Genomic DNA, 50639 nt, shown 5'->3' with positions numbered 1-50639 from the left:
AGCCTTTCAGCGCCGATGGTACTGCAGGGGGGACCCTGTGGGAGAGTAGGACACCGCCGAACAATTTTTAGCCTCAACCCCCGTACCCATGGTGCGGGGGTTGAGGCATTTCTGCGTTCAAAGCGCTGTAGACCCTTGTTTTAGGGTGACGGGATGGACTACGACCTCGTCATCTTCGACAACGACGGTGTACTCGTTGACAGCGAACCTGTGGCCAACACCATTCTGGCCAGCTATCTGACCGAGCTCGGGCACCCGACCTCCTATGAGGACTCCCTCCGCGACTACATGGGGGCGGCGGTGCATCGCGTACACGATCTGGTGATGGAGAGGACCGGCCAGCAACTGCCGGACGACTTCGACAAGACGCTTCACACCCGGACCTTCGAGGCCTTTGAGCGGGAACTTGCCGTAGTCCACGGTGTGACCGCTCTTCTGCGGTGGCTGACCGCCGGGGGAGTTCCCTACTGTGTGGCATCTTCCGGTAGCCATGAGCGGATTCGGGTGGGACACCGGAAGACCGGACTCGACGCCTGGTTCCCCCAGGAGATTGTCTTCAGCGCGCAGGACGTCGGACGGGGAAAGCCCGCACCGGACCTCTTTCTGTATGCCGCCGAACGCATGGGAGTCACTCCCCAGCGCTGCGTGGTCGTTGAGGACAGCGCCCTTGGAGTGGCCGCTGCGATCGCCGCGGGAATGGATGTGTACGGGTTCACCGCGATGACGCCCGAGGAGAAGCTCATGGGCGCGAAGGGCTACTTCGCGGAGATGGCCGAGCTACCCGAGCTGCTGGGGTGACCTCACCGCGTCTCTTCTTCTCTCCGATGCCCTGGGCCCGTTCGGTGTCGGGGAGGAGGCACGGATACGGTGGCGGGTATGAGTGGCCGCGAATGGTTGATGTGGGACGAGGCGGTAACCGGGTACGACTTCGGGGACGACCACCCCATGGACCCGGTGCGGCTCGCGCTGACCATGGGCTTGGTGCGGGCGTACGGGTTGGACAAGGCCATGGACGTCAGGGCGGCCAAGTCCGCTGGCGACTCCACGCTCCGGCTCGTACACCGGGAGGACTATGTGGCGGCGGTGAAAGCCGCGTCCGCGCACCCGCGGGAGGCGGACCAGGCGTACGGCCTGGGCACTGTCGACGATCCGGCGTTTGTGGGGATGCATGAGGCGTCCGCACTGATCGCGGGCCAGTCGGTCGCCGCCGCCGAGGCGGTGTGGCGCGCGGAAGCCACGCATGCGGTGAACTTCACGGGCGGGCTGCACCACGCGATGCCCGGAGGCGCGGCCGGGTTCTGTGTCTACAACGACGCCTCCCTGGCCATTGCCAGGCTGCTGGAGTTGGGCGCTGAGCGGGTCGCGTACGTGGATGTGGACGTGCACCACGGGGACGGCGTCCAGGCGGCGTTCTGGGATGATCCGCGGGTACTGACGATCTCGCTGCATGAGCATCCGGGATCGTTGTTCCCCGGGACCGGCTGGCCTTCGGAGACCGGTGGCGACGGCCCGGGAGAGGGCTCTGCCGCCAATCTGGCGCTGCCGGCCGGTACGGGTGACGAGGGCTGGTTGCGCGCTTTCCACGCGGTGGTTCCCGAACTGATCGCGGACTTCCGCCCACAGGTGCTGGTGACCCAGCACGGGGCCGACACCCATTTCGAGGACCCGCTGGCGCATTTGGCGGTCTCGCTGGACGCACAGCGAGTCGTCCAGGAATCCTGCCACGCGCTGGCGCATGAGTACGCCGACGGCGGCCGCTGGGTGGCACTGGGCGGCGGTGGGTACGCCGTGGTGGATGTGGTCCCGCGATCGTGGACGCATCTGGTCGGCATCGCCGCCCATGCGCCGGTAGACCCCGAATCGATCATTCCGTCTGAGTGGCGGGACGAGGTGTACGCGCGTACGCGTCAGCCAGGGCCCCGACGGATGACCGACGGACGCAAGCCCGTCTGGCGGGCGTGGGGCGAGGGGTATGACCCGGCGGACCGATTGGACCAGGCGGTGCTGGCGACGCGTCGCTCGGTGTTCCCTTTGCGCGGACTGCTCCCGTAACGGGGACTCCCATTCCCATGAACCACACCCGCCACCAGTCGGCGGCTGTTTGCCCGATGCGGCGTCTGGGCGTTTGAGGCGGCCCTGACGCGCCCATGACGTGTAGGGGTAGGGAAACCCTTCTGGTGCTCCTGTTCCGCTCCCTCAGGGCCTTGTGAGCCTTCCTGCGGGTGGCTGGCATTACGCCAACTGTGCGCCGTGCAACCGCTTTTGGTGTTCCTCGCGGGGTCCATCCGCGAGTATCGCTGCTGTGTCGAGCACCCGAGCGCTGCGCGCGCATCTCTTAGCGACCCGTCTGGCCGGGACCGTGGGGACCCAGCGGGAGGGGAGTCTGCGCAGCTATCGCCTCTTCGCCGCCCGAGACCCCCGCGTCACCCTCGGGTTGGCGGCGCTGGGAGAGTGGAGCGCCTGGGACGTGATGGCGCTGATGGCGGATCGATGCGGGGTCTCGGCCGACCCCGCTCACCGGGTCGGACCCGATGTCATCGACCCCGAGCGGACGCTGCGGGCGCTCGACGCCTTCGCCGAACGGTTGGGCCAGGTGGCCGCGCGGCGGGGGGCCGTGCTGCTGGGGACCGGACATCCACATCGACTGCTGAGGTTCTACGCCGGGCTGGCAGACGCGCTGTCGGCGGCTGGATGTCTCGTTCTCACCCCGGCGGAGGGGCGATGTGTCGACATAACGACCCGGTTCGGCGTACGTACGTACAACCTTGAGTACGTACGGGGAGTCGCGCTGGTGCGGGCACCCGGCGCACGGGGCGCAGGGCGTGAGACCGGCGCGCACACCCATTCCCCGCTGCCGTTGCGTACCGCTTTGGAGGGTCTTGCGGAGGCGGGAGGACCCCTCCCGGACCTGGTGATCGGGGACCATGGATGGGTCTGCGGGGCAGGTCAGCTGGGTTTTGAGGCCATCGGCCTGGCCGATACGGATGACCCGGCGCTCTTTGTCGGCGAGGCGGAGGGGCGAGTGGCCGTAGCCGTACCCCTCGATGACGGCGTGCGGTCTGCTTACTACCGCCCGCTGACGCGCTATGTACTCAATCGAGCGTGTCTGTCACAGTAGGCGGCCGATGGCTGCTCCTCTTCCCCACTCGCACCACCCGCCCCTAGTCTGGGGAGTGAGCGCACAGCGACGAAGAGTCACCGGAGGGGAAGCCGGTGTGCGTCATGTGCGGAAGGTACAGGTGGGTCATGGCTGCTGGCAGCGAGAGGCCTCTTAACGAGGTCAAGTTTCTTACCGTGGCGGAAGTCGCCTCGGTGATGCGGGTGTCGAAGATGACGGTGTACCGATTGGTGCACAGTGGTCATCTGCCGGCGATTCGGGTGGGGAGGTCCTTCCGGGTACCGGAGCAAGCGGTGCACGACTACCTCCGCGAGTCTTTCGTGGGGGTGGAATCCGCATAGCGGGACTAGGGCGACTGCCTCGGATTACACCCTCGATGCTCCGCCGGGTAGGCTGGACCGACGTAGGTCGTGTGGGCCCAGACGCCCCGCACCGAGTGAAGAGAAGTGAGCGAGGGTAGTCGTGGGCTCTGTTATCAAGAAGCGGCGCAAGCGGATGGCTAAGAAGAAGCACCGCAAGCTGCTCAAGCGCACCCGCGTTCAGCGTCGTAACAAGAAGTAAAGCGACAGCTGTACGTAGTACTGCGGCCCCTCCACCACCAGGTGGAGGGGCCGCAGTGCGTTGATTTCCCCGCGCCTTCTGGTGGTTCCTCCGATGGTCCGGGGAGCTGGGGACTGCGGGAGTCCTCCCCTGTGTCGGGCTGCTCGGTGCTGTTTGGGCCGATGCCGCGTCCCCGCTGGCAATACCCGGCAAAAGGAGCGTCGCGCGTCATCACAGCGCAACGCCGAGGCGCTACGGTGACGCTGAAGGCGGACTCACCGGACCTGGTGGAAACGGAAGGAAGGCGCTGATCTTGGGGAAGGTCGTACTCGTCACCGGCGCGGCCCGGCAGCTCGGAGGACGTCTCGTGCGCCGTATGCAGCGGGACCCCGACGTCGACCGAGTGATCGCCGTCGACGCCGTACGGCCCGAGCACCATCTCGGCGGCGCTGACTTCGTCCAGGCCGACATCCGCCAGCCGACGATAGGGCGAGTACTGGCGGAGCACGCCGTCGACACCGTCGTCCATCTGGATGTCACCGGTACGCCCCTGGGCGCCGGGGGTTGGTCCGCGGTGAAGGAGACCAATGTCATCGGGACCATGCAGCTGCTCGGAGCCTGCCAGAAGTCGCCCCATGTGAGGCGCCTGGTGGTGAAGTCCACGACGAGTGTCTACGGCTCCGCTCCGCGTGACCCCGCCGTCTTCACCGAGACCACCCCGGCCAAGGCCCTGCCCAGCGGCGGCTTCGCCAAGGATTCGGTCGAGGTCGAGGGGTACGTCCGCGGCTTCGCGCGGCGCAGGCCCGATGTCGCCGTATGCGTACTGCGGTTCGCCAACATCCTCGGGCCGTGCGCGGACTCTCCGCTTGCGGAGTTCTTCTCGCTACCGGTGCTGCCGACCGTGTTCGGCTATGACCCGCGGCTTCAGTTCGTCCACGAGGACGATGTGATGGACGTACTGAGCAGGGCACTGCGCGAGCCGAGACGGGGCACGCTCAACAGCGGCACCTTCAATATCGCCGGCGATGGGGTGCTGCTGCTCTCACAGTGCTCACGGCGGCTGGGCCGGCCGACGCTGCCGGTGCTGCTGCCGGCGGTGAAATGGGTCGGTTCCGCGCTGCGTACGGTCGGGATCACCGACTTTTCGCCAGAGCAAATCCGGCTGCTGACCCACGGGCGAGTGGTGAGTACCGCACAGATGCGCGAGACACTGGGATTTGAGCCGAGGTTCACCACCGCGGAGACATTCGCCGATTTCGCTCGCAGCCGGGGAGTTGGGCTGCTGCCCCCGCAGAGCCTTGCGCGGGCGGTCGACCAGGTGGCGGAGTCCCTGGGCGCTCGTCTGGCGCGCGGGGGCGGCTCAAAGGTCCAGACGGTTCAGAGCGACGCCGGATAAGGCCGGATAAGGAGCGCAGGCACGATGGCGGACGCCAAGGTCATTCCCTTCGACGACGACCGGACGCGCAACGGCGCGCAGCGCTCGGGGCGCCGGCGCTCAGCGGGCGGCGCGGGAGCCCCGAGCGGCGCGGTGAGCGGCCAGGGCAGGGCCGAGCCCAAGGTGGTGCGGCAGAAGGTGCGGACGCTCCATGGGGCCGCTGTACCGCCGTCTGCGGTGCAGGCAGCGGCGGGCGAGCGGTCCGGTGGTTCGGTGGACGAGAGCCATGAGGCCGTGGCGGACGACGGCTGGGAGCGACGCGTCGCCAGCGGACTGGCCTTTCTCCGGCGGCGCGTCACTGGTGACTACGAGGTTGATGAGTTCGGCTACGACAAGGAGCTGACCGACCAGGTACTGATGTCGCTTGTGCGTCCCTTGTACGAGAACTACTTCCGCGTCGAAGTGAAGGGCATCGAGAACATTCCGGCGGAGGGCGGGGCGCTGGTGGTGGCCAATCACTCCGGCACCCTGCCGCTGGATGGACTGATGATGCAGGTCGCGGTCCATGACAACCATCCCGCCGGGCGGCACCTGCGGTTGCTCGCTGCGGATCTGGTCTTTGTGCTGCCGGTCATCAATGAGCTGGCGCGCAAGGCCGGTCATACCCTGGCCTGCACCGAGGACGCGGAGCGGCTGCTTCAGCGGGGCGAGGTGGTCGGGGTGATGCCGGAGGGCTTCAAGGGCATCGGGAAGCCGTTCAGCGACCGCTACAAGCTTCAGCGGTTTGGGCGGGGCGGTTTCGTTTCGACGGCGCTGAAGGCCGGCGTGCCGATCGTGCCCTGCTCGATCGTCGGAGCCGAGGAGATCTATCCGATGATCGGCAACTCCAGGACGCTGGCGCGGCTGCTGGGCATCCCCTACTTCCCGATCACGCCGACGTTTCCCTGGCTCGGGCCACTGGGAGCGGTGCCGCTGCCGACCAAGTGGACCATTCAGTTCGGGGAACCGATCGAGACATCGGGGTATCCGGCTGAGGCGGCGGAGGATCCGATGCTGATGTTCAATCTGACGGATCAGGTACGGGAGCAAATCCAGCACACGCTGTACAAGCTGCTGGTGCAGCGGCGGTCGGTGTTCTTCTAGCTCTTCCAGGACACTGCCGAGGCCCTCCAGGAGCCCGCGGGCCTGTCCAACGCAACTCGCGCTGCCGAACGGCCGATTACCGCTGCCCAGTGCGCGTCGAAGGGCTCCCTCGGCGGTCTCGTCCAGGGCTGGGCGGTTGGCGTGGTGTCCGGGGCTGGCTGCTGCGCGAGTTCAGAGGGAACAACGGAAGGGGGTGGGGAGGACCGATGTCCTCCCCACCCCACTGCCGTGCCCTAGCGTTCGTTCTCCACGTTCAGCCCCAGATCCGGGATGATGCCCGGGAGCAGGGGCGGGATGGTGACATCCGGCGCCGGGGCCGGTGTGTTCTTCCCTGAAGACGGTGGCGGAGTGTTGTTCTTCTGCGGCGGGTCGAGCAAGCCGCTCACATCGCCGTCCAGCAGTCCCTTCTCCTTGGCCGGCGTGGAGCCGCCCGAGGGGCGCGGATCACTCTCCGCGCCGGTGGAGTTGTCGGGGGCGTTGGATGCCGCTGGAGTCGGTTGCCGACCGGGAGAGGGCGAACGACCGGGAGCCTCGGATGAGGTGCTGCTGGTGCGCTGGGAACCGCGGCCCTGCTCCGGTGGGGTGGGTAGCAGCGACTGGAGCGGGCTGACCTCTTGGTCTATGGCGTTGAAGACATTGTTCACCTCATTGCCCACGTCGCTGAGCTGCACCGGAAGTCGGTCCCGTAGTCCGTTCCACGCATCGCGGTGGGCTCGGGAGAAGGTGTTCAGCTTCTGGATGGGGCCCAGAGAGCCATCCCGTTGATAGGCGGCGTGGAGTAGGCGGTGGCCTTCGGTGGCGTCGTGACGCATTCCGTTGAGCGCGCGGCGGACTTCACTGAGGGACTCATGGTCCAGTGCGCCGGCCCGTCCGCGCTCCATCAGTCGGCGAGCTTCGCTCAGGCGGGTGGATGCCTGATCGAGGTAGACCTCGCCGCGATCGGTGTCGCCGTCGGCCATGCCGAGCCGGATGTCCTCCATCCCTCGCTTCAGCCCATACAACGTGTCACCGGGTAGGGCGTCGGAACTGGCAGCGGCCACCCCGCCGAAGGCGCCCGCGGCGACGGTGACGGTCAATCCGCCGGCCGCGAGGCCCTTCGACCAGCGGGAGCGTGGTCGCAGTTTCCGGAGCGGGGATGCGCGGTGGGCGCCGCGCCCGGCTCTCCGCTGCTCCGGAACGGTGGACCCCGAGGCCAGGGCGGTCCCGCTTCCGGCCGCCGTGCCCTCTTGGAGCATGGCTTCCATGGCTGCCACGAGCTGTGCCCGCTGCACCACCTTGACCTCGGGGTCCATCTCCGGCCTCGGCAGCTCGCCGAGACCGGTCGCCAGAGCCAACATCCGTCCGTGTTCGGTCTGTTCGACCGACTCGTCCGGCTGTCCGGCTACCTGGTCTTCCAGGGCCTTGGCGAAGGCGTTCGCCCGCCGGTGCGCCGATACGTTCGCGATCACTGGCGGCACCTCCTCTCGTCATGACGATCGACTCCCCTGGGGTTTTGGAAGGTTGCACGCCGTGAGCGCATCCACACGATCGAGTGAGTGGCTGCGGGCATGGCGTGACCACAGGGAGCCTGCATCCCGCACAACGAGTGTCGCGGCACTTGGGTTACGCGCGAAGGATGATCGGACCAGTGCGTCATCGAGGCGTCACCGATTGTTAGTTGAGGTCGGTCAGCGGGCGTCGTCGGGGAGCAGGCGGGCCAGGGTGCGTACGGCACGGTACTGGAGGGTCTTGATCGCACCCTCGTTCTTGCCCATCACCCGGGCGGTCTCCGCGACCGACAAGCCCTGCAGGAAGCGCAGGGTCACGCACTCCTGCTGCTGAGGATTGAGTTTCCGCACCGCTTCCAGCAGCGCGGCATTGGATAGGGACTCCAGGACGGAGTCCTCCGGACTGCGCTCGACCTCATTGGCGTCGAGCATCTCGCCGGTGGTCACCTCCAGCCGGAAACGGCTGGACTTGAAGTGGTCGGCGACGAGGTTGCGGGCGATGGTCACCAGCCAGGCGCCGAAGTCGCGGCCCTGCCAGGTGAAGGTGGAGATGCGGCGCAGGGCGCGGAGGAACGTCTCGCTGGTGAGGTCCTCCGCCGTCGCCTTTCCTCCGACGCGGTAGTAGATGTAGCGGTAGACCGTGTCGCTGTACTGGTCGTAGAGCCGGCCGAAGGCGTCGGCCTCGCCCGCTTGCGCGCGCTCGACCAGTTCCATCATGCGGGCGCTGTCGCTGTCGGCGGTGGGCCGACGGACCTTGGCGGGTGTCGAGGCGGTGGAGTTGCCGGACGAGGCGGGGGCGGACGGGGCGGTTGAGGCGCCCCCACCGGCTCGGCCGGTCCGTCTGACCAACCCACGGCCGGAGGCTGCACGACCTCGTCGCCCCTCGACGATGGCACCGCGCGTCGACCCCTCCTTGAAGCCGTCGGCCAGTGCGTAGCAGGGGGCGGCAGAACCGCTGGTGGCAAGGCGGGGCATGGCGAGGGCGGGGACGGCGTACGCGGTGGGGACGAAACCGCGCAAGTGGTCAAGGACCGCCGCGCGAAGCGTAGCCAGGCCCGAGGTGTCAACCCCGACGTGTGGGTACACGGGACTCCCAGAGGCAGAGCTTCCATCACGTGCAGTGCGGGACCGTTCACTCGTCGTGGCGACGAGCGGGACCCGTATGCGTCTGAGGAGAATAACGCTTCGTACAGGCAGTGCTACACCCAGTTGCTCAAATCGTCGTTTCCGTCGCTTCTGTTATGCCGGAATGACGGTTCAGGTAGCAGATAGTGAGCATTTGGTGATCGTTTTTGTTCGCGATCTGTCTCTTCAAGGGTGTGGCGACGATGGTTCCCGATGGGCCGCGGAACTGTGTTCGGGCCGCGGAGACTAGCGGCGACGGCGGTGGATGGCCACGGCAGCCGCCGTACCGCCCGCGATGGCGCCCACGCCGGCCGCTGCCGGGATGCCGACTTTGGCCGCTTTGCGGCCGGTCCGGTAGTCGCGCAGGCGCCAGTCGCGTTCGCGCGCGTGTTTGCGCAGCTTGGTGTCCGGATTGATCGCGTATGGATGTCCTACGAGCGACAGCATCGGGATGTCGTTGTGGGAGTCGCTGTACGCGGCGCAGCGGGCCAGTTCCAGGCCCTCGGCAGCGGCCAGTGCGCGTACCGCCTCGGCTTTCGCGGGGCCGTGCAGGGGTTCGCCGACGAGCTTGCCGGTGTAGACACCGCTCACCGACTCGGCGACCGTGCCGAGCGCACCGGTCAGGCCGAGGCGTCGGGCGATGATCGTGGCGGTCTCCACCGGGGCCGCCGTCACGAGCCAGACCTTCTGGCCGGCGTCGAGATGGGCCTGGGCCAGTGCGCGGGTGCCCGGCCAGATCCGCTCCGCCATGTACTCGTCGTAGATCTCCTCGCCGATGCTCATCAACTCGGCCACCCGGTGGCCCTTCACGATGGACAGGGCGGATTCGCGGACGTCCTGCATGTGCTCCGGGTCCTCGACCCCGGCGAGACGGAACCAGGTCTGCTGCCAGGCGAACCGGGCCAGTTCGCGGCGCTGGAAGAAGTTGCGCTTGTAGAGGCCCCGGCCGAAGTGGAAGAGCGCGGCGCCCTGCATCACGGTGTTGTCCAGGTCGAAGAAAGCCGCCGCCCGTACATCGCCCAGGACCGGGAAAACCGGCGTGTCGGACTCCTCGGCACCGGCGGGCGGTACGAGCTCCTGTGATGTCTTGCGAGCTGCCTCGGCTGCGGCCTCGCCTGCGAGGACGCTCCGTGCGGTGGCGGAGCGCCTACGGGGGGTGAGCCATCCCAGTGCGGCCATGTGGCGAGCATAGCCAGTCTGTTCGGAACTTCCCGACACGCCGGGGCGCCAGCGGGTGAACTCTGGGTGACACGCCTGCGGAGCGGAGTGTCGCCGGGGCCGGGGCGGAGTGTCGGGAGGTCGTCCAGCGCTGGTCGGGGGTGTGACCGGCTCGCCGTGGAGGTCCGGCGTGCGGGGGGCCGGAGCGGGTGGTTCGGGGGTGTGGCTCGGGGTGTGGCTCAAGGGCGCCGGGGGATGTTCGGAGGGGATGCCGGCCGGGCGGAGAATGGGCCCATGAGTCCTGTGTGGCGGCGTACCAAGAAGAAGGCCGGCGGCGAGCGGCCCGGTGACGGGCGGAAGGTCACGCTGATCGGCAAACCCGGATGCCATCTCTGTGATGAAGCGCGTTCCGTGGTGGCGCGGGTGTGCGCGGAGACCGGCGCGTCCTGGGACGAGAAGGACATCAGTGAGGACGAGGAACTTCACCGGGCCTACTGGGAGCAGATTCCGGTGGTGCTGGTGGACGGTGAGCAGCACACGTTCTGGAAGGTCGACCCCGAGCGGCTGCGGCGCGCGCTGATGAGCTGAGGGGTGTTGGGCGTGGCGACCGGGGGCGCTTTCCGGTCGAAGGCGGCCCTTTGGTCAGTGCCGGTTGAGTAGAAGAGGGCCGGGCGTCCGTAAGAGGGGCAGCAGGGGCGCTTCGGGTGCTTACCAGGGGCGGGGCGGGGGTGAGCTGGATTCCCATCGGCCCAGCGTGACCCCTGTTGCCTATGTGGCGGCTGTGAATCGACTACGGGGGGTTGGTGGGCATGGTCGGCGGGGTTGCCGGGGCGCGTGCTGCTGGCGTGATGGGGGCGCTTGATTGCGATGGGGAAGCCCGTCGTTTCCGACTGCCGTTGTCATGGCTCTTTCGGGATTCCAGGGAGACAGGGCAGAGTAAGCGGTCTCGGGGGCAGATACATGAGGAGTGTGTACGGTTTTGCCCCCTTCGCGCCTTGAACGGGCCGACGTGGCTCGTGGTTCCGGGTTTACGCGATCTGAGCGCGTGACCCCGATCACTTTGCTCGGACAAAACGGACACTATCTTTGTGCACGCGTTCACAAAGACATAGCCTGCATTCGACGGGGCGGTCTTGGGACACACGGCCGCCTAGAGCCCCGCTCATCCCGCAGGAGCACCGTGGCAACTGGCCGAAATCACCGACCGGCGACCCGCAGCCGAGGAATCCCCGAGGCCACCGTCGCCCGGCTCCCGCTGTATCTGCGGGCGCTGACCGCTCTGTCCGAGCGGTCCGTGCCCACAGTCTCATCCGAAGAGCTGGCGGCAGCGGCAGGGGTCAATTCCGCGAAGCTGCGGAAGGACTTCTCGTACCTCGGTTCCTATGGAACGCGAGGTGTTGGCTATGACGTGGAGTACCTCGTCTACCAGATCTCCCGGGAACTGGGTCTGACCCAGGACTGGCCCGTGGTGATCGTCGGTATCGGTAACCTCGGCGCCGCACTCGCCAACTACGGTGGGTTCGCCTCCCGTGGGTTCCGGGTCGCCGCGCTGATCGACGCCGACCCGGCCATGGCAGGCAAGCCGGTCGCCGGGATGCCGGTGCAGCACGCCGATGAGCTGGAGAAGATCATCAGCGACAACGGTGTGTCGATCGGCGTCATCGCGACACCCGCGGGCGCGGCCCAGCAGGTGTGTGAGCGCCTGGTCGCCGCCGGCGTCACCTCCATCCTGAACTTCGCCCCCACCGTGCTGTCCGTGCCCGACGGCGTGGATGTGCGCAAGGTCGACCTCTCGATCGAACTCCAGATCCTCGCCTTCCACGAGCAGCGCAAGGCCGGCGAGGAAGCCGATGCCGAGGCCGCGAGCCGGAAGGGACCCGACGGAGACATGCCCGCCGTGATGCCGGCATGAGCCTTCTGGTCATCGGGCTGAGCCATCGCAGCGCTCCGGTGAGCGTGCTGGAACGGGCCTCGCTCTCCGCGGACGCCCAGGGCAAGCTGCTCCAGGACACGCTGGCCGCGGAGCCCGCGGCCGAGGCGGCGGTGCTCGCCACCTGCAACCGCATCGAGCTGTACGCGGACGTGGAGAAGTTCCACGCGGGCGTGGCCGAGCTGTCCACGCTGCTCGCCCAGCACAGCGGCGTGGGCCTGGAGGAGCTGACCCCTTATCTCTATGTGCACTACGAGGACCGCGCGGTCCACCACCTCTTCTCGGTGGCCTGCGGTCTTGACTCCATGGTCGTCGGCGAGGGGCAGATCCTCGGCCAGATCAAGGACGCGCTCGCCCGCGGCCAGGAGCAGCACTCCGCCGGTCGGCTGATCAACGACCTCTTCCAGCAGTCCCTGCGGGTCGGCAAGCGGGCCCACAGCGAGACCGGGATCGACCGGGCCGGGCAGTCCCTGGTGACGTTCGGCCTGGAACAGCTGGCCGAAGGCGCTGAGGTGGAGAGCTGGGCCGTCGGCAAGCGGGTGCTGGTGATCGGCGCCGGATCGATGTCCTCGCTCGCCGCGACGACACTCGCCCGGCTCGGCGTGGCTGAACTGGTCATCGCGAACCGGACGTTGGATCGGGCGGAACGACTCGCCTCGGTCCTCTCGGGCGCGGCCTTGGACGACATGACCGTACGCGCGGTGCCCATGGTCGAGGTCGCCGGGGAGCTGACACGTGCCGACGCGGTGGTGTCGTGCACCGGCGCAACGGGTCTGGTGCTGACCGCGGAAGCGGTTGCCGGGGCGCTGTCCGAGCGCGCGGTGAGCCGTCAGGACACCGCACTCTCCGATTCCCCCTCCCCCGACGAGGACCACCCGCACCCAGGTGATCTGCTGGCCCCCGAGGGCAGCCTGGTCGCGCGGCTCGCGGCCACGGCCGCCCGGGACGGTCGCGTACCGGACCAGGCGACCGGGTCCATGGCCGCTGTCGACGATGTCGAGCGGCCGGGCGGCGTTGCCGGCGAGGCCGCGGGCAGCGGATCGCCGACCACGGCGGGCCCGGCCTCGCTGCGGGCGGCGACCACCCATGACGGTGCCGATGACGCTGGCACCTGCCCCATCGGGCTCGATGTCCAGCACTCGCCGCGCGAGCTCTCCCAGCACGGGGTCTGGGCGGCGAACGCCGAGAACACCAGCCCCGCAGGGAGCGCGGCCCACCCCCACCGGGTTCGCTCCGCCGTACCGAACGGGCGAGGAAGCGCTCCCGTAAGCATGGGACTGCTCGACCTCGCCATGCCCCGCGACATCGATCACGCCGTCCACCGGCTTCCCGGGGTGCGGCTGGTCGATATCGAGTCGCTCGCCGAGGCATCGGCCGATGCGCCGATGGCCGCCGATGTCGACCAGGTGCGGCGCATAGTCTCCGACGAGGTCGCTGCCTTCGGGGCCGCGCAACGTGCCGCGCACATCACCCCGACCGTCGTCGCTCTGCGCACGATGGCCGCCGATGTGGTCGCCGGCGAGATCGCCCGGCTCGAAGGCCGGCTCCCCGCGCTCGACGAGAAGGAGCGCGCCGAGATCAAACAGACCGTCCGCCGTGTCGTGGACAAGCTGCTTCACGCCCCCACCGTGCGGGTCAAGCAGCTTGCGAGCGAACCGGGTGGCGCCGGGTACGCCGACGCCCTGCGGACACTCTTCGACCTCGACCCGGAGACGGTCGCCTCCGTCAGCCGGGCCGATTTGAATGACGCAGATGTCAAGAACCGAGGGCGAGTATGACCGAGAGTGCACTCAGACTCGGGACCAGGCGCAGCAAGCTCGCCATGGCCCAGTCGGGGCAAGTGGCTCGGGCGGTGCGCCAGTTGACCGGGCGTCCCGTCGAGCTCGTGGAGATCACGACATACGGGGACACTTCCCGTGAGCATCTCGCGCAGATCGGCGGCACGGGAGTTTTCGTGGCCGCGCTGCGGGAGTCGCTGGTGCGCGGTGAGGTGGATTTCGCCGTTCATTCGCTGAAGGACCTTCCCACCACCCAGCCCGACGACCTGCTGCTTGCGGCCGTGCCGCTGCGCGAGGACCCGCGGGACGTACTGGTGGCGCGTGATGGACTGACTTTCGACCGGCTGCCCGCGGGCGCTCGGGTCGGAACCGGCTCGCCACGCAGGATGGCGCAGTTGAACGCATATGCGCGTGCACACCACACGCACATACAGACCGTGCCGATCCGCGGCAACATCGATACCCGGATCGGATACGTACGAAGTGGGGAGCTGGACGCGGTGGTACTCGCCGCGGCCGGATTGAACCGCATCGGAATGACGGACGAGGCCACCGACTTCCTGTCGGTCGACTTCGTCCTACCGGCCCCCGGCCAGGGGGCCCTGGCGATCGAGTGCACCGCGGATAACGTGCGACTCGCAGCCCTGCTCGCGCAGCTCGACGACCCGGCAACCCGGGCCGCCGTAACTGCCGAGCGCTCCCTGCTCGCCGCCCTGGAGGCCGGCTGCTCCGCACCTGTGGGTGCGTTGGCCGACCTGTTGGGCGACGGACAGGATGTCACCGAAATGCGCCTGCGCGGCGTCGTCGGCACAACCGACGGCTCGACGCTGGTGCAGCTGTCCACCACCGGTCCCGTACCCACGTCGCACGGCGACGCCATCGCGCTCGGGCGCGAACTCGCGTCCGAGATGCTCGCCAAGGGTGCGGCTGGTCTTATGGGGGAGCGAGCACATTGAGCCCCACCACCAACCCGTCCTCGGCGTTCTCGGCACACGGGCATGTCACTTTCCTCGGCGCCGGTCCCGGCGATCCCGGACTGTTGACCTTGCGGGCTGTCGAGGCACTCGCGGTAGCCGACGTACTGATCGCCGAGCCCGATGTGCTCGACGTCGTACGTAGCCATGCGCGGGTGAGCGTCAGCACACCTGAGTTGACGGTTGTTGACGATGCGTCAACAGCCGCCAGAATCCCCGTACTCAGGGATGCGGTCAATCTTGTCATGGAGGCTGCCCGGAGCGGCAAGCGGGTCGTCCGTGCCGTGATCGGCGATCCGGGCCTGGACGCCGACGCCGGTCAGGAGATGCTGGCGTGCGCCGCGGAGGGGATTCCCTTCGAGGTCGTGCCGGGCATCGCCACCGCCGTGGGAGTGCCCGCCTATGCGGGTGTGCCGCTGCGGGACGCGCAGGGCGCGGATGTCCGCTTCGTGGATGCCCGCAGCGCAAGTGAGCGCTGCTGGACGGAGGTTGGCGCGAGCGATTGCACCGTCGTGGTCTCCACCACGCTGGACGCGATCGGCGTCGCCGCGAACGAACTGGTGTCCGCCGGTCGCAAGCCAGACACCCCGCTGACGGTCACGGTCGCTGGTACGACCACCCGGCAGCGGACCTGGGCGGCCACCCTCGGGACCATCGCGCAGACCCTCAAGCAGGCGAAGGTGCTGCCGGCACCCGATGGGCATCGACCGGTGATAGCCGTGGTCGGTGAGCGCAGTTGTGCCGCCCAGCGGGACCAGCTCGCGTGGTTCGAGTCCAAGCCGCTGTTCGGTTGGCGGGTGTTGGTGCCGCGGACCAAGGAGCAGTCGGCTTCGCTCTCCGACCAACTCCGTTCGTACGGCGCGGTTCCGCATGAGGTCCCGACGATCGCGGTGGAACCGCCGCGTACCCCGCAGCAGATGGAGCGGGCCGTCAAGGGGCTGGTGACCGGTCGGTACGAGTGGATCGCCTTCACCTCGGTGAACGCGGTGAAGGCCGTACGCGAGAAGTTCGAGGAGTACGGACTCGACGCACGGGCGTTCGCCGGTATCAAGGTGGCCGCGGTGGGCGAGCAGACGGCTCGGGCGCTGGTCGAGTTCGGTGTGAAGCCCGATCTGGTGCCCAGCGGTGAGCAGTCGGCCGCCGGACTCCTGGAGGACTGGCCGCCGTACGACCCTGTCTTCGACCCCATCGATCGGGTGTTTTTGCCGCGTGCCGACATCGCGACCGAGACCCTGGTCGCGGGCCTGATCGAGCTGGGCTGGGAGGTGGACGACGTCACCGCGTACCGCACGGTACGGGCCTCGCCGCCACCCGCGGACACCCGGGAGGCGATCAAGGGCGGCGGGTTTGACGCGGTGCTCTTCACCTCGTCCTCCACCGTGCGCAACCTGGTCGGTATCGCGGGCAAGCCGCACAACGTGACCGTGATCGCATGTATCGGCCCGGCCACCGCCAAGACGGCGGAGGAGCACGGACTGCGGGTGGACGTGCTCTCTCCGGAGCCTTCGGTGAACCGCTTGGCGGAGGCGCTGGCGGAGTTCGGCGCCGCCCGCCGGGCCGCGGCGGTCGAGGCGGGCGAGCATGTGCTGCGCCCGTCGGAGCGCAGACCGGGCGGTCGGCGCAGGCGCACCACCTGAGAAGTGGGTACGCGTGGGGGCCTGTGCCCCGGGCCAACTGGTCCGGGGCACAGGCCCCCACGTTCTTCCGGGAGTTCCGGTACCGGCCCGCGGCTGGTCAAGGGCGTGTGGTGAAGTGGCGCACCGGGTGAGCTCGGCTGCCGTGGCCAAAGCGGTTGCTCCATGATCCGGAGCGGTGAAACGCTCCTTCGATGACCGTAGCCCGCGTGGAACTGCTCATACGCCAGCTCGACACCGTATGGGCCCTCTGGGAGTACCACCTGCCCGGCATCGACGACGCCGCCTGCCTCTGGGAGCCGGCCCCGGGGAGCTGGACCGTACGGCAGGACGCCGCCGGCCACTGGGTCGCCGACTGGCAGGTGCCCGAGCCCGAGCCCGTGCCCACCACCTCGATCGGCTGGCTCACCTGGCACATGGGCTACTGGTGGACGACGACGTTCCAGCACTGCTTCGGTCCCGGGGCACCCGCCAGGGAGGAGATCCACTGGCCGGGCAGCGCCGAGGCCACCGTCGAGTGGCTGGGGGCGCTCAGGAACGACTGGCGCGCTGAGCTGCTCCAGCTCAGCGACGCCGATCTCGATTCCACCGCCCGCACCGAGGGGCTCGCCTGGGGAGAGGGGCTGAGGCTGGTGGAGGTGGCCGGCTGGATCACGGTCGAGCTGACCAAGAACGTCGCTGAGGTCGGCCAGCTGCTGCTCCTGCGTCAGGCGCTCTCGGCCCGGGGCGTAGCGTAGGTGCCATGAGTGTGTATGGATCGTTTCCGGAGGCCAGGCCGCGGCGACTGCGGACCACCCCCGCCCTGCGGCGCATGGTCGCCGAGACCCGGCTGCACCCCGCTGATCTGATCCTTCCCGCGTTTGTGCGGGAGGGCATCGGTGAGCCCGTGCCGATCTCCGCCATGCCGGGGGTCGTACAGCACACCCGGGACACCCTGCGGAAGGCGGCCGTGGAGGCTCGTGCGGCCGGGGTCTCGGGGATCATGCTCTTCGGGGTGCCGGAGGACGGGAAGAAGGACGCCGTCGGCACGGCGGGCACCGACCCGGACGGCATTCTCCAACTCGCCATCCGCGATGTGCGGGCCGAGGTCGGCGATGAGTTGGTGATCATGTCGGATCTCTGTCTGGACGAGTACACCGACCACGGCCACTGCGGTGTCCTGGACACCGAGGGCCGCGTCGACAACGACGCGACCTTGGAGCGCTACGCGGAGATGGCGCAGGTGCAGGCCGACGCGGGCGTCCATGTAGTGGGTCCCAGCGGGATGATGGACGGCCAGGTCGGTGTCGTTCGGGAGGCGCTGGACAACATCGGCAGGGAGGATGTGTCGATCCTCGCGTACACGGCGAAGTACTCGTCCGCCTTCTACGGTCCCTTCCGTGAGGCGGTCGGGTCGTCGTTGCGGGGGGACCGCAAGACCTATCAGCAGGACCCGGCCAATGCCCGGGAGTCCCTGCGCGAGTTGGCGCTCGACCTCGAAGAGGGCGCGGACATGGTGATGGTCAAGCCCGCGGGGCCGTATCTCGATGTGCTGGCGAAGATCGCGGACGCGGTGGACGTACCGGTGGCCGCCTACCAGATCAGCGGCGAGTACGCGATGGTCGAGGCCGCCGCGGAGAAGGGCTGGATCGACCGGGAGAAGGCGGTGCTGGAGACGCTCACCGGCATTCGCCGGGCCGGGGCGCGGATGATCCTCACCTACTGGGCGACGGAGGCCGCGGGCCTGCTGCGCGCGCAGCACTGAGGCCGTCGAGGGAAACCAGTGGCCGGGCCGGCTGGTGAGAGCGGTACGGGCACAACAATGCGGGCCGGGGAAGGCATCCCGGCCCGCAGTCTGTTGGGTGGTGCTCAGCAGGACAGGTTCGACCCGGTCGGCACGCCCAGGATCTGGGCGAACTGGGTGTACTTGTTCACCCGGCTCTGGACCTGTGCCGGGTTGCCGCCGTTGCATTCCAGGCTGCCGTTGATCGACCAGATCGTCTGGCCGAAGCCCGCCTGGTTCACCATGGCGTTGTGGCCGGTCATCGTGCCCGGGCCGTTCTGGGTGTTCCAGTACCAGAGGCCTGTCTTCCAGGCCACGGCCGCGTCCTGCTCCACCTTCCAGGGGTTGTTGAGCAGATCGATACCGAGCGCCTCGCCGGCCGCCTTGTAGTTGAAGTTCCAGCTGAGCTGGATCGGGCCGCGGCCGTAGTACGCGGCCTGGCCGGCGGGGCAGCCGTAGGGCTGGTTGCGGTCGCAGTAGTGCGGGTAGTTCGCGGTGTTCTGCTCCACGACGTGGACGAGCCCGCCGGTCTCATGGCTGATGTTGGCGAGGAAGGCCGCGGCCTCCTGCTTCTTGACCGTGTCGGTACCGGTCTTGGCGAAGCCGGGGTAGGCGCTGAGGGCGGCCGTCAGTCCGGAGTAGGTGTAGAACGGCTTCCGGCTCGGGAACATCTGGTTGAACTGAGCCTCGCTCACCACGAATCCGCTGGGGTCGGGATTCTGGGTGGGGCTGGTGCTCGGGCTTGGGCTCGGGTCGGGGTTGGGCTCGCCACCTACACAGGTGTAGGGGTCCCAGTACCAGGTGCTGACGGTGGGGTTCCAGCCTGGGTTGTCGTGCTCGGCGACATAGTGCTTGCCGTCGGTGTACTTGACTACGTCGCCCGTACGGTAGTTGGTACCAAAGGTCCAACTGGGGGCGTTGGTGCACTTTGCGTCGGCGGCGGGGGCGGCGGACGCTGTAGGGAGGAGGCTTGCCGCGGCCAAACCGCTGGCGGCGACGATGGCAACGAGCCACGCCTTCATGCCTTTTCGCACGCGCTGTCTCCTTTGCGCGAGGAACGGCCCTGCCCGGAAGGGAGGTGGGGGCTCCGGGCAGTGCCGTGGTGGGGGGTTGTACCACTTACTCAAGCGCGTCGGTCTGGTCCAGTCAAGGTATAGACCAATGCGAGTTCGTGGTCTCTCGGCGCGGTTAGCGTGGCACAACTGGATCGGGCAGAAGGCGAGTTAGTGCAAAGAGGGAGGTGGTTGGGCCTGTCGTGGCGAGGGTTGAGTGCTGGGTCTGTTGGGGAAGAGGGTTGAAATGGGTGGCAGTTGGATGCTTGTGCCACCCAAGAGGAAGCCTCTGGGGGTATTCGGGCACAAGGTGTGGTTTCTGCCCCCTTCTCGCGATGCGCCGGGTGATCGCAGGGGATGTCACTCGGTCAGCGGCGGGCTAACGGCCGTACGCGGGCTAGCGGGCGAACAACGTAGCCAGGCGGGAGAGTCCGTCCCCTCCGTACCCCTCCTTGACCGCTCGGTCCAGTACTTCCTGGAGCGGCCCAAAGAAGAGCGGGTCCACACCCTGGTCGCGAAAGGCGGCCAGGAAGTTGGGGATCGCCGCATGGTTGACGGCGAGGCTGGAGACATCGGTGAGGTGCTGATCGGAATCGATCGCCTCCGCGTCGGCCGGGACGCCCGCGAGCATCGCGCCGATCCAGGGCACCAGGAGCTCTGACAGCTCCCGGGCCGGAATGTTCTCCGTACGGGCGAGGGCGAACGCCTGCATCACGCCGACGGTCATGCCGTACATCCCGGTGAGCAGCGCTATGTCGTACAGCGCTGCGAGCCCGGGGTCGGCGCCGACGAACTTGGTGTCGCCGAACGCGGCGAGGGTGGGCTGATGGGTCCTGAAGGCTCGTTCGTCGCCGCTGTAGAAGACATAGGCATGGGGGCCGGCGATCATCTGCGGCACCGCCATGATGCCTCCGTCGAGATAGCTCGCACCGTGCTCGGCGGCCCAGGCCGCCAGCTCACGGGCGCGTGCGGGGGTGCCGTTGGTCAGATTGACGATGGTGCGGCCCGCCAGCTGGTCGCCCACGCCGTCCAGTACCTCCTGGACGTGGTCATTGGTCAGCAGGCAGGCGATGATGAGCTTGCTCGCGCTGACGGCTGCCGCGGGGGAGTCGGCGGGTAGCGCCCCCTGGGCGACCAGTGGGCCGGTCTTGGCGGCCGTGCGGTTCCAGACGGTGACCTGGTGGCCGGCCTGGAGGAGGGCCGAGGCCAGTGCGGTCCCCATCATGCCGAGGCCCAGCACGGCCAGGGGGACGGTGGGCGCGCCGGGTGCGGTGATGCCGGCGAGACGGGGTACGGCGCCGAAGGGCGAGGGCACGTGTGACGGGTTTGGCGAGTTCACAGCCGAGCTCCTGGGGGCGGGGGGTTTTCCTTGATCCTCGTATCCAGGCTGCGGCGACGACAAGTACCCACTAATAAGTGGGGTACTTACCGAAAGGTAAGCAAATGCGGGTGGAACAGTGGTGATCTCGGCCGGGCAGGCGCACGCTGGAGGGGTGACTCCGGAGGTGATCCATCATGCAGACACTCGTCGGCTGGCATATCGAGCTGGAATTCCAGGAGGAGGACGACCGGACCCGGGCCGCCGCCATGGTGAGACTGGCGGACGGGACCGAGTACCGCGCGCACGGGCTTGCCCAGCGCCACCCATCGGATGCCGAACAGTTGCGGGTCGGTGAGGAGATCGCGGGTGCGCGGGCGCTCATGGATCTCGCCTCGCAGTTGCTCCAGAAGGCCCACACCGAAATCGATCAGGCGTCCGGTCGGACCTCGCACGCACTGAGCTGAGGTGATGCGGGTACCTCGCCGCCAGAACTGAGGGCCTACGCCGAACCGGGGCGAGGGGGCCTGAGGCATGCGCTGAACTGGCTGCGCTGCCGCTCCGGGCCCGGGTCGGGGCCCTGACCCGGAACCGATCGCTCGGGCCTGCGTCCTGGCCGGCGGCACATGGGTGCTCCCTTGCGGAACCCGCCGCCGCAGAGCCGACGAGTGGACACCCCGAGCCGAGGCGCTACTGCCGTTCTCTCGGGCCGACTTCGCGTACGACCGTGTAGGTGGGGACTCCGCTCATTCGGGGTTCGGCCCTGCCGGAGAGCGTGTCCAGCGCCTTTCCGATGGCTGCCATCCGGCCTTCGGTGTCGGATGTCTCGACGAAGTTGCGGTAGTCCGCCTCGTCCCGCCAGTGCACGACGTTGTAGACACGGGTGCCGTCCGTACTGACGTGGAACCGGGCCGAGCGGAATCCGGGATGGAAGCTGACCCACTGATCGATGATTTCGGCGAAGCCGTCCACCAACTCGGTCTGCGTCTCGGGGCCGTCGACGGTGTATTCGATGATCGAGTAGAAGCCGCGGTCGGTAGTCATGTCAGTTCCCCTGGTGTGAGCGATACGAATGTCTCGCGACAGGGAAGAGTCTGGAACCTCAAGAGGACTTGAGGTCAAGGGGTCCCGGTGTGCCCCGTACTCACCCGGTCGCCCTGCTGGATGTTCGCGGACCGGCTCGCGAGGTGGGAGATCTGCGCAGGCGTACCGAGCAAGCGGCCGCGGCCCTCTCGGGTCGCGGCCGCCGCGTGGATCGTGTGAGCCGGGTGGGTGCTACAGCCGCTCGGGGGTGCGGATGCCCAGCAGCGCCATGCCCTGGTGGAGGGTCCGTGCGGTCAGATCGATCAGGAACAGCCGGTTCTCGACGACCTCCGGCGGGTTGGCGTCGCTCAGCACCTGGCACTGGTCGTAGAACTTCGTCAGATGGGAGGCGAGCTGGTACAGATACGCGGCGAGCTTGTGCGGCTCGTACGCGGCGGCCACCTCGGCGATCGTCTCGCTGAACCGGTCCAGATGCAGGGCCAGCGCGCGCTCCGCCGGGGCCAGCGCCAACTCGGGGTGAGCGGCCGGGCCCGTAGCGCCTGCCCTGCGCTTGATGGACTGGATACGGGCGTACGCGTACTGGAGGTAGACGGAGGTGTCGCCGTTGAGGGACACCATCTGGTCCAGGTCGAAGCGGTAGTCGCGGGTGGCCGACGTGGACAGGTCGGCGTACTTGATGGCGCCGACGCCGACCTGCGTCCCCCGCTCGGCGATCTCCTCTTCGGTCAGCTCACCACGGGTGTCCTTCTCGCGGACCACCTCGGTGGCGTGCTCCACGGCCTCATCGAGCAGATCCACCAGCCGGACGGTCTCGCCCTCCCGGGTCTTGAACGGCTTGCCGTCCTTGCCCAGCACCGTGCCGAACGCCAACTGGACGGCCTTGACCCGGTCGTTGAGCCAGCCCGCCCGGCGAGCCGTCTCGAAGACCATCCTGAAGTGCAGGGCCTGCCGAGCGTCCACCACATACAGCAGGGTGTCCGCACCGAGGTTCTGCACCCGGTCACGGATCGCGGAGAGGTCGGTGGCGGCATAGCCGAAGCCGCCGTTCGACTTCTGCACGATCAGCGGGGTCGGCTTGCCGTCCGGGCCCAGCACATCGTCGAAGAAGACGCAGAGCGCGCCCTCGGAACGCACCGCGACCCCGGATTCCTCCAGGAAGCGGCAGGTGTCGTTGAGCATGTCGTTGTAGCCCGACTCGCCCACGACATCGGCGTCATGGATCTCCATGTCGAGCTTGCCGAAGACCGAGTAGAAGTAGATCTTCGACTCATCGACGAACTGCTGCCAGCGCGCCAGCGTCTCCGGGTCCCCGGCCTGAAGGGCGACCACCCGGTCCCGGGCCCGCGCCTTGAACTCCTCGTCGGAGTCGAAGAGCGTCCGGGAGGCCTTGTAGAGCCGGCCGAGCGACGACATCGCCTCCTCGCCGGAGACCGTCTCGCCCTTGTCGTGGTCCAGCTCGTGCGGGTGCTCGACCAGATACTGGATGAGCATGCCGAACTGGGTGCCCCAGTCACCGATGTGATGGCGCCGGACCACCTTCTCGCCGGTGAACTCCAGGATCTCCACCATCGCCGCCCCGATCACGGCGGACCGAAGGTGGCCGACGTGCATCTCCTTGGCCACATTCGGCTGGGCGTAGTCGATGACGGTCGTGCCAGCCTGCTCGTTGTACGGCACTCCGAGCCGGTCGTCGGCGGCGCGGGCGGCCAGGGTCTCGACGATCGCCCGGTCGGTGACCGTGATGTTCAGGAAGCCCGGTCCCGAGACCTCGATCTCCTGGAGCAGATCGCCGGCCGCGAGTGCGCCGACGACCTTGGCCGCCAGCTCGCGCGGATTGCCCTTCAGCTGCTTGGCGAGGGCCAGGATGCCATTGGCCTGGAAGTCGGCCCGGTCGCTGCGTCGCAGCAGCGGGTCGGCGGAACCGGCCTCCGGCAGGGCTGCCGAGAGGGCGTCCGCGAGGCGCTGCTGCACGGTCGAAGCGAGAGAGGGGACCGAGGCCATGAGCTTCCGTTCCTGGGAGGAGGGTTCCTTACGGCTGTCAAGTGTCCCATGGGGGAGAGGGCACTCTCCTCCCCTTAAGGGCTGCCCGGGAGCATCCGGGCCCTGGTGACCGACGGTGGCGAGGGGCCCGACGCACAGCGGACCGCCGGGCCGCTCCAGAGCGGGTCACTTCGTCTGGGAGAATGGTCTACGCCGAGTAGTCGAGGAGTTTCGAGAAAGAAGGACGTGCCGACCGTGGCTCAGAGCAGCACCGAGACCGACTGGGTCTCCCGTTTCGCGGACGAGGTCATTGCGGAATCGGAACGGCGTGCGCCTGGGAAACCTGTCGTCGTCGCCTCCGGGATCTCGCCATCCGGCCCCGTCCACCTGGGCAATCTCCGTGAGGTCATGACCCCGCACCTGGTTGCCGACGAGGTCAGGCGGCGTGGCCATGAGGTACGCCACCTCATCTCCTGGGACGACTACGACCGCTTCCGCAAGGTCCCCGCGGGTATCGCTGGTGTGGACGAGAGCTGGGCCGAGCACATCGGGCGCCCGCTGACCTCGGTGCCCGCGCCCAAGGGCTCCCCGCATCCGAACTGGTCCGAACACTTCAAGAGCGCGCTCATCGAGTCCCTGGCCGAACTGGGGGTGGAGTACGACTCCATCAGCCAGACCGAGCAGTACACCGCGGGCGTCTATCGCGAGCAGGTTCTGCACGCGATGAAGCACCGGGCCGACATCGATGCGATCTTGGCCCAGTACCGCACGAAGAAGGGCCCCGCCAAGAAGTCGCAGAAGCCCCTCGACGAGGCCGAGGTGGAGGCCGCCGAGGGCTCCGGTGCCGCCGCCGAGGACGACGGCACCAGTTCGGCCGGCTACTTCCCGTACAAGCCGTACTGCGGTAACTGCGAGAAGGACCTGACCACCGTCACGGCGTATGACGACGAGACCACCGAGCTGAGCTACGTCTGCACGGCGTGCGACTTCTCGGAGACCGTCCGGCTGAGCGGGTTCAACCGCGGAAAGCTGGTCTGGAAGGTCGACTGGCCGATGCGCTGGGCGTACGAGGGCGTCATCTTCGAGCCGAGCGGTGTCGACCACTCGTCGCCGGGCTCGTCGTTCCAGGTCGGCGGGGAGATCGTCGGAAGCATCTTCGGCGGACAGCAGCCGATCGGGCCGATGTACGCCTTCGTCGGCATCTCCGGGATGGCGAAGATGTCGTCGTCGCGCGGTGGGGTGCCCACCCCGGCCGACGCGCTGAAGATCATGGAAGCACCGCTGCTGCGCTGGCTCTACGCCCGGCGCAGGCCCAACCAGTCGTTCAAGATCGCCTTCGATCAGGAGATCCAGCGGCTGTACGACGAGTGGGACAAGCTGGCGGCGAAGATCGCGGACGGTTCGGCGCTGCCCGCCGATGTGGCGGCCCACACCCGTGCGGTGGGCACCGCGGCGGGGACGCTTCCCACCACGCCGAGGCCGCTGCCGTATCGGACGCTGGCCTCCGTCGTGGACATCACCGGCGGTCACGGCGAGCAGACCGTTCGCATTCTGAGCGAGCTCGACCCGGCGAACCCGCTGACCTCGCTGGATGAGGTGCGGCCCCGGCTGGATCGCGCCGAGAACTGGATCACCAGCCAGGTCCCGGCGGACGCCCGGACGATCGTGCGCTCCGAGCCGGACGACGAGCTGCTGAAGTCGCTGGACGACGACGGCCGCGAGTCGCTTCGGCTGCTGCTGGACGGGCTGGACTCGCACTGGTCCCTGGACGGGCTGACCACGCTGGTGTACGGGGTGCCCAAGGTGCTGGCGGGGCTGGAGCCGGATGCCAAGCCCACCCCGGAGCTGAAGGCGGCCCAGCGGTCGTTCTTCGCTCTGCTGTACCGGCTGCTGGTGACCCGGGAGACGGGTCCGCGACTGCCCACGCTGCTGCTCGCGGTGGGTGCGGATCGGGTGCGGACACTGCTGGGGGCCTGATTCACCACCGCCCCGGCTTCTGCCGGCGGTGGGACTTCCGCGCTGGTCATGGGCCGGGTGCTCCTCCTTCGGGAGGAAGCGCCCGGCCCATGTCGTTCCCTTGGGGGCGGGGCCTTTGCGGCCAGCGGGGTGGTGTGACCTGATGCCCTCGTCGGGCACTGCATCCTTTGGCTGATGAACGGTTCCGACGTGCGCACGACGTATCGCGGGCGGGCCCGGGAGACCGTGGAGGCATGAAGAACGAAATCATCCTCACGATCGGTTGGGTCGCCGCAATCCAGGGCGTACTGGGCGCGGCGGGCCAAATCTTCGGCGATGACCCCTGGGGCCTTCTGCATCTGTGGTGGAACATCCCCGTGGGTGGCTATCTCGCCATCTTCCTGGTGGGCGCGGCGATCGCGTTCATGGGGGAGACGACACGCAGACGGGAGCGAGGCTGATCAGCGGCTACCAGCGAAACGGGTGCCAGGCCCCAGAACTCGGGGCCCTGGGCCCGCTGGGCGTGGGCCGGTGCCACTCCCGACCCGCCTGCCCCACCGTCTGACGCTCCTGCGCCACGGTTCCAGGCGAAAGCCCTACGCGATGTGCTCGGCCTCCAACTCGGCCTCCATGCGCTGCCGGAACTCAGGCATCGCCTGTCGCAGCAGCGCGGTGCCGCGCGGGTGGCTCATGCCGTGGACATCCGACAGATGTATGTCGAGGTGCTCAACGCTGGGGTACTTCCCCAGATCGTGCGAGAGCGAGGCGAAGACCGGATAGGCCGCCTCATAGAACTCCTGGTCCTCGGCGAGCTGTTCCGGGTCCGGTAGATCCACGCCGGGCCCGTGGACCGGCTCCCCTTGGTGGAACACCGGTTGTTGCGCGGACTGCTGGGCCGGCTCCTCCTGCGGCACCTGCTGAAGGCGCGGCTCCTGCACCTGCTGAAGGTGCTCCTCCTGCGGTACGGCCTGGTGGGCGGGCTGCTGCGCCTGCTGAGGGGCCTCGGTCTGGGGCAACGGCCCCTGGGGCGGTCGGGCTTGGGCGTGGGGCTGCATCTGGGCGGGGTGGGGCTGAGCCTGCTCCTGCGGGTGGGCCTCTCCGAGCGACGGGGACTGTGTCCCGTCCTGGAACTGTGCCTGGAGCTGTCCCTGAGACTGTGCCTGAGGCTGGGCCGGTCCCTGCGGATGGGCGTGGGCCTGGGGATAGGGCTGGCCCTGCGCATGGGTGTGAGCCTGCGCGAGGTGGGGGGCCGGGGCTTCTGGCCGCTGGCCCGGAATGCCACCGAGCGGACGCGTACGGCCGGGTCCGGACGGCACCCGCACCGGAGTGGGCTCCAGGCCCTCGACATAGGTGGGATTGAAGGCCCGCTCGGAGGCGTCCTGCGGCATCTGGGTGGCCGTGAACCATGGGCTGCCATGGGCGCCTGGCCCGGTGTAGGGCTGCTGATGGTCCGGGTGTTCCGACGGGTGCTGCTCGGCTGCGGGGTCCTGCGCCCTGGGCAGCTCGGGTTGCCCTGCGGCGTGGGGCGGTGCCGCCAACTTCTGCTGCGGCTTGGGTGCCGGGGGCAGGAGCACCGGGTCGATTCCGGCCGCTGCCAGGCCGGCGGCGGCGGTCTCCGCGAGCGGCACCCCGTACTTCGCAAGGCGCAGCGGCATCAGCGACTCCACCGGCGCCTTGCGCCGCCAGGCCCGCCCGAAGCGGGCCTGCAACCTGGCCTGGTAGATCAGTCGGTCCTGCTCCAACTTGATCACCTGCTCATAGCTGCGCAGCTCCCAGAGCTTCATCCGCCGCCAGAGCTTGAAGGTGGGGATGGGCGACAGCAGCCAGCGGGTGATGCGGACACCCTCCATGTGCTTGTCGGCGGTGATGTCCGCGATCCGGCCGACCGCGTGCCGTGCCGCCTCGACGGTGACCACGAACAGGATCGGAATCACGGAGTGCATTCCGACGCCCAGCGGGTCCGGCCACGAGGCAGCGCCGTTGAAGGCGATCGTGGCCACGGTGAGCAGCCAGGCGGTCTGTCGCAGCAGCGGGAAGGGAATGCGCATCCATGTCAGCAGCAGGTCCAGGGCCAGCAGTACACAGATGCCCGCGTCGATGCCGATCGGGAAGACCAGCGCGAAATCGCCGAATCCCTTGCGCTCCGCCAGGTCTCGCACCGCCGCGTAGGAACCCGCAAACCCGATCGCAGCAATGATCACGGCGCCCGCGACCACGACCCCGATGAGTATGCGGTGCGTGCGTGTCAGTTGCATCGCGGCCACCGCGACCCCCTCCCCTGTTCGTAACGCGTACGCATGTCCGGGTACGGAACGGGTTCTTGGGTGCGCATGGTGAGGAACGCGCGCTCAGGAACGCATGTTCCTTTCCGGCCAGGGGCAGGCTACTTGTTGGCGGCGGTAACGGAGGTAACAGTCTCCTTCACCGCTGGCACGGCATCCTTGAGGAGATCGGCCACTGCCGGGGGCTTCGCGCCCGCGTAACCCGTGCCGTTGTAGGTGAGCGTGATGAGGATGTTGTCCGTACGCGTCACGATCGTGACGTAGGAGAAGTCTTCGCCGGTCTTGCGGAGTTGATAACTGAGGGCCGTCGCCTCTTCGCCGACTCCGGCCGAGGGCGCGGCTTTCACGTTCTTCGCGCCGGTGGTGGCGCGGTTCTTGGCCACTTCCTTGGTGTACGCCTCCTGGGCTCGCTGCTTGCCGCTGGTGCCGAGGGCGGCATCCGACTCAAAGCGCAGGAAGGACACATCGAGCCAGCGGTACTGCGAGCCTTTGACGCCGTTGTCGTCCAGGCCGTTCCATGAGCAGCTGCCGCGGGTCAGCAGATCCGTGGACCGGCCGGGTGTGCCGGCCTTGGCCTTGGTGGAGGGCACCAGCTTCTCGATGGTCTTCGGCTTGAGCGACCTGCATGCTTCGGGGAGCTTGGTGAACTTCACCGGGGCGACCGCGGGCTTCTTCTCCGACTCCGGGGTAGCGAGGGCCGCGCCACCGGAACTACCGGCTTTATCGGTCTTTTCTGACTTCTGTGACTTTTCGGCCTTTGGCTTGCCGTCCGAGTCCGACGAGCAGCCGGAGGCGACGAGCATCACCGGGACGGCTGCGCAGGCGAGTATGCGGGCGAGTCGCGGGGCTGTTCGGTGCATGGTTCCTTCAGTCGTGGTCGTACGGTCATCGGCGGTCGAGGCGATTCGACCGGCGAAGCCACCGTACGCGGATCGGGCGGATCGGCGGCGGGCCTGTGGAGAACGCCTGTGGATAACCGGGTCCCGGTCGATCGGGTCGGTGAGGGACTTCAGTCGCTGAACTTCTTGACCAGGTTTCTGGCCAGGTGCTGGGCCTTTTCCTGGAGTTCCTTGCTCTCGGGGATCACCGTGGTGTGACCGGATTGTTCGGTGTAGACGACCGTTGCGATGACGTTCGATGTGCGGAACACCACGCTCACCGTGCGCCGCTGAGCGGTGGAGCCGGCCGCGGCGGAGGCGAGATCGTCATCGAGGTAGGCGGCGTCACCGATGCTGTTGAGCATCCTTGAGCCGAGTGTGGCGGCTGGCTCTGTGGCGTCGATCGATGGTGTGCCCGACACCGGCGCCGACGCTGATGCTGACGCTGTCGGGGCCTCTGTGGCCACGGGGACGGCGGCTGCGATCTGTTTCTCGGTGAACAGCTCCTGTGCCCGGTCGTCGTCGCTGACCGCCGGGTCATAGGAGACCACCCGCTCGATGTCGAGGCTGAGGCTGTGGGAGGCGTCCGGGGCGTCGGACTTCCAGGCGCAGCCGACCCGCCGGTCGGTGTCGAAGGTACTGCTGGCTGAGCCGCGAAGGATCTCCTGCTGCTGCTTGTCCGGGAGTCCGACGGTGCCGGGCAGCAGGTCCTTGAGCGCGGAGCTGCCGACGGACCCGCAGGGTTCGAACAGGGTGCGGTACTTGCCGGGCTGGGCGATCGACTTGGTGCCCGGGCCGGCTTTGGCGTCGGTACCGGAGCCGGTGGCCCCGGTGTTCGAGGTGCAGCCGACCGCGAGCGCCGCGAGGAGTGCGGCGTGCAGCGCCGCCACGCGACCTGTTGAGGACTCCTTCACCCTGCGGCGCGGTGCGTACACCCGTGCCTCCGGGTGGGGTGCGTACGCCTTTCGTTGCACGGTCCCAGGCTCCCTTCGAGCGGAAAAGCTGTTGCCGCGCGACGGCGGCCGATGGACACAATGTCTATCGCACACGCTGCTGTGGCTGTCGGCCCGCTGGGGTTTTCGCGGGCATTGGCACCGGTTTTGTGTTTCAGGGATTTAAGGATTTTTCGGGGGTTTGGGAACTATGTCTTATGTAGAACTGCCGGGTGCGAAGGTGCCCATCCGCGTCTGGACCGACCCGGCGACGATCGAAGACGTCGCGATGCAGCAGCTGCGAAACGTGGCGACCCTGCCGTGGATCAAGGGTCTTGCCGTGATGCCGGACGTCCACTACGGCAAGGGCGCCACGGTCGGTTCCGTGATCGCCATGCAGGGAGCCGTCTGCCCGGCCGCGGTCGGTGTCGACATCGGCTGTGGCATGTCGGCCGTGAAGTCCTCGCTCACCGCGAACGACCTGCCGGGTGATCTCTCCCGGCTGCGTTCGAAGATCGAGGAGGCGATCCCGGTGGGCCGGGGCATGCACGGTGAACCGGTCGACGTGGAGCGGGTGTTCGGCTTCGACACGCGGGGTTGGGACGACTTCTGGAACCGCTTCGACCAGGTGGCCGACCCGGTGAAGTTCCGTCGCGAACGGGCGGCGAAGCAGCTGGGCACGCTCGGCGGCGGCAATCACTTCGTCGAGTTCTGCCTGGACGAGACGGGAGCGGTCTGGCTGATGCTGCACTCGGGCTCCCGGAACATCGGCAACGCGCTGGCAGACCACCACATCGGCGAGGCCCAGAAGCTCTCCCACAACCAGGGCCTGATCGATCGTGACCTCGCGGTCTTCATCGCGGAGACCCCGCAGATGGAGGCGTATCGAAATGACCTGTTCTGGGCGCAGGAGTACGCCAAGTACAACCGCGCGATCATGATGGGGATCTTCCAGGAAGTCGTCCGGCGCGAGTTCCGCAAGGCGAAGGTCGCCTATGAACCGGTTATCTCCTGCCACCACAACTATGTGTCGGAGGAGCGCTACGACGGCATGGACCTGCTGGTCACGCGCAAGGGGGCGATTCGGGCCGGCAGCGGGGACTACGGCATCATCCCCGGCTCGATGGGCACCGGTTCCTACATCGTCAAGGGCCTCGGGAACGAGAAGTCGTTCAACTCCGCTTCGCACGGCGCGGGCCGCAGGATGAGCCGCAACGCCGCGAAGAAGAGGTTCACCACACAGGATCTGGAGCAGCAGACCCAGGGTGTGGAGTGCCGTAAGGACGCGGGGGTCGTGGATGAGATCCCGGGCGCGTACAAGCCGATCGAGAAGGTCATCGACCAGCAGAGGGATCTGGTGCGGGTGGTGGCGAAGCTCAAGCAGGTCGTCTGCGTCAAGGGTTGAGCGCCGGCCGCCGGGCGCCCTGGCGGGCGGGGTCGAGTCCACCCGGGGATCGGCGGATGCCTCCTGGGAACGAGGCCCCCGCTGGCCGGGCGGGGCGGATTCCTGATCCGTTCGGCGGCACGGGTCCAGCTGCGGGACCCGCGCCGCCCTGCGGTCGATTCCAGCGCGCCGCCCGGTACGGGTGGACCTCGCGGCGTCACCGTTCGCGGTGCACCTTGGAGTTGGAGGCCTGAGCGCGCGGCCGGACCACGAGCAGATCGATGTTGACGTGCGATGGACGGGTGACCGCCCAGGTGATGGTGTCCGCCACATCGTCGGCGGTGAGGGGTTCCGCGACGCCCTCGTACACCTTCGCAGCCCTCGTGGTGTCCCCATGGAAGCGGGTCGTGGCGAACTCCTCGGTCTTCACCATCCCCGGCGCCACCTCGATCACCCGCACCGGTGTGCCGACGATCTCCAGCCGCAGGGTCTCGGCGAGCACATGGGCACCGTGCTTGGCCGCGACATAGCCGGCACCGCCCTCGTAGGTGCCGTGGCCCGCGGTGGAGGTGAGCACGACGACCGTGCCGTCCCCGCTGGCGGTGAGGGTGGGCAGAAGGGCCTGGGTGGCGTTGAGCGCGCCGATGACATTGACCTCGAACATCCGTCGCCAATCGGCCGGATCGCCGGTCGCCACGGAGTCGGCTCCCAGCGCGCCACCGGCGTTGTTGATCAGCACGTCGCAGCGACCCACGGCCGCCGCGAACGCGTCGACGGCGGGCCTGTCCGTGACGTCGAGGGGGTACGCGGTGGCCTGTGCGCCGCTCGCGGTCAGCTCGGCGGCCAGCGCCTCGATACGGTCCTTGCGGCGAGCGGTGAGGACGACGCGATACCCCGCCCGAGCGAGTTGCCGCGCGGTGGCGGCCCCGATACCGCTGCTGGCGCCCGTGACGACGGCGACGGGCGTGGTAGGCGTGCTGGGCGTGGTCATGGCCTGCTCCTCGCGCGAGTGATCGGACCGGCCCCAGAATAGGCGGGGTCCGGTACGGCCCCGAGGGGGCCTGCTGCGCCGTTGGCTCCTTGTAGTGCGCCGGGCCGCCGCGGGGGAACGAGGTCGGCCGCCATCGCTTCCCGGCAGCTGGGTCCGCGCCCCAGGCGGGTCGCACCGGTACTGAGCGGAGGCGCCTCAGGGGGCCGGGCTCTAGGCCTCCCAGGCTCCGGGGTCCCGGGGTCCGCGGTCCCGGGGGTTCAATCGGACCCCCTCGGCCAGGGCCAAGCCGGGCGCTGAGGGAGGCGAAGAGCGGTTCTCCTCCCTGAACGCCGGTGATTCCAGTGATGCGGGCGATGCGGGCGATGCGGGCGATGCGGGCGATGCGGGCGTGGGGCGAGTCCGCCCAGACGATCCGCTCGGGCTCGGCGAGTCCCGCGGTGCGGTAGGCCAACCGCACCCCGTCGGCGGCAGGCGGCCGCCCGGCCTGCCGACGGACGATGCGGCGAGGGCCGGGTCAGCGGCCTCGGGGGCCGTACATGATCAAGGCCATCCCGGCCAGGCAGATCAGCGCCCCCAGGACGTCCCAGCGGTCCGGACGGTATCCGTCCGCCACCATCCCCCAGACGATCGACCCCGCCACGAACACCCCGCCGTACGCCGCCAGGATGCGTCCGAACTCCCCGTCCGGCTGGAGGGTGGCCACCACCCCGTAGGCGCCGAGCGCAATCACTCCGGCCCCGATCCAGACCCAGCCCCGGTGCTCCCTGATCCCCTGCCAGACGAGCCACGCCCCACCGATCTCGAAGAGCGCGGCCACGGCGAAGAGGGCGATGGAGCGAGCGACGACCATGGCGTCAGCCTGCCATGCGCGGGGCGAAGACGCGCCGATCTAACGGACAATCAGTAATATCAACCAACAAAACGGTATCTTTGCCTCATGTCCGGAAAGCGCAAAGTGGTACTCACGGTTTCCGCGGTGCTCGCCGCGGGGGTGATGGTGATCGGTACAGGGGCCGCGCAGGCTGGTGCCGGGGACGCGGCTCCCGAAGCGGATGTGGCGCACCACGGGCACATCTCGCTGGTGGACGGGCAGCTACGGGTCTCTCTCGCATCCAAGAGCCATGGCCCGGTGGACGTGGCCGACTCCACCGTGCGAATCGGCTTCTCCGGGCCCCTGGCGGCTGCCCAGCAACTGCCTCCCGGATGCCTCTGGGCGGCCGATCAGGAGATGCTCTGCGCCACCGGGCCGCTGCGGGCCGGGGCTGACGGGCAGCAGGACGCCTTCACGCTCAGCACGACGGGCACCCCGGAGGAGATGGTCGTCACCATCGCCACCCAGTGGAACGGCGGTGCGGTCGACCACAACCCCACCAACCATGAGCATGAGGTCCTGGTGCCGGCCACTGGAGACCTCTACGTCTTCTGAACCCCGGCCTGACCCCGCTCTGGCCGTGTTCCGACCCTGCTCGGAAGAGATCGCGCCGCCGACCGCCTCCGCCCCCGGTGCGCCTGGGCCAACCCCCGCGCCGACCCGGCGGCAGTGATCTGTCCCCGACGCCGGTCTACGGCGAATCCCCGCCGAACTCCCGTACCGCTTCATCGACAATCGCGACCAGCCGGGCGTGGTGCGCGCCCCGCCAGTACGCCCGGCCGCAGTCGGCGCACTGGGCGAAGACGTCGTATGCCCGCTGGGTCCCCTGCCGCAACTGCTCCTGGACCGTGGCCTTGTCGGCCTCCGCCAACTGGCCGTTGCAGGCCGTGCAGCGGGTCCATGGTGCGAGGGCGGGCCTGAACCGTCCCAGTACGTCCCGCAGTTGGTCGTCGGGCCGATCGCTGTAGACATAGGCACCCGCCCAGAGTTCGCGTCGACGCAGCAGCCCGCGGTCCCGTGAGAGCAGCACCCGCCGCTCCTTGGCCGAGAGGGCCGCCAGCGCCGGGTCGCCGATGTCCTCGTTCTCATACGCGGCATCCACGCCGAGCAGCCGCAACCGCCGTGCCAGCGTGCCCAGATGGACATCGAGCAGAAAACGCAGCGGAGCGCCCGGCACCTGCTGGGGACGGCTGACGCTCAGGACCTCGACGCTCTCGCCGGTCTTCGGCACATGAGAGACGGAGGCCAGCGCGCCATCGACGAGCAGCCGGCCCGCCTCGGTGAGCGGAATGCCCAGTGACTCGATGACATGACCGAGTGTTGACGTGCCGTCAGTGACCAGGGACGTACGCCCTTGACGCCGCTCCGATGGGATGAAGAGGCGCAGCTCAGGGGCGACGCTGAGGTGGATCTCCGGTCGATTCACATCGGTCAGCATGTCATCCGGAAGGACCCGGGCACATCCCCGTTCCCGGTGTGGTCGGGGTCAGGGACCGTGGGGGGCGGTTGGTCGATGCGGGCGGGTCGACCGCAGCCGTGATGGTTCGTTGGAGGACTTCTGCCATGGCGGTCGGTGGGATGACCTCAGCCGGATGTCCGGACCTCAGCGCGGGTGATCGGTGGGATGACCTCAGCCGGATCTCAGCCGTGGTACGCGGTGGGATGAACTCAGCCGGAGTGGTCCGTTGGATGGAGATCCAGCCGCCAGTCGTTCACCTGGAGTGGATTGCCCGGTGGGTACTCCACCTCGCACTCGCCCATCGCCGTGAATCCCGCTCTTCTGCACACCCCGTTCGACGCGGCGTTCGCCACGCTGGGGAAGGCATGGAGATAGCGGTGCCGTCGTACGGCGCGGGCCGCGTCCGCCACGGCCAGCGTCGCCGCTGTGGCCACGCCACGGCCCTGGAACCCCGGTAGGACCGTCCAACCCGCCTCATACACCGGCTCGCCCCGCCAGAGCTGCTCCCAGAAGCCCACGTTGCCCAGGGTTTCCCCCGAGCCCGTCGCCACGATCCGGTACATCCGGCCCTTGCCGCTGGTGTCCGTACTCAGGTCCAGATAGCGGCGATGTCGCGCCACCAGCTGCTCCTCCGACTCGGGGCCGCCCAGGTGCGCCATGAGCTCCGGCGCGTTCGCCGCCCGGAGCAGGTCGAGATCGCCGGTCGACCAGGCCTCGATGTGTACTGCCGAACCCTTGTTGTCCATGACCTCACGGTAGAAGGCGGGTCTGACAGTCAGGATGCGGTGCACGGGGGGATCGTCACCGGTGGGCCGACGACTTGGCCGAGCGGCGGATTGCCTGGCGATGGATCGCGGGGCAACCTCTGGGCGTTGCCCTGCTCTTGACCGGCAGCGGTCGCGGGTTCTGTCAACCGGTGGGCAGGAGACCTCAAGAGGGGCCGGTCCCCGCGGGCACCCGACGCGGGTCACGATCACCGCACCGGGCCGAGCCGTCGAACGCTCGCTGCTAGGGCCACACCAGGCAGTACGGCTGGTGTCCGGCTTCATGGAGCCGATGGCTGAAATCCTGCCATTCATGGAGCAGTCGGTACACATTGAACGCGTCCCGCGGACCGCCCCGGTCCGGGACCGTCGACCAGATGAAGGCGGCCGCGCCCACCGATTCCTCGCCCAGGTCACGCAGCGGGTCCACCACGGTCATCGGGAGCTTCACCACGGCGTAGTCCGGGTGCAGCACCACAAGCTCCAGCGGCGGAACCTTGTTCAGCGGCATGCCTTGGATGCCCATCAGGACCATGGCCGCTATGGTCTCCGGCTTGATCTTGGTGAACAGCCCGCCCATGCCGAGCTCATCGCCGCCGAGCTCCTCGGGGCGCATCGATATCGGCACCCGGGCAGCCGTAGCCCCGTCGGGCGCGCCGAAGTACTTGTACGTCACCCCCACTCGGCCGCTCCTGCCTGCCGCGGCATCCGCGCCCGCGTCGCCCCGCCGGTGCTTGCCCCGACGGGCAGGGTCAGGGCCGAGGTCGTCAGTCCCCTCGCCCAGTCCGCCACCGCGATACATATCTCCACCCGACCACTCGCAGCCCCCGCCGCGCAACCCGATCATCGTGACAGTGACCTCCCCCACGGGCGTCAGGTGAAACACCTGTCCGTGAGGAACACCGTGGCCTCTGACACCATGGATTCCGTGAGCCTTCCCTGTGTCGTCCCAGTTTCGCAGATACCGGGATGGTGACGCCCTTTCGTAATACGAGGAGAACGCGCTCCCCGCTCACCCGTGGCCGAGATCATCCGCCTCGGTCACCGCCCCCGAATCGTTAGATCAGGACCAAAGTGGCGTATTCATACGAAGCTCCAGTTTCCCAGGCGCTCTTCGACCGTGCGTCCCAGGTGACGCCCGGCGGCGTCAACTCTCCCGTGCGGGCCTTCCGGGCCGTGGGCGGTACGCCACGGTTCATGGTGTCCGGCTCCGGCCCCTATCTCACCGACGCGGATGGGCGGGAGTACGTCGATCTCGTCTGCTCGTGGGGACCGATGATCCTCGGCCACGCCCATCCGGCCGTCATCGAGGCCGTGCAGTCGGCCGTGGTCCGCGGAACCTCCTTCGGCACCCCCGGTGAGGGCGAGGTCACGCTCGCCGAGGAGATCGTCGCCCGGGTCGGGCCCGTCGAGCAGGTGCGGCTGGTCTCCAGCGGTACGGAGGCGACGATGTCCGCGATCCGCCTCGCCCGTGGTTTCACCGGCCGGGCGAAGGTCGTGAAGTTCGCCGGCTGCTACCACGGCCATGTCGATGCGCTGCTGGCCGCTGCCGGTTCCGGGGTGGCGACCTTCGGCCTGCCCGACACGCCCGGTGTCACCGGCGCCCAGGCGGGCGAGACCGTCGTTCTGCCGTACAACGACCTCGACGCCGTCCGGGCCGCCTTCGCCGCGCACCCCGGAGACATCGCCTGTGTGATCACCGAGGCCTCCCCGGGCAACATGGGAGTGGTCCCGCCGCTTCCCGGCTTCAACCAGGGTCTGAAGGATCTCTGCCAGGAGAACGGCGCGCTCTACATCTCCGATGAGGTGATGACCGGCTTCCGCACCAGTAGGGCGGGCTGGTACGGCGTGGATGGTGTCGAGCCCGATCTGATGACCTTCGGCAAGGTCATGGGCGGCGGCTTCCCCGCCGCCGCGTTCGGCGGGCGCGCGGACGTGATGGCGCACCTGGCCCCGGCCGGCCCCGTCTACCAGGCGGGCACCCTCTCCGGGAACCCCATCGCGACCGCCGCGGGCCTGGCCCAGCTGCGACTGCTCGACCAGGCCGCGTACGACACGGTGGACTCGGTATCCGAAGAGATCCAGCGGCTGGTCGCCAACGCGCTCTCCAAGGAGGGCGTGGCGCATCGACTCCAGACGGCGAGCAACATGTTCTCGGTCTTCTTCACCTCGGACGAGGTGCGCACCTACGAGGACGCGAAGCGGCAGGAGGCGTTCCGCTTCAATGCCTTCTTCCACTCGATGCTGGCCGACGGCGTCTATCTACCGCCGTCCGCCTTTGAGTCCTGGTTTGTCTCCACGGCCCATGACGAGCGGGCGATCGAGCGGATCGCCGCTGCCCTGCCCGCGGCAGCCCGGGCCGCCGCGGAGGCCGTGGCATGACCGGCGCTGACCACACGAGCGGTACCGACGGCACGAGCGGTACCGACAAGCCGGGCGGCCTGGGCAGCGCGGGCGATGCGAGCGGCCCGAGCCGCAGCGGCAAGCGCGGCCCGAGCGGCAAGACGATCACCGTGGTCCATCTGATGCGCCATGGTGAGGTGCACAACCCCGACGGCGTCCTCTACGGCCGCCGTGCGGGCTATCACCTCTCCTCGCTCGGCCGGCAGATGGCCGATCGGGTCGCCGACGCCCTCGCCGACCGCGATGTCACCTATGTCGTCGCCTCCCCGCTGGAACGCGCTCAGGAGACCGCTGCTCCCGTGGCCAAGAGCCATGGGCTCGACCTGGGCAGCGATGACCGACTCATCGAGGCCGGCAACGTCTTCGAGGGCAAGACCTTCGGGGTGGGGGACGGTGCGCTTCGCAGACCCGCGAACTGGCGGCACCTGACCAATCCCTTCCGTCCGTCCTGGGGAGAGCCGTATATCGAGCAGGTCGTACGGATGATGGGCGCTCTCGGCGAAGCGCGCGACGCGGCCCGCGGACATGAGGCGGTCCTCGTCAGCCATCAGCTGCCGATTTGGATTGTCCGGAGCTTTGTGGAACGGCGGCGGCTGTGGCACGACCCGCGCCGTCGTCAGTGCACGCTGGCATCCCTGACCACGTTCACCTATGAGGACGACCGCATTATCTCGGTCGGCTACTCGGAACCCGCGCGTGATCTCGTACCGCCGCATCTGCTCGCCGGCGCTAAACCAGTGAAAGGAAAGTCGAAAGCGTTTGGTGCATAGCTCTCCGTTAGTCCCGGGGGCCGTCGTCCGCTTTCTGACGCCCCTTCATAAATAGAGGAGCCGGTTCCTGGAACCGGCTCCTTCGTTATGTCCTCTCCACCAGTGGCCGGTTTCGGCCGGTGACCATTTCATCGGGGGGCTCTCCCTCGGGAGAGTGTGTGGACGGGATCGCTATGTGGGACATCAGTAGAAGGAGTTTGCTCGGGGCCGGTTTTGGCGCCGCCGCGGTGCTGGGAACAGCGGGCTGTGGTGCTCTTGGCCTCGGTGGGGGCGGTGGGGGAAAAGGCAGCGGTGGGAAGGTCGGGAACGGTGACCATTCATCGAAGGACCAGGGCCGACTGATGGGCGACGGCTCCACATCCGACACCGGAAAGCAGCCGAATCAGCCGCCCGCTCCCGTACCGCTGGAACCAGGGCAAGCCCCGCCGCAATTTGTGATCTTCTCCTGGGACGGTGCCGGGGAGGTCGGTAATGGACTCTTCCCGCGCTTTCTTGACCTTGCCAAGGAGTACGACGCGGGAATGACGTTCTTCCTCTCGGGGATCTATCTGCTCCCCGAGGCCAAGAAGTCGCTCTACCGTCCGCCGAACAACGCCGTCGGGGCCTCTGACATCGGCTATCTCGCCGACGACAACATCAAGAAGACCCTGAAGTACATACGTCAGGCCTGGCTCGACGGCCATGAGATAGGCACCCACTTCAACGGGCACTTCTGCGGTGGCTCAGGGTCGGTCGGCAACTGGACCCCGGCCGACTGGGAGAACGAAATAGCGCAGGCTGTTTCCTTCGTCACCAAGTGGCGTACCCACAGCGGCTGGGACGATCTCGACCCGCTGCCGTTCGACTACGGCAAGGAACTCGTCGGCGCCCGCACCCCCTGTCTACTCGGCCAGGAGAAGCTCTTCCCGACGGCCAGGAAGCTCGGTTGGCGCTATGACGCCAGTTCACCGGGTGGCCGTCAGGTCTGGCCGACCAAGCGAGAGGGTTTGTGGGATCTGCCACTCCAGGCGGTCCCGTTCCCCGGGTACTCCTTCGAGGTGCTCTCGATGGACTACAACATCATGGCCAACCAGTCCAAGAACTCCACCAAGGGCCCGCCCGAGAACTATCCGCGCTGGAAGAAGCAGGCGACGGGCTGCTATCTGAACGGCTTCCGCCGCGCCTATGAGTCCAACCGCGCGCCGCTGTTCATCGGCAATCACTTCGAGCAGTGGAACGGTGGCATCTATATGGACGCCGTGGAAGACGCGGTCAAGGCCATGGCGGGAAGGAAGGACGTGCAGCTGGTCTCCTTCCGGCAGTTCTGCGACTGGCTCGATGTCCAGGACCCGCAGGTGCTCGCCAAGCTTCGTGACCTCGATGTGGGACAGGCCCCCGCCGGTGGCTGGAACGCTTTCCTTAAGGCCGCTTGACAAGGGTTCTTTGTGCGTCTTACGGGCAGTAAGGGGGGCGCGGAAGATCGCAAGATAGGCCATGCGAAACTTTTCACATGACCTCTAGCCGTGCCCAGCGTGCCGTCCTGCTGACCGCCCTCACAGCGGTCGGCACGCTCGTTCTGTCTGCGTGCAGTGGGGACACCGGGAAGTCCGGCGGGGGTGGGGACACCGGTTTTGTCACCGGCACCGGAGGCATCGCCACCGTCGCCAAGGCCGAGCGGAAGGCGACCAACAAGTTGGCCGGCGAGACCCTGGCCGGCGAGCAACTCGACATCGCCGACTTCAAGGGCAAGGTCGTGGTGATGAACGTCTGGGGCTCCTGGTGTCCACCTTGTCGAGCCGAGGCGAAGCACTTCGCCAAGGTCTCCAAGGAGCTGAAGCCCCAGGGCGTGGAGTTCGTCGGGCTCAACACCCGCGACCGCAGCAAGGGCCCCGCGATCGCCTTTGAGAAGGACTACGGCGTCGAGTATCCGAGCCTGTTCGACCCGATCAGCAAACTCCTCGTCAACGGCTTCCCCCAGGGCACCCTGATGCCGCAGGCCATCCCCACCACGATCGTCCTCGACCGTGATGGGAAGATCGCGGCACGAGCGATCACAGCGCTCTCGGAGAAGGACCTCCGCAAGATGATCGCCCCCGTACTCGCGGAGAAGTGACCCCGTGGAGATTGCAGCTACCGAAGCGGTGCTTGCCGCCTCGAACGTCAACCAGACGGTGTTCGGCGGCGCCCTGGTCCTCGCCCTCCCTATCGCCGTACTCGGCGGCCTGGTCTCCTTCTTCTCCCCCTGCGTACTGCCGTTGGTGCCCGGCTACCTCTCCTATGTGACCGGTGTCACCGGCGCCGACCTCGCCGAGGCCAAGCGCGGCCGGATGATCCTGGGGGCCTCGCTCTTCGTTCTCGGCTTCACGGCTGTCTTTGTCTCCGGGGGCGCCCTCTTCGGCTACTTCGGCAATGAGCTACTGGGCCAGCAGGAGATCATCTCCAAGATCCTCGGTGTGCTGATGGTGCTGATGGGCGCCTTCTTCATGGGGGCGATGCCCTGGCTGAGCCAGCGTGAGTTCCGCATCCACAAGAAGCCGGTCTCCGGTCTGATCGGTGCGCCCCTGCTGGGTGTGCTCTTCGGCGTCGGCTGGACCCCCTGCATCGGTCCGACCCTGGCCGCCGTGCAGATTCTCGCCGCCGAGCAGGCGAGCGCGGGCCGCGGGGCCATACTGACCGTTGCGTACTGCCTCGGTCTGGGGCTGCCCTTCGTGCTCGCCGCGATCGCCTTCCGCAAGGCGCTGGGGGCGTTCGGCTGGGTGAAGCGCCACTACGTCTGGGTGATGCGGCTCGGTGGCGTGATGATGATCGCGACGGGTGTGCTGCTGCTGACGGGCGTCTGGGACCTCATGGTCCAGCAGATGCAGACCTGGTCCAACGGCTTCACGGTGGGGATCTGACTCCAATGAGCAAGACTGAGACCGACGCCGCGACCGAGGGCGGCACCAGCGAGGCAGACGCGGCGCGCACGGCCGGCGAGGCCGAGCAGCGGCGCGATGAGGCGGCCGGTGCCCAGCTGAACACCGCGCCCAAGGAAGAGCTGATCACCGGGCCCACGCTCGGTGCCGTCGGCTGGGCCCGCTGGTTCTGGCGGCAGCTGACCTCCATGCGGGTCGCGTTGATCCTGCTGCTGATGCTCTCGCTCGCTTCCATCCCGGGTTCACTGGTCCCGCAGAACAACGTCGATGACCTCAAGGTCCAGACCTGGCAGCAGAACAACAAGACCCTGACCCCGATCTTCGAGAAGCTCCAGCTCTTCGACGTCTACAGCTCGGTCTGGTTCTCCGCGATCTACATCCTTCTCTTCGTCTCGCTCATCGGCTGCATCGTCCCGCGCTCCTGGCAGTTCGTCGGCCAGCTCCGCAGCCGTCCACCGGGCGCGCCCGGCCGGCTGACCCGGATGCCCGCCTATGCGACCTGGCGTACGGAGGCGGAGCCCGAGCAGGTGCGGGAGGTGGCGCTCAAGCTGCTGAAGGGGCGCCGGTTCCGTTCCCACACCGTGGGAGACGCGGTCGCGGCCGAGAAGGGCTATCTGCGCGAGGCCGGGAACCTGATCTTCCATGTGTCGTTGATCGTGATGCTGATCGCGTTCGCCTGGGGGCAGCTCTTCAAGTCCGAGGGCGGCAAGCTGATCGTCGAGGGCGATGGCTTCTCCAACACGCTCACCCAGTACGACGACTTCCGCTCCGGGTCCCTCTATGACGCGGACGAGCTGGTCCCCTTCAGCTTCGTCCTCAACAAGTTCACCGGCACCTATGAGAAGACCGGGCCGCAGCGCGGCACCCCGCGTACGTTCGAGGCGGATGTGACCTGGTCCACCCCCGGTGGCAAGGACCGCAAGTCCACGATCAAGGTGAACAAGCCGCTGGTCATCGACGGGACGAAGGTCTATCTGCTGGAGCACGGCTATGCGCCGGTCGTGACCGTCAAGGACGGCAAGGGCAAGATCGTCTTCCGGGACCCGGTCCCGTTGCTGCCCATCGACGCCAACATCACCTCCACCGGCGTGGTCAAGGTCATGGACGGCTACCGCGACAAGAACGGCAAGAAGCAGCAGCTCGGCTTTGAGACGTTCTTCGTGCCGACGTTCGGCGGTGAGGGCAAGGGCACCATGTTCTCCCAGTTCCCGGGGTTGGAGTTCCCGGTGCTCGCGGTGAACGGATACATCGGTGATCTGGGAGTGGACGCCGGTCTGCCGCAGAACATCTACCAGCTCGAATCCCGCAAGATGAAGAAGTTCAAGGACGAGAAGGGCGACACCCTCAAGGCCCGGCTCCTTGAGGGCGAGACGATGATGCTCCCCGACGGCGCCGGCTCGATCACCTTCGAACCCGGGGTCAAGGAATGGGCCAGCTTCCAGATCTCGCAGCAGCCGGGCAACGGCTGGGCGCTGACCGGAGCCATCGCGGCGATCGCGGGTCTGGCGGGTTCGCTCTTCATCCAGCGCCGTCGGGTCTGGGTGCGCGCCGTACGGGGTGCCGACGGGGTGACCGTCGTCGAGATGGCGGGACTCGGCCGCAGCGAGTCGCCGAAGTTGCCACAGGAGCTGGCCGACTTGGCTGAGACGCTCCATGCCAAGGCGCCGACCGCGCCCGAACCGGGGAGCGATCCCGTGAACGAATCCGAAGTCTCTCCCGAAGGGGCGCAGAAGTGACTCTCGCCGCCGCTACCAATGAGAACCTCGCGGAGATCAGCAATGTGCTGATCTACTCCGCGATGGCCGTCTACACGCTGGCGTTCCTCGCCCACATCACCGAATGGATCTTCGGGAGCCGGAGCAAGGTGGGCCGCACGGCCGCCGCGCTGACCACCCCGAGGACCGCGGCGGTCAAGGTCCAGGTGAAGCAGGCCGGCGGTACCGCGGTGCTGGACAAGCCCAAGGTCATCACCCGCTCGGCCCCCGGTGAGCGCAATGTTCCGGATGGCCCCGGCGCGGCCGGTGGCACCGTCAAGGGCGATCTCTACGGCAGGATCGCGGTCTCGCTGACCGCGCTGGCGTTGGTGATCCAGGCCGGTGGTGTGGTCGCCCGCGCCATGTCGGTGCGCCGGGTGCCCTGGAGCAATATGTACGAGTTCTCCATCACCTTCACCACGGTGGTGGTCGGCGCGTACCTCGTCTTCCTCCTCGCCAAGAAGAACGTCCGCTGGCTGGGCCTACCGCTCGTCGGAACCGTCCTGATCGACCTGGGCATCGCCACCACGGTGCTCTACACCGACAGCGACCAACTGGCTCCGGCGCTCGACTCGTACTGGCTGATCATCCATGTCTCCACCGCCATCTTCTGTGGCGCGGTGTTCTATCTGGGCGCGGTCGGCACCCTGCTGTACCTGTTCAAGGACTCCTACGAGAAGAAGGTCGGAGCCGACGGCAAGCCGAGCGCGTTCGCGACCTCGGTGATGGAACGGCTGCCGTCCGCCGCCACCCTGGACAAGTTCTCGTACCGCATCAACGCGGCCGTCTTCCCGCTGTGGACCTTCACGATCATCGCGGGCGCCATCTGGGCAGGCGACGCCTGGGGCCGCTACTGGGGTTGGGACCCCAAGGAGGTCTGGGCGTTCATCACCTGGGTCGCGTACGCCTGCTATCTGCACGCGCGCGCCACGGCCGGATGGAAGGGTCGCAAGGCGGCGGTGCTGGCGCTGATCGCCTTCGCCTGCTGGCTGATCAACTACTACGGCGTCAATATCTTCGTGGACGGCCTGCACTCCTACGCGGGCATCTGAGTTTTGGCACCGGAACAGAACCCGACGGCGCGGAAGCCACCCGTCACCTAACGAGAAAGCCCCCGGAATCCCGGGGGCTTTCTCGCGTTGTCCGGCCGTCGATGTGATCGAGAACCGGTGGGCTGGGGCGACGAGGGCTACGCCTCCTCGTCGTCCTTGTCCTTCTTCTCGTCCCTGAGGGACTTCTTCTCGTCCTTCGCGGACTCGTCTTTCTTCGCGGTCTCGTCCTTCTTCAAAGACTGGAGAAACTCCGGATTGTCGTCGGGAGCGACCCACTCGGTGCGACGGCCGCCGCCGTATCCAGCCGCCTTCCGCGGTCGGCCCGCGACAAACCATGCGACGGGCCCGATCAGCACCTGTCCGAAGAGCAGCACGATGATGACCCACGCCACCTTCGGCAGGTTCCTGACCTCCTTCTCCGGAGTGTGCAGGCAGTCGATGAAGGCGTAGATCCACAGCGCCAGGACCAGCAGGAAAGGCAGATACCTGAGCATGGCCGTACGGTCCCCCAGTGAGAGGCGGTGGGGCGCGGAACTGCCCCCGGTGACGCCGCCAGGGTAACTGGTACCCGATACTGGGGCGCATGGCTTATGACGATCTTCGCTCCCTGCTCAGGGCCCTGGAGCGCGAGGGAGACCTCAAGCGCATCAAGGCGGAAGTCGATCCCCACCTGGAAGTCGGGGAGATCGTTGACCGGGTGAACAAGTCCGGTGGACCCGCGCTGCTCTTCGAGAATGTGCGCGGTTCGTCGATGCCGCTGGCGATGAATGTCTTCGGGACCGATCGCCGACTGCTCAAGGCACTGGGACTGAAGTCGTACTCCGAGATCAGCGACAAGATCGGCGGACTGCTGAAGCCCGAGTTGCCGCACGGCTTCGTCGGGGTGCGCGAGGCGTTCGGCAAGCTCGGCTCGATGGTGCACGTACCGCCGAAGAAGGTGAAGGACGCGCCCGTACAGGAAGTCGTCCTGCGCGGCGACCAGGTCGACCTCGACCAGTTGCCAGCGCTCTTCACCTGGCCCAAGGACGGTGGCTCGTTCTTCAATCTGGGTCTCACCCACACCAAGGACCCGGAGTCCGGGGTGCGCAACCTCGGCCTCTACCGGCTCCAGCGGCATGACCGCAACACTATCGGGATGCACTGGCAGATCCACAAGGACAGCCGGAACCACTACCAGGTGGCGGCCCGCCGCGGTGAGCGGCTCCCGGTCGCGATCGCCTTCGGCGCCCCGCCCGCGGTGACCTACGCCTCCACCGCGCCGCTGCCCGGCGATATCGACGAGTACCTGTTCGCCGGCTTCATCCAGGGCAAGCGGATCGAGATGGTCGACTGCAAGACGGTCCCGCTCCAGGTCCCGGCCCAGGCCGAGGTCGTCCTGGAGGGCTGGTTGGAGCCGGGGGAGATGCTTCCGGAGGGCCCCTTCGGTGACCACACCGGCTTCTACACCCCCCAGGAGCCGTTCCCGGCCCTGAAGATCGACTGCATCACCATGCGGCAGCGCCCGCTGCTCCAGTCGATCGTGGTGGGTCGCCCCCCGACCGAGGACGGTCCGCTGGGCCGCGCGACGGAACGCTTCTTCCTTCCGCTGCTCAAGATCATCGTGCCGGACATCGTGGACTACCACCTCCCCGAGTCGGGCGGCTTCCACAACTGCGCGATCGTCTCCATCGACAAGAAGTACCCCAAGCACGCGCAGAAGGTCATGAGCGCGATCTGGGGTGCGCACATGATGTCGCTGACCAAGCTGATCGTGGTGGTGGACTCCGACTGCGATGTCCACGATCTCCACGAGGTCTCCTGGCGCGCGCTCGGCAACACCGACTACGCCCGTGACCTCACCGTCGCCGAAGGCCCGGTGGACCATCTGGACCATGCCTCCTACCAGCAGTTCTGGGGTGGCAAGGCGGGTATCGACGCGACCAGGAAGTGGCCCGAAGAGGGATACACCCGCGACGGTGGCTGGCCGGACATGGTCGAGTCCGACCCGGACACGGCGGCCCTGGTGGATCGCCGCTGGCAGGAGTACGGACTGTGACCGCCTCCGCGGCCGCCATCCCCGGCCCAAGCCGTACCAAGGGCTTTCTGCGGGTGGTGATGATCGAGCACTCGGTCTTCGCCCTGCCGTTCGCGTATATCGCCGCGCTCACCGCGATGTTCTTCCACGACGGCAGCGTCGACTGGCTGACCCTGCTGCTCGTCACCATCGCCATGGTGGGACTGCGGACCTTCGCCATGGCCTGCAACCGGATCATCGACCGCGAGATCGACGCCCGCAACCCGCGTACCGCGGGCCGTGAGCTGGTCACCGGCGCGGTGAGCGTGCGGTCCGCGTGGACCGGCGCGGGGATCGCCCTGGCGGTGTTCCTCGGCGCGGCGGCGGCGCTCAATCCGCTCTGCCTGGCGCTGGCGCCGATCGCGGTGATCCCGATGGTGGTCTATCCCTACGGCAAGCGGTTCACCAACTTCCCGCACGCGATCCTGGGCCTGGCGCAGGCCATGGGGCCCATCGGCGCCTGGCTCGCGGTCACCGGGGAGTGGTCGTGGGACGCGGTGATCCTGGGGCTCGCGGTCGGCATCTGGATCGGCGGCTTCGATCTGATCTTCGGCACCCAGGACGTGGAGTCGGACCGGGAGCAGGGCGTGATGTCCGTCCCCGCCCGCTTCGGTGTCCCGGCCGCCCTGCACGGGGCGCGGGCCGCGCATGTGATCACCACGGCCCTGCTGGTCTGGTACGCGCTGGCGACGGACGCCGGGGCGTTCTTCTGGGCCGGTCTGGTGATCGTGGCGGTGGCCTTCGGCTATGAGCACTCGATCGTGCGCCCGCATGATCTGTCCCGGCTGAACCGGGCGTTCTTCACCGTCAACGGATTCATCGGGATTGCCCTGTTTGTGTGTGCGCTGCTGGATCTGGTGGTGCGTGGGCTGACGGTGTGAATACCGTCGGGCTTACCATCGAGAGCAGGACTGGGAGGCCGATATGACTGTTTCGGAGACCGATCGCCTGCACTCACAGCTCAGCCGGTTCGAGGACCTGTTCCCCGGCTTTCGCACGGAGATTGTCGAGGGCAACATCGTGATGAGTCCCGTACGGGCCTTCCACGCCAAGACGATTCGGCTTGTCTGGAATCTTCTGGAGCCACAGCTCGCACCCGACTGGGAGTGCGTCAGCGATGTGAGCTTTCCGTTCAGTGATGAGTTCGAGTTCTGCCCCGATCTCGCGGTCATCCCCGCGCGGGAGGAAGCGCGGAACCTGAGCGTCTACTCGCCCGATCTCATCGAACTGGCCATGGAAGTCGTCTCACCCGGCAGCGTCCGCAATGACTACGAGATCAAGGACCGGCAGTACGCGGCCCGGGGCATCGCCCACTATCTGATCTTCGATCCCCGCAAGGGGCAGGTGGTGACGCTGTGGAATCCGGGCCCTGACGGATACCGCGGGCGGGACACCCTCTCCTACGGCGGCAAGGTGTCCATCGACACCGCGATCGGGCGGCTCACCCTCGACACCTCCGCCCTCCCCGTGGACCCCCACGCCTGAGGCACGCCGCTCTCATTCCGCCGGATAGGCTCCCTGCGTGGAGCCAGCGCAGAACGAACCTCGCCGCCCCTGGATCGTCGGAGTCTCCGGCGCGTCCGGGACGCCCTATGCGGCCGCCGTGCTGCGGGGGCTGATCGATGCTGGTGAGAGCGTCGATCTGGTGGTCTCGCGGGCCTCCCGGCTCACCCTGCTCGACGAGACCGGGATCTCCTTCCGGGACGCCCACTGGCGCGATGACCTCCAGGAGTGGCTGGCCAGGGGCGCGGATGGAAAGCCGGACACCTTCCGGGTGGACATCGACGACGTACGCCACTGGGCCGCGGGAGACCTTGCCGCCGGCCCGTCGTCGGGGTCGTACCCGGCCAAGGGAATGCTGATCGTGCCCGCGTCCACGGCGGCCGTCGCCGGGGTCGCCCTCGGTCTCTCCAAGGATCTGCTCCAGCGCGCCGCGAGCGTCATGCTCAAGGAACGGCGTCCCCTGATCGTCACCGTGCGGGAGACCCCCCTCCACGGGCAGACGCTGCGGCATCTGGTGAGCCTGGACGACGCCGGGGCCGTGGTGCTGCCCGCCTCGCCCGCCTTCTACGCGGGGGCGACCCACATCCAGGACCTGGTGGACTTCGTCGCCGGGCGGGTGCTGGACGCGGCAGGGGTGGAGCACCGGCTGTACCGCCGCTGGAAGGGCGAACTGGGTGGCGCTCGTACCGACTGACTCCCCCTCTTGAAAGATCATTGCTGGATTCTCGGGAAGTCCGCAGGGCCCTTGCGCCCTGCGCCCCCGAAGGCCAAGTCAGCCCCTGAAAATTCCAAGACGATAGGGAAGGTCCAGATACATGGACGCTGTGGACAGGCAGCTCATCCAGGCCCTCCGGGAGAACGGCAGGGCCTCCTACGCCGAGCTGGGACGGCTGGTGGGTCTCTCGGGGCCCAGCGTCACCGACCGGATCAACCGTCTTGAGGCGGCCGGTGTCATCACCGGCTATCGCGCCACCGTCGACGCGGCCTCGCTCGGCCTCGGGGTCACCGCCCTGATCGGGATCTCGCTCTCGGACGCGGCCGACCATGAGGACGTGGCACGCAGGCTGAAGGACCTCGCGGAGATCGAGGACTGCTGGTTCATCGCCGGCGACGACTCCTACATGCTCAAGGTGCGGGTCGGCGATGTGGACGGTCTGGAGAAGACCATCCGCAGACTCAGCGGCACCCGCGGTGTCTCCCGTACCCGTACCACGATCGTGCTCTCCACCAAGTGGGAGAACCGTGTTGGTGATCTCCCCGAGCAGGGCATCTGACCAGCGGTACAGGGGGTATCCCCGGGCGGCCGCGTACGGGGGAGTACGGTGGGGGAGCCCGATTTGGCAGACCTATGGGAGGCGGGCACATGGACGCTGGGCTCAAGCGCGAGCTGGAGGAGAAGGTCAGGGCCGGTGAGCGGCTGACCCGCGAAGACGGCATCGCCCTCTATGACTCGGACGACCTGGCCTGGCTCGGTGGCCTCGCCCACGAGGTGCGCACCCGTAAGAACGGCGACGTCGTCCACTTCAACGTCAATCGCCATCTCAACATGACCAATGTGTGCACCGCGTCGTGCGCCTACTGCTCGTTCCAGCGCAAGCCGGGCGAGAAGGACGCGTACACCATGCGCATCGAGGAGGCCGTTCGCCTCGCCAAGGCGATGGAGGGCGAGAACCTCACCGAGTTGCACATCGTCAACGGCCTCCACCCCAATCTGCCGTGGCGCTACTACCCGCGCTCGCTCAGCGCGCTCAAGGAAGCCCTGCCGAACGTCTCGTTGAAGGCGTTCACGGCCACCGAGATCCACCACTTCGAGACCATCTCGGGCATGTCAGCCTCCGACATCCTCGATGAGCTGATGGAAGCCGGTCTGGAGTCGCTGACCGGCGGCGGTGCGGAGATCTTCGACTGGGAGATCCGCCAGCACATCGTGGACCACAAGACCCACTGGGAAGACTGGTCGCGCATTCACCGCCTTGCGCACAGCAAGGGCCTCAAGACCCCGTCCACCATGCTGTACGGGCATATCGAGGAACCGCGCCACCGCGTCGACCATGTACTGCGGCTGCGTGAACTCCAGGACGAGACCGGCGGCTTCCAGGTCTTCATCCCGCTGCGCTACCAGCATGACTTCGTCGACATGAAGGACGGCAAGGTGCGCAACCGCCTCCAGGCGCGCACCACCATGGCGACGGGCGCCGAGGCGCTGAAGACCTTCGCGGTCTCCCGACTGCTCTTCGACAACGTTCCGCATGTGAAGGTCTTCTGGGTGATGCACGGTGTGCAGACCGCCCAGCTCGCGCTTCAGCACGGCGCGGACGACATGGACGGCTCGGTCGTCGAGTACAAGATCACCCATGACGCCGACAACTACGGCACACCGAACAAGCTGACCCGTGACGATCTGCTGGACCTCATTCGGGACGCTGGATTCCGCCCGGTCGAGCGGAACACCCGCTACGAGATCATCCGCGAGTACCCGGGTCCGGACGCCGATCGACGGGAGTCGCCGCAGCCCATGCGCGTCTGACGCCCGAGCGTGGCGCAGCGGTTGACGAGCGATGCGATGACGATGGACCAGCCCGGCTTGAGGTACACCCTGGACCCGGTCGTCGATCCAGCGCTGCGGGACGGTGTCCTGCGGCTCTGGGCCGATGTGACCAATGCGGGCGGTGCGGTGGGCTTCGTTCCGCCGATCACCCCCGACGCGATCCGGCCGGAGTTGCTGAAGGCCCTGGTGTCGGTGGCGGAAGGGCAGACCCGGCTTCTGGTCGGGTGGGATGAGAAGGGCGAGATCGCGGCCACCGCCTTTCTCACCCGCAACACCCATCGGCTGATGACCCATTGGTTGTGGCTGTACACGGTCATGGTCCACCCTCGACTGCAGGGCGCCGGCCATGGCCGTGAGCTGATGGCGGCAGCGGCCGACGCGGCCCGGGGCCTGACCGGGATAGAGGCCATCCGGCTGGGCTGCCGGGGCGGCACGGGCGTCGAGCGGTTCTACGCGTCCTGTGGATACCGGGAGGTCGGGCGGGTGCCGGGAGCGATCCGGGTGGCGGACGGCGACGACCGGGACGACATCACCATGCTCCTGCCGCTGTACTGATCGAAAACCGAGCATGCTTCACTGGTTTGGCAGGATCTGTCGTACGAGGAGAGAAGGCCAGCCGTGTCCAAGTCGAGCGCCGCGATCAAGTACACCGGTATGCGCTTCGCCGTCTTCGTCGGCTGCCTGGTGGTGGTCGCCGCCCTGGTCCATTTCGGGGTGCTGCCCAAGG

Annotated in this window: 50 protein-coding genes (1 of these 50 running past the window's edge); 34 read left to right on the top strand and 16 right to left on the bottom strand. The window is 67.9% G+C overall.

What is annotated here, in order from left to right; translation table 11 throughout:
* Positions 1-153 precede the first annotated feature (153 nt).
* The 7 genes from NBG84_RS38190 (at position 154) to NBG84_RS38160 (ending at position 6176) form a co-directional block, all read left to right on the top strand.
* The gene (locus NBG84_RS38190; protein WP_250924317.1) at positions 154-798 is read left to right on the top strand and encodes an HAD family hydrolase; all 645 of its coding nucleotides are present in this window, start codon (positions 154-156) and stop codon (positions 796-798) included.
* 78 nt (positions 799-876) lie between these two features.
* The gene (locus NBG84_RS38185) at positions 877-2052 is read left to right on the top strand and encodes an acetoin utilization protein AcuC (RefSeq protein WP_250924316.1); all 1176 of its coding nucleotides are present in this window, start codon (positions 877-879) and stop codon (positions 2050-2052) included.
* Between the two features lie 250 nt (positions 2053-2302).
* Complete coding sequence (locus NBG84_RS38180; protein ID WP_250924315.1) at positions 2303-3118, top strand: phosphatase; 816 nt, start codon at positions 2303-2305, stop codon at positions 3116-3118.
* Between the two features lie 128 nt (positions 3119-3246).
* Positions 3247-3459 carry a helix-turn-helix domain-containing protein gene (locus NBG84_RS38175; protein WP_003958488.1) on the top strand — a complete coding sequence of 71 codons (213 nt, stop codon included), beginning with the start codon at positions 3247-3249 and terminating at the stop codon, positions 3457-3459.
* Between the two features lie 121 nt (positions 3460-3580).
* Positions 3581-3679, top strand: a complete 99-nt coding sequence (locus NBG84_RS38170; protein WP_003948845.1) for a 30S ribosomal protein bS22 — start codon at positions 3581-3583, stop codon at positions 3677-3679.
* A 292-nt stretch (positions 3680-3971) separates the two neighbouring features.
* On the top strand, positions 3972-5054 hold the full coding sequence (locus NBG84_RS38165; RefSeq protein ID WP_250924314.1) for an NAD-dependent epimerase/dehydratase family protein: 1083 nt from the start codon (positions 3972-3974) through the stop codon (positions 5052-5054).
* Positions 5055-5078: 24 nt separating this feature from the next.
* Positions 5079-6176 carry a lysophospholipid acyltransferase family protein gene (locus tag NBG84_RS38160; RefSeq protein ID WP_250924313.1) on the top strand — a complete coding sequence of 366 codons (1098 nt, stop codon included), beginning with the start codon at positions 5079-5081 and terminating at the stop codon, positions 6174-6176.
* Between the two features lie 233 nt (positions 6177-6409).
* Here NBG84_RS38160 and NBG84_RS38155 read toward each other — a convergent pair whose 3' ends face one another.
* From NBG84_RS38155 to NBG84_RS38145, 3 genes are all read right to left on the bottom strand, one after another.
* Positions 6410-7624, bottom strand: coding sequence for a DUF5667 domain-containing protein (locus NBG84_RS38155; RefSeq protein ID WP_250924312.1), 1215 nt, complete (start codon positions 7622-7624; stop codon positions 6410-6412).
* Between the two features lie 219 nt (positions 7625-7843).
* Positions 7844-8749 (bottom strand): ECF subfamily RNA polymerase sigma factor, BldN family, encoded by a 906-nt coding sequence (locus NBG84_RS38150; RefSeq protein ID WP_250924311.1) that lies wholly within the window; start codon positions 8747-8749, stop codon positions 7844-7846.
* A gap of 285 nt (positions 8750-9034) precedes the next feature.
* The gene (locus NBG84_RS38145; RefSeq protein ID WP_250924310.1) at positions 9035-9967 is read right to left on the bottom strand and encodes an HAD family hydrolase; all 933 of its coding nucleotides are present in this window, start codon (positions 9965-9967) and stop codon (positions 9035-9037) included.
* 273 nt (positions 9968-10240) lie between these two features.
* Here NBG84_RS38145 and NBG84_RS38140 point away from each other — a divergent pair, with 273 nt between their 5' ends.
* The 7 genes from NBG84_RS38140 to hemB all read left to right on the top strand — a co-directional run bounded on the left by NBG84_RS38140 (position 10241) and on the right by hemB (position 18006).
* Positions 10241-10534, top strand: coding sequence for a glutaredoxin family protein (locus NBG84_RS38140; RefSeq protein ID WP_250924309.1), 294 nt, complete (start codon positions 10241-10243; stop codon positions 10532-10534).
* Positions 10535-11126: 592 nt separating this feature from the next.
* Positions 11127-11858, top strand: a complete 732-nt coding sequence (locus NBG84_RS38135) for a redox-sensing transcriptional repressor Rex (protein ID WP_250924308.1) — start codon at positions 11127-11129, stop codon at positions 11856-11858.
* Complete coding sequence (locus NBG84_RS38130; RefSeq protein WP_250924307.1) at positions 11855-13654, top strand: glutamyl-tRNA reductase; 1800 nt, start codon at positions 11855-11857, stop codon at positions 13652-13654. The genes NBG84_RS38135 and NBG84_RS38130 overlap by 4 nt, the downstream gene beginning before the upstream one ends.
* Positions 13651-14610, top strand: coding sequence for a hydroxymethylbilane synthase (gene hemC, locus NBG84_RS38125; protein ID WP_250924306.1), 960 nt, complete (start codon positions 13651-13653; stop codon positions 14608-14610). The genes NBG84_RS38130 and hemC overlap by 4 nt, the downstream gene beginning before the upstream one ends.
* Entirely contained in the window at positions 14607-16265 is a 1659-nt protein-coding gene (locus tag NBG84_RS38120) for a bifunctional uroporphyrinogen-III C-methyltransferase/uroporphyrinogen-III synthase (protein WP_250924305.1), read from the top strand. Before hemC ends, NBG84_RS38120 begins: the two co-directional genes overlap by 4 nt.
* Before the next feature lie 191 nt (positions 16266-16456).
* Positions 16457-16999, top strand: a complete 543-nt coding sequence (locus tag NBG84_RS38115) for a DinB family protein (RefSeq protein WP_250924304.1) — start codon at positions 16457-16459, stop codon at positions 16997-16999.
* Positions 17000-17004: 5 nt separating this feature from the next.
* A complete protein-coding gene (gene hemB, locus NBG84_RS38110) occupies positions 17005-18006 on the top strand; it encodes a porphobilinogen synthase (RefSeq protein ID WP_250924303.1) in 1002 nt (333 codons plus the stop codon).
* Positions 18007-18110: 104 nt separating this feature from the next.
* Here hemB and NBG84_RS38105 read toward each other — a convergent pair whose 3' ends face one another.
* Positions 18111-19046, bottom strand: a complete 936-nt coding sequence (locus NBG84_RS38105) for a glycoside hydrolase family 19 protein (protein WP_250924324.1) — start codon at positions 19044-19046, stop codon at positions 18111-18113.
* Positions 19047-19473: 427 nt separating this feature from the next.
* Positions 19474-20415 (bottom strand): NAD(P)-dependent oxidoreductase, encoded by a 942-nt coding sequence (locus NBG84_RS38100; RefSeq protein WP_250924302.1) that lies wholly within the window; start codon positions 20413-20415, stop codon positions 19474-19476.
* Between the two features lie 176 nt (positions 20416-20591).
* Between NBG84_RS38100 and NBG84_RS38095 the strand changes: the two genes are divergently transcribed.
* The gene (locus NBG84_RS38095) at positions 20592-20861 is read left to right on the top strand and encodes a DUF1876 domain-containing protein (RefSeq protein WP_250924301.1); all 270 of its coding nucleotides are present in this window, start codon (positions 20592-20594) and stop codon (positions 20859-20861) included.
* Between the two features lie 223 nt (positions 20862-21084).
* Here NBG84_RS38095 and NBG84_RS38090 read toward each other — a convergent pair whose 3' ends face one another.
* The gene (locus tag NBG84_RS38090) at positions 21085-21438 is read right to left on the bottom strand and encodes an antibiotic biosynthesis monooxygenase (RefSeq protein WP_250924300.1); all 354 of its coding nucleotides are present in this window, start codon (positions 21436-21438) and stop codon (positions 21085-21087) included.
* A 231-nt stretch (positions 21439-21669) separates the two neighbouring features.
* The gene (gene argS / locus NBG84_RS38085; RefSeq protein ID WP_250924299.1) at positions 21670-23439 is read right to left on the bottom strand and encodes an arginine--tRNA ligase; all 1770 of its coding nucleotides are present in this window, start codon (positions 23437-23439) and stop codon (positions 21670-21672) included.
* Positions 23440-23664: 225 nt separating this feature from the next.
* On the opposite strand from argS, the gene lysS reads away from it, so the two are divergent.
* Entirely contained in the window at positions 23665-25395 is a 1731-nt protein-coding gene (lysS, locus tag NBG84_RS38080) for a lysine--tRNA ligase (RefSeq protein WP_250924298.1), read from the top strand.
* Between the two features lie 233 nt (positions 25396-25628).
* Positions 25629-25835 (top strand): hypothetical protein, encoded by a 207-nt coding sequence (locus NBG84_RS38075; protein ID WP_250924297.1) that lies wholly within the window; start codon positions 25629-25631, stop codon positions 25833-25835.
* Between the two features lie 135 nt (positions 25836-25970).
* Here NBG84_RS38075 and NBG84_RS38070 read toward each other — a convergent pair whose 3' ends face one another.
* From NBG84_RS38070 to NBG84_RS38060, 3 genes are all read right to left on the bottom strand, one after another.
* On the bottom strand, positions 25971-27638 hold the full coding sequence (locus tag NBG84_RS38070) for a DUF2637 domain-containing protein (RefSeq protein WP_250924296.1): 1668 nt from the start codon (positions 27636-27638) through the stop codon (positions 25971-25973).
* Positions 27639-27757: 119 nt separating this feature from the next.
* Positions 27758-28516: a DUF3558 domain-containing protein gene (locus tag NBG84_RS38065; protein WP_250924295.1), complete on the bottom strand. Its 759-nt coding sequence runs from the start codon at positions 28514-28516 to the stop codon at positions 27758-27760.
* A gap of 149 nt (positions 28517-28665) precedes the next feature.
* Positions 28666-29508, bottom strand: coding sequence for a DUF3558 domain-containing protein (locus tag NBG84_RS38060; RefSeq protein WP_425608778.1), 843 nt, complete (start codon positions 29506-29508; stop codon positions 28666-28668).
* Positions 29509-29677: 169 nt separating this feature from the next.
* On the opposite strand from NBG84_RS38060, the gene NBG84_RS38055 reads away from it, so the two are divergent.
* Positions 29678-30871 (top strand): RtcB family protein, encoded by a 1194-nt coding sequence (locus tag NBG84_RS38055; RefSeq protein WP_250924294.1) that lies wholly within the window; start codon positions 29678-29680, stop codon positions 30869-30871.
* 196 nt (positions 30872-31067) lie between these two features.
* Here NBG84_RS38055 and NBG84_RS38050 read toward each other — a convergent pair whose 3' ends face one another.
* The gene (locus tag NBG84_RS38050) at positions 31068-31841 is read right to left on the bottom strand and encodes an SDR family NAD(P)-dependent oxidoreductase (RefSeq protein ID WP_250924293.1); all 774 of its coding nucleotides are present in this window, start codon (positions 31839-31841) and stop codon (positions 31068-31070) included.
* Positions 31842-32355: 514 nt separating this feature from the next.
* Positions 32356-32691 (bottom strand): YnfA family protein, encoded by a 336-nt coding sequence (locus NBG84_RS38045; protein ID WP_250924292.1) that lies wholly within the window; start codon positions 32689-32691, stop codon positions 32356-32358.
* 87 nt (positions 32692-32778) lie between these two features.
* On the opposite strand from NBG84_RS38045, the gene NBG84_RS38040 reads away from it, so the two are divergent.
* Positions 32779-33267: a hypothetical protein gene (locus NBG84_RS38040; RefSeq protein WP_250924291.1), complete on the top strand. Its 489-nt coding sequence runs from the start codon at positions 32779-32781 to the stop codon at positions 33265-33267.
* Between the two features lie 136 nt (positions 33268-33403).
* Here NBG84_RS38040 and NBG84_RS38035 read toward each other — a convergent pair whose 3' ends face one another.
* From NBG84_RS38035 to NBG84_RS38025, 3 genes are all read right to left on the bottom strand, one after another.
* Positions 33404-34138 (bottom strand): Mut7-C ubiquitin/RNAse domain-containing protein, encoded by a 735-nt coding sequence (locus NBG84_RS38035; protein WP_250924290.1) that lies wholly within the window; start codon positions 34136-34138, stop codon positions 33404-33406.
* Positions 34139-34380: 242 nt separating this feature from the next.
* The gene (locus tag NBG84_RS38030; RefSeq protein ID WP_250924289.1) at positions 34381-34917 is read right to left on the bottom strand and encodes a GNAT family N-acetyltransferase; all 537 of its coding nucleotides are present in this window, start codon (positions 34915-34917) and stop codon (positions 34381-34383) included.
* A gap of 262 nt (positions 34918-35179) precedes the next feature.
* Positions 35180-35737 (bottom strand): hypothetical protein, encoded by a 558-nt coding sequence (locus NBG84_RS38025; protein ID WP_250924322.1) that lies wholly within the window; start codon positions 35735-35737, stop codon positions 35180-35182.
* A 272-nt stretch (positions 35738-36009) separates the two neighbouring features.
* Between NBG84_RS38025 and hemL the strand changes: the two genes are divergently transcribed.
* The 7 genes from hemL (at position 36010) to ccsB (ending at position 43808) form a co-directional block, all read left to right on the top strand.
* On the top strand, positions 36010-37317 hold the full coding sequence (gene hemL / locus NBG84_RS38020; RefSeq protein WP_250924288.1) for a glutamate-1-semialdehyde 2,1-aminomutase: 1308 nt from the start codon (positions 36010-36012) through the stop codon (positions 37315-37317).
* A 143-nt stretch (positions 37318-37460) separates the two neighbouring features.
* Positions 37461-38108, top strand: a complete 648-nt coding sequence (locus tag NBG84_RS38015) for a histidine phosphatase family protein (RefSeq protein ID WP_250924321.1) — start codon at positions 37461-37463, stop codon at positions 38106-38108.
* A 173-nt stretch (positions 38109-38281) separates the two neighbouring features.
* The gene (locus tag NBG84_RS38010; RefSeq protein ID WP_250924320.1) at positions 38282-39520 is read left to right on the top strand and encodes a polysaccharide deacetylase family protein; all 1239 of its coding nucleotides are present in this window, start codon (positions 38282-38284) and stop codon (positions 39518-39520) included.
* Positions 39521-39597: 77 nt separating this feature from the next.
* A complete protein-coding gene (locus NBG84_RS38005; protein ID WP_250924287.1) occupies positions 39598-40200 on the top strand; it encodes a TlpA family protein disulfide reductase in 603 nt (200 codons plus the stop codon).
* Positions 40201-40210: 10 nt separating this feature from the next.
* Positions 40211-40984 carry a cytochrome c biogenesis CcdA family protein gene (locus NBG84_RS38000; protein WP_250924319.1) on the top strand — a complete coding sequence of 258 codons (774 nt, stop codon included), beginning with the start codon at positions 40211-40213 and terminating at the stop codon, positions 40982-40984.
* A 5-nt stretch (positions 40985-40989) separates the two neighbouring features.
* Entirely contained in the window at positions 40990-42738 is a 1749-nt protein-coding gene (gene resB / locus NBG84_RS37995) for a cytochrome c biogenesis protein ResB (protein ID WP_250924286.1), read from the top strand.
* Complete coding sequence (gene ccsB, locus NBG84_RS37990; protein ID WP_250924285.1) at positions 42735-43808, top strand: c-type cytochrome biogenesis protein CcsB; 1074 nt, start codon at positions 42735-42737, stop codon at positions 43806-43808. Before resB ends, ccsB begins: the two co-directional genes overlap by 4 nt.
* Before the next feature lie 137 nt (positions 43809-43945).
* Here ccsB and NBG84_RS37985 read toward each other — a convergent pair whose 3' ends face one another.
* Complete coding sequence (locus tag NBG84_RS37985) at positions 43946-44302, bottom strand: PLD nuclease N-terminal domain-containing protein (protein ID WP_250924284.1); 357 nt, start codon at positions 44300-44302, stop codon at positions 43946-43948.
* An 89-nt stretch (positions 44303-44391) separates the two neighbouring features.
* Between NBG84_RS37985 and NBG84_RS37980 the strand changes: the two genes are divergently transcribed.
* The 8 genes from NBG84_RS37980 to NBG84_RS37945 all read left to right on the top strand — a co-directional run.
* A complete protein-coding gene (locus NBG84_RS37980; protein ID WP_250924283.1) occupies positions 44392-45843 on the top strand; it encodes a menaquinone biosynthesis decarboxylase in 1452 nt (483 codons plus the stop codon).
* Positions 45840-46742, top strand: a complete 903-nt coding sequence (mqnP, locus tag NBG84_RS37975; protein ID WP_250924282.1) for a menaquinone biosynthesis prenyltransferase MqnP — start codon at positions 45840-45842, stop codon at positions 46740-46742. Before NBG84_RS37980 ends, mqnP begins: the two co-directional genes overlap by 4 nt.
* A 43-nt stretch (positions 46743-46785) precedes the next feature.
* The gene (locus NBG84_RS37970) at positions 46786-47346 is read left to right on the top strand and encodes a Uma2 family endonuclease (RefSeq protein WP_250924281.1); all 561 of its coding nucleotides are present in this window, start codon (positions 46786-46788) and stop codon (positions 47344-47346) included.
* A 37-nt stretch (positions 47347-47383) separates the two neighbouring features.
* Positions 47384-48058 (top strand): UbiX family flavin prenyltransferase, encoded by a 675-nt coding sequence (locus NBG84_RS37965; RefSeq protein WP_250924280.1) that lies wholly within the window; start codon positions 47384-47386, stop codon positions 48056-48058.
* Positions 48059-48179: 121 nt separating this feature from the next.
* Positions 48180-48638: an Lrp/AsnC family transcriptional regulator gene (locus NBG84_RS37960; RefSeq protein ID WP_250924279.1), complete on the top strand. Its 459-nt coding sequence runs from the start codon at positions 48180-48182 to the stop codon at positions 48636-48638.
* 89 nt (positions 48639-48727) lie between these two features.
* Complete coding sequence (gene mqnE / locus NBG84_RS37955; protein ID WP_250924278.1) at positions 48728-49891, top strand: aminofutalosine synthase MqnE; 1164 nt, start codon at positions 48728-48730, stop codon at positions 49889-49891.
* Positions 49892-49927: 36 nt separating this feature from the next.
* A complete protein-coding gene (locus tag NBG84_RS37950; protein WP_250924277.1) occupies positions 49928-50467 on the top strand; it encodes a GNAT family N-acetyltransferase in 540 nt (179 codons plus the stop codon).
* Positions 50468-50566: 99 nt separating this feature from the next.
* Positions 50567-50639 carry the 5' end (the start) of a DUF4229 domain-containing protein gene (locus tag NBG84_RS37945; protein WP_250924318.1) on the top strand. The gene runs 182 nt beyond the window's last position, so the window shows 73 of its 255 coding nt (coding positions 1-73); the start codon lies at positions 50567-50569; its stop codon lies beyond the right edge, outside the window.

Origin of the sequence: Streptomyces albipurpureus (genome assembly GCF_023701525.1) — a bacterium.
Classification (GTDB): Bacteria; Actinomycetota; Actinomycetes; order Streptomycetales; family Streptomycetaceae; genus Streptomyces; species Streptomyces albipurpureus.
This window is presented reverse-complemented; position numbering and strand designations above follow the sequence as displayed.

What these genes read in the sequence shown, in the direction of transcription:
- NBG84_RS38190 (WP_250924317.1), top strand. Translation starts at nt 154, where the DNA reads ATGGACTACGACCTCGTCATCTTCGACAACGACGGTGTACTCGTTGAC.
- NBG84_RS38185 (WP_250924316.1), top strand. Translation starts at nt 877, where the DNA reads ATGAGTGGCCGCGAATGGTTGATGTGGGACGAGGCGGTAACCGGGTAC.
- NBG84_RS38175 (WP_003958488.1), top strand. Translation starts at nt 3,247, where the DNA reads ATGGCTGCTGGCAGCGAGAGGCCTCTTAACGAGGTCAAGTTTCTTACC.
- NBG84_RS38160 (WP_250924313.1), top strand. Translation starts at nt 5,079, where the DNA reads ATGGCGGACGCCAAGGTCATTCCCTTCGACGACGACCGGACGCGCAAC.
- NBG84_RS38145 (WP_250924310.1), bottom strand. Translation starts at nt 9,967, where the DNA reads ATGGCCGCACTGGGATGGCTCACCCCCCGTAGGCGCTCCGCCACCGCA.
- NBG84_RS38140 (WP_250924309.1), top strand. Translation starts at nt 10,241, where the DNA reads ATGAGTCCTGTGTGGCGGCGTACCAAGAAGAAGGCCGGCGGCGAGCGG.
- NBG84_RS38130 (WP_250924307.1), top strand. Translation starts at nt 11,855, where the DNA reads ATGAGCCTTCTGGTCATCGGGCTGAGCCATCGCAGCGCTCCGGTGAGC.
- hemC (WP_250924306.1), top strand. Translation starts at nt 13,651, where the DNA reads ATGACCGAGAGTGCACTCAGACTCGGGACCAGGCGCAGCAAGCTCGCC.
- NBG84_RS38115 (WP_250924304.1), top strand. Translation starts at nt 16,457, where the DNA reads ATGACCGTAGCCCGCGTGGAACTGCTCATACGCCAGCTCGACACCGTA.
- hemB (WP_250924303.1), top strand. Translation starts at nt 17,005, where the DNA reads ATGAGTGTGTATGGATCGTTTCCGGAGGCCAGGCCGCGGCGACTGCGG.
- NBG84_RS38105 (WP_250924324.1), bottom strand. Translation starts at nt 19,046, where the DNA reads ATGAAGGCGTGGCTCGTTGCCATCGTCGCCGCCAGCGGTTTGGCCGCG.
- NBG84_RS38095 (WP_250924301.1), top strand. Translation starts at nt 20,592, where the DNA reads ATGCAGACACTCGTCGGCTGGCATATCGAGCTGGAATTCCAGGAGGAG.
- NBG84_RS38090 (WP_250924300.1), bottom strand. Translation starts at nt 21,438, where the DNA reads ATGACTACCGACCGCGGCTTCTACTCGATCATCGAATACACCGTCGAC.
- argS (WP_250924299.1), bottom strand. Translation starts at nt 23,439, where the DNA reads ATGGCCTCGGTCCCCTCTCTCGCTTCGACCGTGCAGCAGCGCCTCGCG.
- NBG84_RS38075 (WP_250924297.1), top strand. Translation starts at nt 25,629, where the DNA reads ATGAAGAACGAAATCATCCTCACGATCGGTTGGGTCGCCGCAATCCAG.
- NBG84_RS38065 (WP_250924295.1), bottom strand. Translation starts at nt 28,516, where the DNA reads ATGCACCGAACAGCCCCGCGACTCGCCCGCATACTCGCCTGCGCAGCC.
- NBG84_RS38055 (WP_250924294.1), top strand. Translation starts at nt 29,678, where the DNA reads ATGTCTTATGTAGAACTGCCGGGTGCGAAGGTGCCCATCCGCGTCTGG.
- NBG84_RS38050 (WP_250924293.1), bottom strand. Translation starts at nt 31,841, where the DNA reads ATGACCACGCCCAGCACGCCTACCACGCCCGTCGCCGTCGTCACGGGC.
- NBG84_RS38045 (WP_250924292.1), bottom strand. Translation starts at nt 32,691, where the DNA reads ATGGTCGTCGCTCGCTCCATCGCCCTCTTCGCCGTGGCCGCGCTCTTC.
- NBG84_RS38040 (WP_250924291.1), top strand. Translation starts at nt 32,779, where the DNA reads ATGTCCGGAAAGCGCAAAGTGGTACTCACGGTTTCCGCGGTGCTCGCC.
- NBG84_RS38030 (WP_250924289.1), bottom strand. Translation starts at nt 34,917, where the DNA reads ATGGACAACAAGGGTTCGGCAGTACACATCGAGGCCTGGTCGACCGGC.
- NBG84_RS38025 (WP_250924322.1), bottom strand. Translation starts at nt 35,737, where the DNA reads ATGTATCGCGGTGGCGGACTGGGCGAGGGGACTGACGACCTCGGCCCT.
- NBG84_RS38015 (WP_250924321.1), top strand. Translation starts at nt 37,461, where the DNA reads ATGCGCCATGGTGAGGTGCACAACCCCGACGGCGTCCTCTACGGCCGC.
- NBG84_RS38010 (WP_250924320.1), top strand. Translation starts at nt 38,282, where the DNA reads ATGTGGGACATCAGTAGAAGGAGTTTGCTCGGGGCCGGTTTTGGCGCC.
- NBG84_RS38005 (WP_250924287.1), top strand. Translation starts at nt 39,598, where the DNA reads ATGACCTCTAGCCGTGCCCAGCGTGCCGTCCTGCTGACCGCCCTCACA.
- resB (WP_250924286.1), top strand. Translation starts at nt 40,990, where the DNA reads ATGAGCAAGACTGAGACCGACGCCGCGACCGAGGGCGGCACCAGCGAG.
- NBG84_RS37985 (WP_250924284.1), bottom strand. Translation starts at nt 44,302, where the DNA reads ATGCTCAGGTATCTGCCTTTCCTGCTGGTCCTGGCGCTGTGGATCTAC.
- NBG84_RS37980 (WP_250924283.1), top strand. Translation starts at nt 44,392, where the DNA reads ATGGCTTATGACGATCTTCGCTCCCTGCTCAGGGCCCTGGAGCGCGAG.
- NBG84_RS37970 (WP_250924281.1), top strand. Translation starts at nt 46,786, where the DNA reads ATGACTGTTTCGGAGACCGATCGCCTGCACTCACAGCTCAGCCGGTTC.
- NBG84_RS37960 (WP_250924279.1), top strand. Translation starts at nt 48,180, where the DNA reads ATGGACGCTGTGGACAGGCAGCTCATCCAGGCCCTCCGGGAGAACGGC.
- mqnE (WP_250924278.1), top strand. Translation starts at nt 48,728, where the DNA reads ATGGACGCTGGGCTCAAGCGCGAGCTGGAGGAGAAGGTCAGGGCCGGT.
- NBG84_RS37950 (WP_250924277.1), top strand. Translation starts at nt 49,928, where the DNA reads ATGACGATGGACCAGCCCGGCTTGAGGTACACCCTGGACCCGGTCGTC.